37 protein-coding genes are annotated in these 43,702 nt (G+C 60.7%); 21 read left to right on the plus strand and 16 right to left on the minus strand.

Annotation, left to right across the window (positions count from 1 at the left end):
- A partial coding sequence (locus H567_RS0116375) for a DUF362 domain-containing protein (RefSeq protein WP_028322219.1) occupies window positions 1–321 on the plus strand: 321 nt, incomplete at its 5' end.
- 127 nt (window positions 322–448) lie between these two features.
- On the opposite strand, the gene fdhD is transcribed toward H567_RS0116375, so the two are convergent.
- Complete coding sequence (fdhD, locus tag H567_RS25485; RefSeq protein WP_051185042.1) at window positions 449–1,264, minus strand: formate dehydrogenase accessory sulfurtransferase FdhD; 816 nt, start codon at window positions 1,262–1,264, stop codon at window positions 449–451.
- A 327-nt stretch (window positions 1,265–1,591) separates the two neighbouring features.
- Here fdhD and H567_RS0116390 point away from each other — a divergent pair, with 327 nt between their 5' ends.
- The 4 genes from H567_RS0116390 to H567_RS25490 all read left to right on the plus strand — a co-directional run bounded on the left by H567_RS0116390 (window position 1,592) and on the right by H567_RS25490 (window position 6,349).
- Window positions 1,592–3,742: an AsmA family protein gene (locus tag H567_RS0116390; protein WP_161626640.1), complete on the plus strand. Its 2,151-nt coding sequence runs from the start codon at window positions 1,592–1,594 to the stop codon at window positions 3,740–3,742.
- A gap of 118 nt (window positions 3,743–3,860) precedes the next feature.
- Complete coding sequence (locus tag H567_RS0116395) at window positions 3,861–4,640, plus strand: LamB/YcsF family protein (RefSeq protein WP_035254839.1); 780 nt, start codon at window positions 3,861–3,863, stop codon at window positions 4,638–4,640.
- A 36-nt stretch (window positions 4,641–4,676) separates the two neighbouring features.
- Window positions 4,677–5,375: a 5-oxoprolinase subunit PxpB gene (gene pxpB / locus H567_RS0116400; protein ID WP_028322222.1), complete on the plus strand. Its 699-nt coding sequence runs from the start codon at window positions 4,677–4,679 to the stop codon at window positions 5,373–5,375.
- Window positions 5,372–6,349 carry a 5-oxoprolinase subunit C family protein gene (locus tag H567_RS25490; protein ID WP_051185044.1) on the plus strand — a complete coding sequence of 326 codons (978 nt, stop codon included), beginning with the start codon at window positions 5,372–5,374 and terminating at the stop codon, window positions 6,347–6,349. The genes pxpB and H567_RS25490 overlap by 4 nt, the downstream gene beginning before the upstream one ends.
- A gap of 172 nt (window positions 6,350–6,521) precedes the next feature.
- Here H567_RS25490 and H567_RS0116410 read toward each other — a convergent pair whose 3' ends face one another.
- From H567_RS0116410 to H567_RS0116425, 4 genes are read right to left on the minus strand one after another with little or no spacing between them, the layout of a single operon-like run.
- Window positions 6,522–7,070 carry a 2-oxoacid:acceptor oxidoreductase family protein gene (locus H567_RS0116410; RefSeq protein WP_028322223.1) on the minus strand — a complete coding sequence of 183 codons (549 nt, stop codon included), beginning with the start codon at window positions 7,068–7,070 and terminating at the stop codon, window positions 6,522–6,524.
- Window positions 7,070–7,879, minus strand: a complete 810-nt coding sequence (locus H567_RS0116415; RefSeq protein ID WP_028322224.1) for a 2-oxoacid:ferredoxin oxidoreductase subunit beta — start codon at window positions 7,877–7,879, stop codon at window positions 7,070–7,072. Before H567_RS0116415 ends, H567_RS0116410 begins: the two co-directional genes overlap by 1 nt.
- Window positions 7,880–7,882: 3 nt before the next feature.
- The gene (locus H567_RS0116420) at window positions 7,883–9,031 is read right to left on the minus strand and encodes a 2-oxoacid:acceptor oxidoreductase subunit alpha (protein WP_028322225.1); all 1,149 of its coding nucleotides are present in this window, start codon (window positions 9,029–9,031) and stop codon (window positions 7,883–7,885) included.
- Window positions 9,032–9,259, minus strand: a complete 228-nt coding sequence (locus tag H567_RS0116425; protein ID WP_028322226.1) for a 4Fe-4S dicluster domain-containing protein — start codon at window positions 9,257–9,259, stop codon at window positions 9,032–9,034.
- A gap of 684 nt (window positions 9,260–9,943) precedes the next feature.
- Between H567_RS0116425 and H567_RS0116430 the strand changes: the two genes are divergently transcribed.
- The 3 genes from H567_RS0116430 to H567_RS0116440 all read left to right on the plus strand — a co-directional run bounded on the left by H567_RS0116430 (window position 9,944) and on the right by H567_RS0116440 (window position 17,493).
- The gene (locus H567_RS0116430) at window positions 9,944–12,952 is read left to right on the plus strand and encodes a DUF7948 domain-containing protein (RefSeq protein ID WP_208598406.1); all 3,009 of its coding nucleotides are present in this window, start codon (window positions 9,944–9,946) and stop codon (window positions 12,950–12,952) included.
- Between the two features lie 117 nt (window positions 12,953–13,069).
- Window positions 13,070–13,903, plus strand: a complete 834-nt coding sequence (locus H567_RS29060; protein ID WP_028322228.1) for a cohesin domain-containing protein — start codon at window positions 13,070–13,072, stop codon at window positions 13,901–13,903.
- Between the two features lie 47 nt (window positions 13,904–13,950).
- On the plus strand, window positions 13,951–17,493 hold the full coding sequence (locus H567_RS0116440) for a two-partner secretion domain-containing protein (protein ID WP_315861791.1): 3,543 nt from the start codon (window positions 13,951–13,953) through the stop codon (window positions 17,491–17,493).
- Between the two features lie 33 nt (window positions 17,494–17,526).
- Here H567_RS0116440 and H567_RS0116445 read toward each other — a convergent pair whose 3' ends face one another.
- The 4 genes from H567_RS0116445 to H567_RS25500 form a co-directional block, all read right to left on the minus strand.
- The gene (locus H567_RS0116445) at window positions 17,527–18,774 is read right to left on the minus strand and encodes an acyl-CoA dehydrogenase family protein (RefSeq protein ID WP_028322230.1); all 1,248 of its coding nucleotides are present in this window, start codon (window positions 18,772–18,774) and stop codon (window positions 17,527–17,529) included.
- A 262-nt stretch (window positions 18,775–19,036) separates the two neighbouring features.
- Window positions 19,037–19,894 carry an aminotransferase class IV gene (locus tag H567_RS0116450; protein WP_028322231.1) on the minus strand — a complete coding sequence of 286 codons (858 nt, stop codon included), beginning with the start codon at window positions 19,892–19,894 and terminating at the stop codon, window positions 19,037–19,039.
- On the minus strand, window positions 19,891–21,306 hold the full coding sequence (locus tag H567_RS25495; RefSeq protein WP_051185045.1) for an anthranilate synthase component I family protein: 1,416 nt from the start codon (window positions 21,304–21,306) through the stop codon (window positions 19,891–19,893). Before H567_RS25495 ends, H567_RS0116450 begins: the two co-directional genes overlap by 4 nt.
- Entirely contained in the window at window positions 21,303–21,971 is a 669-nt protein-coding gene (locus H567_RS25500; protein ID WP_051185049.1) for an anthranilate synthase component II, read from the minus strand. Before H567_RS25500 ends, H567_RS25495 begins: the two co-directional genes overlap by 4 nt.
- 381 nt (window positions 21,972–22,352) lie before the next feature.
- On the opposite strand from H567_RS25500, the gene H567_RS25505 reads away from it, so the two are divergent.
- From H567_RS25505 to mutM, 3 genes are all read left to right on the plus strand, one after another.
- On the plus strand, window positions 22,353–23,579 hold the full coding sequence (locus H567_RS25505; RefSeq protein ID WP_208598407.1) for an MFS transporter: 1,227 nt from the start codon (window positions 22,353–22,355) through the stop codon (window positions 23,577–23,579).
- Window positions 23,580–23,860: 281 nt separating this feature from the next.
- Window positions 23,861–25,315 carry a M48 family metalloprotease gene (locus tag H567_RS0116470; protein ID WP_051185046.1) on the plus strand — a complete coding sequence of 485 codons (1,455 nt, stop codon included), beginning with the start codon at window positions 23,861–23,863 and terminating at the stop codon, window positions 25,313–25,315.
- 31 nt (window positions 25,316–25,346) lie between these two features.
- Entirely contained in the window at window positions 25,347–26,177 is an 831-nt protein-coding gene (gene mutM / locus H567_RS0116475) for a bifunctional DNA-formamidopyrimidine glycosylase/DNA-(apurinic or apyrimidinic site) lyase (RefSeq protein WP_028322233.1), read from the plus strand.
- Window positions 26,178–26,254: 77 nt separating this feature from the next.
- Here the strand turns inward: mutM and H567_RS0116480 are convergent, their stop codons facing one another.
- Window positions 26,255–26,701, minus strand: coding sequence for an acyl-CoA thioesterase (locus H567_RS0116480; RefSeq protein ID WP_028322234.1), 447 nt, complete (start codon window positions 26,699–26,701; stop codon window positions 26,255–26,257).
- 564 nt (window positions 26,702–27,265) lie between these two features.
- Here H567_RS0116480 and H567_RS0116485 point away from each other — a divergent pair.
- The 5 genes from H567_RS0116485 to H567_RS0116505 all read left to right on the plus strand — a co-directional run bounded on the left by H567_RS0116485 (window position 27,266) and on the right by H567_RS0116505 (window position 32,016).
- Window positions 27,266–28,390 (plus strand): 4Fe-4S dicluster domain-containing protein, encoded by a 1,125-nt coding sequence (locus H567_RS0116485; RefSeq protein WP_035254834.1) that lies wholly within the window; start codon window positions 27,266–27,268, stop codon window positions 28,388–28,390.
- Between the two features lie 238 nt (window positions 28,391–28,628).
- Entirely contained in the window at window positions 28,629–29,105 is a 477-nt protein-coding gene (locus H567_RS0116490) for a Crp/Fnr family transcriptional regulator (protein WP_028322236.1), read from the plus strand.
- A 16-nt stretch (window positions 29,106–29,121) separates the two neighbouring features.
- Window positions 29,122–29,961: an FAD/NAD(P)-binding protein gene (locus tag H567_RS0116495; protein WP_028322237.1), complete on the plus strand. Its 840-nt coding sequence runs from the start codon at window positions 29,122–29,124 to the stop codon at window positions 29,959–29,961.
- A gap of 2 nt (window positions 29,962–29,963) precedes the next feature.
- Window positions 29,964–30,746: an NADH-quinone oxidoreductase subunit B family protein gene (locus H567_RS0116500; protein WP_028322238.1), complete on the plus strand. Its 783-nt coding sequence runs from the start codon at window positions 29,964–29,966 to the stop codon at window positions 30,744–30,746.
- Window positions 30,736–32,016 carry a Ni/Fe hydrogenase subunit alpha gene (locus H567_RS0116505; RefSeq protein WP_028322239.1) on the plus strand — a complete coding sequence of 427 codons (1,281 nt, stop codon included), beginning with the start codon at window positions 30,736–30,738 and terminating at the stop codon, window positions 32,014–32,016. Before H567_RS0116500 ends, H567_RS0116505 begins: the two co-directional genes overlap by 11 nt.
- A gap of 94 nt (window positions 32,017–32,110) precedes the next feature.
- Here H567_RS0116505 and H567_RS27380 read toward each other — a convergent pair whose 3' ends face one another.
- The 6 genes from H567_RS27380 to H567_RS0116545 form a co-directional block, all read right to left on the minus strand.
- Complete coding sequence (locus H567_RS27380) at window positions 32,111–33,388, minus strand: DUF7305 domain-containing protein (protein WP_051185047.1); 1,278 nt, start codon at window positions 33,386–33,388, stop codon at window positions 32,111–32,113.
- The gene (locus tag H567_RS27385; RefSeq protein ID WP_153306225.1) at window positions 33,385–33,801 is read right to left on the minus strand and encodes a type IV pilus modification PilV family protein; all 417 of its coding nucleotides are present in this window, start codon (window positions 33,799–33,801) and stop codon (window positions 33,385–33,387) included. Before H567_RS27385 ends, H567_RS27380 begins: the two co-directional genes overlap by 4 nt.
- Window positions 33,788–34,561 (minus strand): prepilin-type N-terminal cleavage/methylation domain-containing protein, encoded by a 774-nt coding sequence (locus H567_RS0116520; RefSeq protein WP_028322241.1) that lies wholly within the window; start codon window positions 34,559–34,561, stop codon window positions 33,788–33,790. The genes H567_RS27385 and H567_RS0116520 overlap by 14 nt, the downstream gene beginning before the upstream one ends.
- Before the next feature lie 4 nt (window positions 34,562–34,565).
- On the minus strand, window positions 34,566–35,114 hold the full coding sequence (locus tag H567_RS0116525) for a pilus assembly FimT family protein (RefSeq protein ID WP_028322242.1): 549 nt from the start codon (window positions 35,112–35,114) through the stop codon (window positions 34,566–34,568).
- Between the two features lie 345 nt (window positions 35,115–35,459).
- Window positions 35,460–35,660, minus strand: coding sequence for a cold-shock protein (locus tag H567_RS0116535; RefSeq protein ID WP_028322244.1), 201 nt, complete (start codon window positions 35,658–35,660; stop codon window positions 35,460–35,462).
- A gap of 291 nt (window positions 35,661–35,951) precedes the next feature.
- Window positions 35,952–37,757 (minus strand): adenine deaminase C-terminal domain-containing protein, encoded by a 1,806-nt coding sequence (locus H567_RS0116545; RefSeq protein ID WP_028322245.1) that lies wholly within the window; start codon window positions 37,755–37,757, stop codon window positions 35,952–35,954.
- Window positions 37,758–38,139: 382 nt separating this feature from the next.
- Here H567_RS0116545 and H567_RS0116550 point away from each other — a divergent pair, with 382 nt between their 5' ends.
- The 5 genes from H567_RS0116550 to H567_RS0116570 form a co-directional block, all read left to right on the plus strand.
- Window positions 38,140–39,759: a PAS domain-containing protein gene (locus tag H567_RS0116550; RefSeq protein ID WP_028322246.1), complete on the plus strand. Its 1,620-nt coding sequence runs from the start codon at window positions 38,140–38,142 to the stop codon at window positions 39,757–39,759.
- The gene (locus H567_RS0116555) at window positions 39,756–41,162 is read left to right on the plus strand and encodes a sigma-54-dependent transcriptional regulator (protein ID WP_028322247.1); all 1,407 of its coding nucleotides are present in this window, start codon (window positions 39,756–39,758) and stop codon (window positions 41,160–41,162) included. The genes H567_RS0116550 and H567_RS0116555 overlap by 4 nt, the downstream gene beginning before the upstream one ends.
- A gap of 464 nt (window positions 41,163–41,626) precedes the next feature.
- The gene (locus tag H567_RS27390) at window positions 41,627–42,625 is read left to right on the plus strand and encodes an FAD binding domain-containing protein (RefSeq protein ID WP_161626642.1); all 999 of its coding nucleotides are present in this window, start codon (window positions 41,627–41,629) and stop codon (window positions 42,623–42,625) included.
- A 12-nt stretch (window positions 42,626–42,637) separates the two neighbouring features.
- On the plus strand, window positions 42,638–43,129 hold the full coding sequence (locus H567_RS0116565) for a (2Fe-2S)-binding protein (RefSeq protein ID WP_028322248.1): 492 nt from the start codon (window positions 42,638–42,640) through the stop codon (window positions 43,127–43,129).
- A gap of 22 nt (window positions 43,130–43,151) precedes the next feature.
- Window positions 43,152–43,702, plus strand: a 551-nt coding sequence (locus tag H567_RS0116570) for a xanthine dehydrogenase family protein molybdopterin-binding subunit (RefSeq protein ID WP_028322249.1), incomplete at its 3' end; no start/stop codon positions are given.

The following is a 43,702-nucleotide window of genomic DNA, read 5'->3' on the forward strand; positions in this document are numbered from 1 at the left end:
CTGACGAACAAGGCGGAGTACGAAGGGTTCTACACCCGGGAGGAGATCGAGGAGCTGTTCCGGGACGTGGCCTCCTACTACATCGACCCGGAGAAGTGCCAGGCGTGTATGACGTGCTTCAGGCGCTGCCCGGCCGAGGCGATCATCGGGGGGAAGAATCTGATCCATGTGATCGACCAGGACAAGTGCATCCGGTGCGGGACTTGCTTCGAGGTCTGCCCCCCGCGCTTCGGCGCGGTGCAGAAGCTCGTCGGCGAGCCGGTTCCGCCGCCGATCCCGGAAGAAAAGAGAAAAATCGTCAGAAAAGGCAAAGAGAAATAGAAACACGTACAAAAAAAGGGCGCCTTCGGGCGCTTTTTTTATGGCGCGCGAGGCATGGCGTGAATCTTGTGAAGTGAAGGCCTTCTGCGGGTTGTGTCCCTTCGGCTCCGACCAGGCCTGGAAGTGATCAGGGTGCGTCGCTTTGCAGTAAACGACCGGATCCGCAATAGATATAGATGCCGGATTCACGCGACGGCGAGGCCAGGGTCATGTTGAGGGACCGGGCCAGATCGACAGCCAGGGCCGTTGGCCTGGAGGCCGCCAGGATGAAAGGGATGCCGGCACGGGCCGCCTTCTGGACCAGTTCGTAGCTGATGCGGGAGGAGAGCACCAGAAGCTTGGCTCGATCGAGGGTCCCCTGCAGAAAAAGTTTTCCGACCGCCTTGTCCAGGGCGTTGTGGCGCCCGACATCCTCGGCCAGAGACAAGCGCTCGAAGGAGGCATCGTAGAGGGCGGCGGCATGGGCGGCGCGCGTCAGCCGGTAGAGGGTCTGATGGTCCTTCAGGGTGTCGAGGCAGCTGCGGGCCTTTTGGAGATCGAGCTTCGGTCCGTCCGGGAGGATGTGCAGCACCTGGGAGAGATCCTGGATCAGCTCTTTCCCGCAGATGCCGCAGCTCGACTGGCTGAGGAAGCCCCGGCGTTCGAGGATGGGCCTGATGACCCGCAGCCGTGAAGGGGTGACGGTCAGGGTCACCACGTTGGTCTGCTCCCCTTCACAGGAGGCGAGGGTCTCGATGTCAGCCGGCCGGTCCAGGATGCCCTCGGCGAGGCAAAAGCCGGCGGCGTGCTCTTGTTCGTCCCCCGGTGTCCGCATGACGACGGCGTAAGGCTGGCCCTGGACTCGGATGGACAGCGGCTCTTCCCGGATCATGTCCAACCGGGCTTCCCCGTTTTCCTTTCCTTCCCGCAGCTGAACCCGCAGCGGAATCGTGTGTGCAGTCAAGGCCCCTCCTTCACGTTGCAGGCGGCAAAGGCGTCAGGATTGCTCTTGGAATCGTTCCGGCCGGGCGGCCGCCGATCGGATCGTCAGCAGCCGGCATCCTGTAAGCCTGGCTGGACTTCAGATCCCTCGGGACCATCGAGGTCCAGGCGAATCCGTTGGTCCATCGATCCCTGCGACCGTTCGTTCAGCCACCCCATCCAAATCGCATCGAGTGTTTTCAAAACCATCCACAGGGTGTATAAAATTATCATGAACCAGATCTCCGCGCAAGCCCTGACCGGGAATCGGGAGGGTCTCCAGGGCGGAGCCGGAAAAGGGGGAGGTTTGATGCGTTGGAAATGGTTCCTCGGCATTTTCGCCGTTATAATCGTCCTGACGGTCATGGCGGTTTATATCTTTGCTGCGACATACGACTATGACCGGCTCAGGCCCAGGATCGTCCAGGCCATCAGGGATTCGACCGGCAGGGAGCTTCTGATCGAAAAGCCGCTGGCGGTCGAGATCGGTTTTTCACCCGTCATCGTCCTCGAGGAGGTGCGTTTCGGTGATTTTGGCGAAGATTCCGAAGCGGGCCTGCTGAGGGTCAAGCGCTGCGAGATCCAGATCGCCTTGCTGCCTCTGCTGAAGGATGTCCTGGAGGTCAAACGCCTCCAGTTGGTCGAGCCGCAGTTCCATGTCGATAGAAGCTCGCCCCCTGGGCCTCGAGCGCCAGGCGGCGCCGGACCCGGGACCGCCAGCGATTCAGGTCCTGTAAGTGCGACGGAGGAGGGGGCCGGTCAGCCGGCCCGGTCGGATGGCGCCGTCGAGCGGGGTGCTCAGCGGTTTCCGGCCTTTGGATTCAAGGATGTCGAAGTGGTTGACGGGGTTGTCGTTTACCGGAGCGGGCCCGAGGGCGCCGTGCACACCCTTCGGCTGGAGCGTTTCGAGGCGCGGAGCGGTGGCATGGACGCCGATATCGACCTGGAAGCGAGTGGAGACTATGAAGGCCATCGTTTCGAGCTCAAGGGCCGCACGGGGGGGCTGCCGGCCCTGACAGATCCGAAGAGGCCTTGGGATGTTCGTCTGGAGGGGCTTTTCGGCGGGGCCGCGATCTCGATCGAGGGGGAGATGGAGGATGTATTCCATATCCGCGGGGGGCGGTTCACGGTCTCCTTCCACGGTGAGGCCCTCGAGCCGCTGCCGTTTGTCGGGCCTCTGGGGATGACCGGCTTGCCGGAACCGTTCGAAGGGCGTTTCGAGATCGGTGATGTTGCGGCGGGCCGGTATCGAATCTCGGCCTTGCATATGAGGCTCGCGGAGAATACGCTCGAGGGCGAACTGGAGCTCGATACGAACGGGCCCATCCCGTCCATCGAAGGGGCGCTGTCGTCGGAGCGTTTGGATCTGAGGCCTTTTATCCCGAAAAGGGAGGCGGACGCCTCGAAGCCCGGGGCGGGGGCTTCCGGGAGCCGAGATGCAGCCGGCGGCGGGCGCGTCTTCTCCTCGGAGGCGATCCGGATCCCTTTCCCGGCCTGGCTGGTCCTGGATCTGAACTGCGCCTTCAAGAACGTGTTCATGCCCAAGTGGGCGTTTACAGATCTGGGTGCGCAGGTCCGGCTCTCGGACGGGCGTCTCCGGATCGAAGACCTGAAGGCGGATACGGAAGCGGGCTCGGTCACCGGCCGGTTCCATTTCAAGGCTGCGGAGCGCGGGATTGTGCTTGACGCGCTGTGCAAGGTCACGAAGCTCGATGTGTCGCGGATGCTCAAGAAGTTGGGGGAGAAGCCGTCACTGGAGGGCGAACTCGACGCGGACCTCGATCTGCAGGGCCAGGGCGCGTCGTTTGCCGAGATTATGGCGGGCCTCGACGGGAAGATCTCCCTGGTGATGGGCGCAGGGCGGATCGATTCGTCGGGCTTCGACTTCTGGGGGGCCGATGTCGTTCAGAGCCTCATGCAGGTGGTCGATCCGGCCCGAAGGCCCCGATCCACCACGGACTTCAACTGCCTGGTGGCAGGGTTTCTCGTGACGGGGGGGCTTGCGCGCAGCACTGCGCTGGTCCTGGATACCGATGTCACGAGCCTCGTAGGGGAGGGGCAGGTGAATCTGCGCCATGAAACCCTTGATCTCGAGTTCGCCCTCATACCGAAATCGGGCCTCTCGGTGCCCGGCCTCGGCAAAGTGGGGATCACCATCGGGCAACTGACCCGGCCGTTCAAGGTGGGCGGCACCCTGAAGAAGCCCGCCGTCCGTTTCGATGTTCATGAAACGGCCTGGGTGGTGGGAAAGGCCGTTGGCGGCTCGCTCCTTTTCGGGCCGGCCGGGATTGCCGCCGCTCTGGCCACCGGCGCCGCCGGCTCCGAAAACCCGTGTCTGGCGGCCGTGCGGGCGGCGGAAGCGGGGGTGCCGGTCAGGGAAGATGCCGGCACGCCGAAAGAACTCATCGACGGGATGGTCGATCAGGCAGGGAAACTGCTTGATCGCCTGTTGGGCAGATGAACGGGACCACGGGCGAAACAGGGGCGACGGGGGGTTACAGGCGCAGGGTGTGCGGTGTCCCCCGGGCCGGTTTCGCCGGGCCGACTGCAACCTTTTCCATCGAGCCGGCGGCATGGCGATGACCGACAAGATCGACATCAACTGTGATATGGGGGAAAGCTTCGGGGCCTACACCCTCGGGATGGACGCCGATGTCATGCGCTACATCACCTCCGCGAACATCGCCTGCGGTTTCCACGCGGGCGACCCCGGAGTCATGAACCGGACGATCCAGTTGGCCCGAAACCATCGCGTCGGCGTCGGCGCCCATCCGGGATTCCCGGATCTGCTCGGCTTCGGACGCCGGAACATGGATTGCACCTTGGATGAGATCAGGGACTACGTGGTCTATCAGGTCGGCGCCATGGAGGCCTTTTGCCGTCTGCACGGCGTGCGCCTTCAGCATGTGAAGCCCCACGGAGGGCTCTACAACATGGCGGCGGGAAACCTCGACATTCTGCGGGTCTTGACGGGGGCCGTCGCCGCCCTGGATGCGGAGATCCTGCTGGTGGCACCGGCCGGCGGACGGGCGCAGGCAATGGCGCGCATCGGGCGCGAGGAGGGGGTTCGGTTGGTTTTCGAGGCCTTTCCCGACCGGGCTTACACCCGGGAAGGTGCGCTGGTTTCGAGGCGGCTGCCGGAGGCGGTGATCCTCGACCCGCAGGAGGTTGTGGAACGGGCGCTCGCTCTGGTCGTGGAGGGAAGGATTTCGCTGCTCGAAGGGGGCAGCCTTGAGATGGAGGCCCAGACGCTTTGCGTGCATGGCGACAATCCAGGCGCTGTGGAGATGGCCGCGGCCATCCGAAGGGGCCTCGAGTCGGAGGGCATCGGGGTGGCCTCCATGGCGGAGTGGGTTTGAGGCGAGATCTTCCACAGGTCGAGGGTGATGGCGGGCGTGCTCTATGAGACGCCCCGGTTCAGGTTCAGCGGCGACCGGGGCCTTCTGATCGAATACGGGGAAGGGGTGGACCTTTCGGTGAACGAGAAGGTCCACCGGATGACCGCGTTGCTTCAAAGAGCTTTGCCAGATGGGGTCGAAGCCGTCATCCCCGGCTACTGTTCCATGTGCATCCTCTACGACCCCTGCAGGACCGGCCCGGCCGCCCTGGAACGACACGTCCTGGGTCTCGAAAATGCACAGGATCGCAGAGAGGCGGCGCCCGCCAGGACCGTGAGGATCCCGGTCTGCTACGGCGGTGAGTTCGGCCCGGACATCGGTTTCGTCGCCGCCGGTCACGGCCTCTCGGAGGAGGAGGTCATCCTCCTTCACACCGAACGGTCCTATCCCATCTATGCCATCGGGTTCGCGCCGGGGTTCTGCTACCTGGGGGGGCTGGACGAGCGGCTACACACCCCGCGGCTCGAGACCCCGCGCACACGGGTCCCCGCCGGATCGATCGGGATCGCCGATGACCAGACCGGCGCCTACGCGCTCGAGACCCCCGGCGGCTGGCGGATCATCGGTCGCACGCCTCTGCGTCTCTTCGTCCCGGAACGCCCGGACCCTTTTCTCTACCGTGCCGGCGATCGGATCCGGTTTTCCCCTATTTCCCAGGAGAAATTCGACGCGATCGCCGTGGGTGACCAGGCATGACAACCGTCTTCGCAGTCATCGCCCCCGGCCCCCTGACCACGGTCCAGGATGCCGGGCGGGGCCGGTTCCTGCACATGGGGGTCCCGCTCTCCGGCGCCCTCGACCCCTTCGCCTGTCGGGTCGCCAACCGGCTCGTGGGGAATTCGGACGAGGCCGCCGTCCTCGAAATGACCTTTGCGGGCCCGCACCTTCGGGTGCTCGATGAGGTGGATCTGGCGGTGACCGGCGCGGACATGGTGTGGTCCGTAAATGGGGTTTCCGCCCCATGCTGGCGCACCGTAAGGGTCGGCAGGGGGGATGTGGTGCGGGTCGGGCAGGCTCGGAGCGGTTGCCGCGGCTATCTGGCGGTGACCGGCGGGGTCGATGTCCCGGTGGTCCTGGGCAGCCGGTCCACCTGTTTGAGCGGCCGGCTGGGCGGCATCGAAGGCAGGCCCCTCCGAAAAGGGGATCGGATCGCGCGGGGCGCGGGAGAGCTGCTGAAGCGGGCGCGCAGGTTACCGGACCCGCCGGTCTACGGGCGTACGGTCAGGCTTCGGGCGGTGCCGGGGCCCCAAGACGAATGTTTCCAAGGGTCCCTGAATCTCTTTTTCGAGGCGGTTTTCCAGGTCACTCCCCGGAGCGACAGGATGGGATGCCGATTGAACGGCCCGGTAGTCCAGCGCGAAGAGGGGGCTCCGCAGGGCATCGTCTCGGAGCCGTCCCTGCCGGGCAACGTGCAGGTGCCGCCGGACGGCCGTCCCATCGTGCTGCTGGTGGAGCAGACGATGGGGGGTTACACGAAGATCGCCACGGTGATCTCGCCGGACCTTTCCCGGATTGCGCAGGCCCGGCCGGGGGACACCGTCCGGTTCGACCGGGTGACGATCGAAGAAGCCCACGCGGTCTGCAGGGAAGCAGCCCGCAGACTGGCCGGGATCGACGCCCTCCTGGCCCTCCCCGTCAGCTGCCTGGAACGCCTCGGACTTCCTTTTTGAGCCTTCTACGGAGAAGAGGGTCTTTTTGGCCCGGGAGGCCGTCAGGCTTCAAAGGCGGTCTTGTTCCATTCAACCGTTGGCCTTGTTCTCCAGCGGGTTTCATTCCTGCGCTTTGAATCGCCGTTCATTTTCCCTTCGCAGGGGCTGTCCGATCAGCAACTCCGGCAGATGCTCACCGAGCGGCGAACGGCGCCGCGATCCCGCAGCCGAGGGCGAAGGCCTCCAGGTTGATGTCGAGGACGCCCGGCGGGATCCTGTTCTGCAGCACCTTCTGGACCGATCCCGGCTGCACCACGCCGGTCAGCTCCACCACTGCGCCGAGCATACAGATATTGTAGACGATCGGCTTGCCGATCCGGTCCATGACCTCGCGGTACAGGGGCAGTTGGAAGAGCCGGGCGTCGACCCTGCCCTCCGGCTTCACGTAGCGCGGGTCCGTGAGCAGGATGCCCCCCGGGCGGATGATGCCGAAGAACTTGTTGTAGGCCTCCTGTGTCAGGCAAACCAGCACGTTCGGCTGGTTGGCCTTCGGAAACCGTATGGGCGAGTCCGAGATGATCACGTCCGAACGGGTGGCGCCGCCGCGGGCCTCGGGGCCGTAGGATTGGGACTGGGTGGCGACGAGGCCCTCGTGGAGCACCGCCGCCTCGGCGAGGATGATGGCCGCCGTGATGACCCCCTGGCCGCCGGACCCCGAAAAGACCAGCCTGCAACGTTCCATCAGGCACCCCCTTTCATCGCTTTTTGGATGACCCTGTCGTATTCGCGGCAGTACTCGGGTTTTTGCTCCTGAACGAAGATGCCCCGTTCGATAAGGGCCGGGTTCCGTTGCTTGGCCTCTGAGCCGGTGGGCGTCGTGTTGTCCTTGAACCACTCCATCATGTCGGCGGCGTCGCCCATCTGGTTCTTGCGCCCGAAATAGGTCGGGCACTGGCTCATGATCTCGACCACGGAGAATCCCGGATGGGTGAAGGCCTTTTTGAGGATGTCGACCATCTGCGTTATGTGGTAAGTGGTGGTGCGCGCAACGAAAGACGCCCCGGCCGCCTTCGAGAGGGTCACGACGTCGAAGTCGTGGTCGATGTTCCCGTAAGGCGCCGTGGTGGCCTTGCTGCCATACCCGGACAGGGGCGAGTATTGGCCGCCCGTCATGCCGTAGATCCGGTTGTTCATCACGATGGCGGTCATCTCGATGTTGCGCCGGGCGGCGTGGATGAAATGGTTGCCCCCGATGGCCAGGGCGTCCCCGTCCCCCATGGGGACGATGACGTTCAGCTCAGGTTTGGTGATCTTCACCCCTGTGGCGAAGGCGAGCGCCCGGCCGTGAAGGGTGTGCAGGGAGTGGAAATCGACGTAGCCGGAGATGCGGGAGGAGCAGCCGATTCCGGAGACCATGACGATGCTGTTCTTGTCCCAGCCGATCTCCATGACGGCGGTGATGAGCCCCCTCAGGACGATTCCGTGGCCGCAGCCGGGGCACCAGATGTGGGGGAAAAAACGTTCCCGGATGTAATCCTTGATATTCGGCATCGGTCAAACCCCCTTCCCCTGAATGACCCTGAGAATGTTGCGAATGTCGGTCGGGTTGATGAACTGCCCGTCGATGCGGTTGGCCAACACGACCCGTTGGGGGTTGGAAACGGCCCGTTTGACGGCCCGGACGATCTGGCCCATGTTCATCTCGACGACTACGATATGCTTGGCCGCCGCGCATTTTTCTTCCACCAGGCCGTAGGGGAAGGGCCACAGGGATTGCAGCTCGAGCAGGCCCAGCCGCTCGCCCCTGGCCCGCCGGTTCTCGACGACGTGCAGGGCGGAGCGGGCCGAGCATCCGTAGGAGATCAAGACCGTCTCGGCATCCTCCAACTGGTATTCCCGGTACCGCGTGATCGCCTCGACGTTGTGCACGATCTTGTCCTTGAGGTGGCGGAGCAGTCCGTGGACGACACCTGGGTTGTCCGAGGGAAAGCCCCACATGTCATGGAAGAGCCCGGTGACATTGTAGCGGTGCTCGCCGCCGAAATCGGACATCGGGATCCGTCCATCTTCCCTCGGCAGATAGGGGTGGAAATCCACACCGGCTTTGACCGAGGTCCTCAGCCGCTGCACCACCGGAATGGCGCTTTCTTCGGGGATGACGAGGCCCTCCCGGAGATGACCGATGACCTCGTCGAAGAGGAGGATCACCGGCGTCCGGTAGGTTTCGGCCATGTTGAAGGCGTGGACCGTCATCTCGAAAACGTCCTGATGGTTCGATGCCGTGAGCGCGATGATGGCATGATCCCCGTGGACCCCCCATCGCGCCTGGTAGACGTCCCCCTGGCTCGGCCCCGTCGGTAGCCCGGTCGACGGTCCTCCGCGCTGCACATCCACAATGACGCAGGGGATCTCCGTCATGATGGCGTAGCCGAGGCCCTCCTGCATGAGGGAAAACCCCGGGCCGCTCGTGGCGGTCATCACCTTGTGCCCTGTCAGCGAGGCCCCGATGATGGCGCAGATGGAGGCGATTTCGTCCTCCATTTGGATGAATTTGCCTCCAAGCTGCGGGAGGCGGTAGGACATGTGCTCGGCGATCTCCGTCGAAGGGGTGATCGGGTACCCGGCGAAGAATTCCACCCCTGCATAAAGCGCCGCCTCCACGCAGGCCTCGTTTCCCTGAACGAATCGAATCGACCCTTCCATTCAACTCCGCTCCTCTTCCGGCATGGTCTCGACCGTCAACGCCAGGTCCGGGCACCGCATCTCGCACATCCTGCAGCAGATGCAGTCCTCCGGCCGTACGGCGCAGGCTTTGTCCTGGTCGTCCAGCTCCAGGACGTGCTTCGGGCAGAAGTGCACGCAGATCCCGCAGCCCTTGCACCAGTCCCGGTTGATGACGTGCCCTTTCAGTTTCGGCTTCCCTTTCGGCATCGGATTGTCCTTTCACGGTCCACACGAGGACTCGGATCTCGTTTGTCTCTGTGCTCGACCTTTCCAGCCGGATGAAAAAAGATCCCGGCTCGATCCGAGGGTCGGATCCTGCCCCGACCATCCGAACTCCCTTTCTACCAGAAGGAGACGATCAATGGAACCGAAACATGTCCGGGGCAGGACTGGCGGCTCGGCGGACCAAGTTGAGACGTGTCCTTCTTTTTTTTTGTTCGAAAATAGTTCTGACCTTGTCGTTTTCTTACCGGCGGTGGCTGCGTGAATCCCCATTATTTTTAAAACGGATGCACAGCATTCAGAGCAATCCGCCCATTTCGTGATGGAGGAATCCTTTTTTCTGCAGGATACGGGATAGATCTGATCGGCAGACCTATGACTATGAAAGTATTCATTACTTTAAAATCAATAAGTTATACAGCTTTTTCATCTTCTTGGTATGGATATGTTTGCCTGGATACGTTCCTGCACTATTTGGCATCTTTTTTGCTAGATCAATCCATTCAGGTAAAACTCATCGGAACGGCGGGCTCGAACCTGGGGGTTGGAGCCCGCTTTTCGGTTCTCGAGAGGGAGGAGACCTTTACCAAGTTGGAGTGGATCCGAAAGCGGAGAGGCTGCACGCCCTTGGAAATCAGGCAAACGGGTTCCATTTCTTGTTGGAGCTGCATGATGCATTGGATCGTGCTCGTTTCCGGATTCATCACCCTGGTTTTGTCGCCTGTTTTTGCTTGCGCCGACGGTTTCAACGCTCCTGTTCCTCCGGCCAAAGACAACCCTCCTCGGGTGGCATTCCAGGGGATGCCCCTCCGCTTTGTTGCCAATGCAGGTCAAGTGGATCCACATGTCATGTTTTATGCCCGGGCGTCGGGTTACACCTTGTGGGTGACGGCCGAGGGTATGGTCTTCGACGTGGTGCGGGCCGAATCGAGCAAGACAGCGGTGGCCGGGGGTTCATCAACAGGGTTGGAAAAGGAAGCCATCAAGAGGGAGGTGACCAGACTCTCCTTTCCAGGCGCCGTGAAGATGCCCGAGTTGGAGGCCCTCGAGGAGGCGGAATGCCGCGTAAACGTCATCAGGGGGCCGGACTGCCAACACTGGAAGACCGGGATTCCCACTTTTCAATCCGTTATGTACCGGGGGATTTATGAAGGGATAGACCTCAAAGTCTACGGGATGGCGAGGCAGGTCGAGTATGACTGGATTGTGGGGCCAGGGGCGGATCCCGGGCGTATCTGTCTCAAATATGCCGGGGTACGGGGTAGCCGGATAGACGATAAGGGGGATCTGAGGATCGAAACGGTTCACGGCGAACTGATCCACCGGCGTCCGTTGAGTTATCAAGAATTCGAGGGCCGCCGTGTGGCGGTGGCATCGGGTTACCGGAAAACGGGGGAAGATACGTACGCTTTCGAGGTGGGCTCCTACGACCGCAGTCGACCGCTCGTTATCGACCCCGTTGTTGTGACGCAAGAAGCATTTCTTGGCGGCGCAGCGGACGATTTTTTGAACGGCGCCGCAGTGGACTGCGACGGACAGGCTTATCTTGCAGGCATTACGCTCAGCAGCGATTTCCCTCTGGAAAACTCCTGTCGGGTTGATCCCAACGATACCGACATCTTTCTTGTCCAAATCGACACCACCCGGCCGGCTGCTGAGAATCCAGTTTATGCAACCTATCTCGGCGGGAGCGGGCAGGAATTCGGCGGATGGATAGCGGCTGGCGACGACGGAAATGTCTATATTACAGGGTGGACGGACAGTCCGGATTTTCCGGTCTTAGCCGGGTGTCAGTTGAATCTTCGAGGGGATGCCGATGCCTTCCTGATTCGGATCGACACCACCCGGAAGGGTGTCGAAAGCCTCATCTATGCAACCTATTTCGGGGGAACCGGAGGCGATCTTGCTTATGCGGTAGCGGTAGACGGCCGGGAGAACGCGTATATCGCCGGTTCCACGGACAGTCTGGATCTGGCGGGTCTGCACGAGAAATTCCGCTCGGGATTCCAGCCGCAGCCGAAGGGCGGTCAGGATGCCTTTATGGTCCAATTGGATACGCGTCTTGAAGGCTCCGAAAGCTTGGTTTACGCCACGCATCTCGGTGGCAGCCAGCATGAGAGCGGGTTGGGCGTGGCGGTAAACAGCCGCGGCTTGACCTTCGTCACAGGCTCCACCTTCAGCTTCGATTTCCCCGTTCTCAATGGTTGTCAGCCCGAATTGTCAGGGCGTTGCGATGCCTTTCTGGCCTGTCTGGACACGGCCAAAGAGGGACATCAAGGCCTCGTCTATGCGACCTTTGTCGGTGGGGAAAAGACGGAAACAGGCTATGGCGTGGCCGTAGACGACAGGTACGGAGCCGTTCTGGTCGGAGACACGGAAAGCCGTGATTTCCCGGTCCTGAACGGCTGTCAAACGGCTTTGAGGGGGGGCGTGGACGTCTTTGCGGCCAAAATAGATACAACCCGCAGCGGTTCAGAAGGCCTTGTCTACTCGACTTACCTCGGGGGAAGCGGTATCGAAGCATGTTCGGCTGTTGCTCTGGATGTCGATGAACATATCTATGTGACCGGACAGACGGCCAGTTTGGATTTTCCTGTCCGTGACGGGTATCAAGGTGGACTGAAGGGTGAGAGCGACGTCTTCGTGGTCACCTTGGATACAGGGTTGAGCAGCGCGGCAAGCCTGGTTTTCTCGGCCTTTCTGGGTGGGGAAGGCCGGGAATACGGAAGCGCCGTCGCAGCGGGGTCCAACGGTACCGTCTATGTTGCCGGGGTAACGGATGGCCCGCGTCCCGATAACGGCGCGCTGGCCGCTGGACAACCTGCCGGCACGCGGCATGACCTTTTTCTGATCGTACTGGGTGAGAACGCGGCTTCTGGGGTGGATTTGAGCATAGGGAAAGACGTCAGCAACGCCAACCCCTCGAAGGGCGAGGAAATCGCTTTCACCCTCACGGCAATGAACCACAGCACGCAAAATGCCACGCAAGTCGCAGTGGAAGATCTTCTCCCTGCGGGGTTGGTATTTGTGTCCGCTTTTACGGCTGTCGGAGGCTATGACCCCCACAGGGGCCTCTGGCATATCGGCGACCTCGCCGCGGGCGGGAGTGTTTCATTGGATATCGTCGTCCAGGTGTCCGCCGGCGCGGCGGGTCGAATCGAAAATAGGGCCGAAATCCGGAGCGCTGAAAACGATGTGCATGGGTGGGACAACACCGCCGTCGCCACGGTATATATGGATCCCTTTCATATGATCAGAGCGACGGCCGGACCGAACGGCAGGATCCACCCGGCCGGCGAGATCTATGGAAACCAAGGCTCTGCCCAGACCTTCACCATCACACCGGACGCTGGATACGTTATCAAAAACGTTCTCGTAGACGGTGCATCCGTAGGGGCGGTGGCCCGCTACACGTTCCCTTCCATAGTGGTCAATCATACTATCCATGCGGTCTTCGCCGAAGAGGGCCTGGTCAACGGCGATTTGAATGAGGACGGCGAGATAACGGTCCAGGATGCAAAATGCGCCTTGGACGTTTCCCTGGGGATTTGCCCGACCGATTGCGGGGCGTGTGACGAACTGCCTTCCGCAGATGTCGACAGGGACGGGAGCGTGACTGCGGCCGATGCGCAATGCATTCTGGATAAAGCCATGGGGCGTCCGAGCTGCCTCGATTGACGTTCCTTCATTTCCTTTGTCGAGATTTGAAGGCGCCGCCGCTAAAGGGCAGGCGGCATGGTTTGGTTATAATTTCACAGTGCTGCAAATTCTTAGAACAAGGAAAGGGTGATCGTAGTGGACGGCAAAACAATCCGAGCATCCAGGGAGTGGTTAGCTCTTTTCCTTATCCTTCTGCTGACCGCTGCAACGGCGGTCGATGTCGGTGCAGGAACGATCGAAAGGGGGCTCTATTTGGCGGAAAATGCCTGTCCCTCACCGGGACAGTACGTTTTCGAAGTCCATGTGGTCGATGCCCCTAACGATTTGGGCGCTTTCATGTTCGAAGTCCGGTTCGACACGGCCGTTTTGTCATTTGATGGAGGAGAAAAAGGTCCGCTGATATCCGGATTCGTTTCGGATCATAACGAGATCGTTCCAGGTGTGATAAGGGTCGGGGGCTATTATCTTTCCAATAAACTGCCAAGCGGCTGTTCAGGGGTCTTGTATCGGCTGGTGTTTACCGCTGCTCAATGCATATGCAGCCGTTTGGAATTGATCAACTTGAAGGACAGTGTCGCGGGGTGGGATGTCCATGATGCCTTTCTGAAGGTTGACCCCGTTATCGGGCGTTTCACGGCGACACCGGAATGCATAAAGCCAGGGGGAAATTTGACCTTGTCCTGGGCGGTGGAGGGTGCGGAGAGCATGTCGATCACGCCCGATCCGGGATCTGTGGATCCATCAGGGGGGAGTCTCCAGGTCAGTCCTTCGCAGTCGACCACCTACATCCTGAGGGCCCTGAACGCCTGCGGCGAGACGACCGCCGCGGTCAAGGTGTCGGTGGAGCAGGATGCCTGCGCCGTTCCTGCCTTGAGCAAATGGGGCGCTATGATCATCGCAGTTCTCCTCGGAGGTGTCTGCGTTCGCTTTCTGAGGCGTCGAAAAACCGGGGAGAGGTTGAAATGGTGACGACGTTTGGAAGGGTCGCGAGAGAATGCAAGAGAGGTTTGAAGCACATGCTTCGGAGTCTGCGGGGCACACGCCATCGGTTTGCCTTTTGCATCGCCTTCACAGCTTTGTCGGCGCTGATTTCCAGCGGGGCGTCCGCGTTTCCCGAAGAGAAAACTGCGGCCCTCCCCGTCAATGGGCGGATCGTTTTCGGAGAAGGGCATATCCAGACGGTTGGACAGACTCTAACGATCAGCCAGACCTCCAGCCGGATGATCATCGAATGGGAGAGTTTCGATATCGGTGCGAGTGCTGCGGTTATCATCCGGCAAAGCGATGCCTGCTGTGCCGTCTTGATTCGAACCGGCAGATCCGGGCCGAGTGAGATTCACGGCCGGCTCAGCGCTGAAGGAGCCCTATTTCTGGTGAATCGTTCGGGCATTCTCTTCGGCCCGGCGGCTCAGGTGAAGGCGACAGAGTTCTTTGCTTCCAGTCAGTCTATAACGGGGGCAGCATTCTTGTCGGGGGAAACGGCCTTTGCATCATCATCCGGCCTTTCCGGGTTTCTCTGGAACGCGGGGAGGATCGAGGCCGCCGCAGGCGGCCGGGCGGTTCTCATTGCCCCGCGGATCGAAAACGAGGGGGTGATCGAGACCTCCTCCGGGCCGGTGCTTATGGTGGCGGGGGATTCGATGCGTCTGACCGGTGAAGGGAGAGACATCCTGGAATTCCATCCAGCACCAGGCAAGATGGATGTCTGGATCGAAAACCGGGGGGTCATCCGGGCGGATGGTGGTACGGTGGCGTTGAAAGCTGCAGCGGTAGAGGAGGGGAGGACGGCTACGGTAATCAATTCAGGGATTATTGAGGCGAAGGCCCTGTCAAATTGTGCCGGACGGATTCTGCTCTTGTCGGACCGCATGCGAGGGGAGGTCATCGTCGGAGGAACGCTCGACGCGTTGGACTCCGAGGGAACTGGGGGAGGGTTTATAGAGACGTCGGCGGGCAAGGTTTCAGTGAAAGACAATCTGCGTGTTGCGACGAGCGTGCACGGTCGAACCGGGGGGCTGTGGGTCATCGATCCTGAGGATTTCACTATCGCTTCCTCCGGGGGAGACATAACGGGTGAGGGACTTTCCAGAGCCTTGGCCCAAGGCAGCGTGAGGATTGAAACCTCTGCCAGCGGCAGGGGCGGTCAGGGCGACATTTTTGTCAATGACAAAATCACGTGGGGTCGGAACACCTTGACCCTTTCCGCTTTCCGCAACATCGAGATCAACAGCGACTTGTCCGGGTCCGAAGAGGCCATGCTGATCCTGGAATACGGCCAGGGATCTGGTGACGGGATAATCGAAGGGACCCAAGCTGAATATCTTATCAGGGCACCCATCAACCTGCCGGGGGGTGACACCTTTCAAACGCGCTGCGGGAGTGAACGCCCGGCGATGGATTTCAGGGTGGTTACCCATCTGGGAAATCCAGGCAGCCGAACGACAGAGGATCTCCAGGGGATGCTGGGGGATCTCAGTCGCCATTATGCTTTGGGGGCCGATATCGATGCCTCGGCCACACGGAACTGGCATGATGGTTCCGGGTTCGAACCTGTTGGCGGGAATGAAAGCGATTATCGTGTAAGAGATCGATTTGCAGGCCATTTCGATGGGCTTGGGCATACCATCAGCGGGCTTCACATCGGAAGGCAGGGCAGGAATTTTGTCGGCCTTTTCGGTGCCATCGAAGAAGGCTGTGTCGCCCATGTATGTCTGGAACATCCTTCTATAAGAGGGACTGTGGGAGTGGGAGCTCTGATTGGCAGAGCCGTGAAAGCACGGATCGAGAACGTATGGAGTAATGGCGATGTCATTGGAGAGCACAGTGTCGGCGGGGTGGTCGGTGTTTGCATCGGTTCCGATATGTATTCATGCACCAGCGGGGGTTCGGTGAGCGGAACGGTAGAAGCTGGCGGGCTTGCAGGTTCGGCATGGGAAGAGACACACATCGAGGATTGCAGCAGCAGGGGGACTGTGTCGGGTAACGGGATCGTCGGCGGGCTGGTGGGAAAGGCGAATGACAGGTCGGAGATTCATGGTTGCAGCAGTGTCGCAGATGTTTCACTGAACGGGCAGAGTGTGGAAAGGTGTGCAGGCGGTCTTGCAGGAGAGATTAACAGTGGCACGATTAGCGGCAGTCACAGCAAGGGGAATGTCACGCTTAGCGGTTTATGGGGTCATGGCGGAGGCCTGGTTGGCGCAGCCGTTGGTTCGACCATTTTCTCGAATTGGAGCACCTCCGCCGTGGTCCAGAATATCGATGAGAAAAATTCGGGTGCCCTCGGCGGTCTGGCGGGGGTTTCCGCGGACAGTTGCATCGAGAACTGCTGGAGCGTCGGCAATGTTCTTGGCAAGGGCTATGCGGGCGGATTGGTGGGTGAGCTGTTGTGTTCGGGTATTTCTTGGAGTTGGAGCAGCAGTGAAGTGAAAGGCGGGAACTGGACCGGTGGTCTTGTGGGGTATTCTGGGGATTCGACTATTGTATCCTGTTGGAGCAACGCTCACGTGGAGGGTGATGGAGGTCTGGGTGGTTTGGTCGGGTACTTCTGCAAGGAAAGCGGGAGTGAGGTTAGGATAGGGAACAGTTGGAGCAGTGGTTCCGTAAATGGAACGGCCGCAATTGGGGGGTTGGTCGGGATTCTTCAAGAATCTGGCGTGGAAAACAGCTGGAGCGACGCTTCTGCAGGGGGGAGTCTATTCGTCGGCGGTCTGGTGGGAATGATCAGTGACGGCCGCATCGAGAACAGTTGGTGTGTCGGTGAAGTCGTTGGGGAAGACCATTTTGGCGGATTGGTGGGGGGTAAGTATTGGGGATCTGGTTACGTCTCCAGGAGTTTTTGGGATAGGGAGACCTCGGGCCAGGCGACTTCGGCCCTTGGCACGGGCAAGACGACGGCCGAGATGAAAAAATTATCCACCTTTGTAAACGCGGGTTGGGACATCGACGACGCAGGGGGCACCGGAAAGGTATGGCGCATTTATGGGGGATACAGCTATCCACTCCTGCGCTGTTTTCTTCCCCCCATAACGGCTGCTTTCACATGTCAGCAAAAGGGCAGCGGATCGTACGCCAAAATATACGACGGAACAAAATGCCTGCCCGATGGTTGCGTGTGCAGCTTATCCTGGGCCGACAAGCCGGGGGGTTTCGATGAAGGAAAGATCCTCGGTGAACCTATTTTCATGACCGAAGGCAAGGATGTGGGATTGCGGTCCGTCGTCCTGGGCGGCCTTTACAGTGATCAGCAGGGATATGATATCAAGTTCCAAGGGAACCAGACGGTCGAGGTTCTTCCTCGGCCGATCACTGCGTCCTGTGCAGTCGAAGACAAGGTCTATGACGGCACGACTACGGCACGAGTGTCAGGCTTCCTGACAGGGGTCGTTGCCGGGGATGACGTAGGCTTTAAGTGCACCGCCGCCTATTTCGCTGACCGGAATATGGGCACCGGCAAGGCGGCCACGGTATGGGATCTTGGACTGGCGGGCCGGGACAGCGGCAACTATGTCTTGGAGGAGACCGATGTGACAGCTGTTGCCGACATCGTTCTCAAAAAATAAGCGGGGTTGCGTGACCCGCTGTCAAGCATCCTCTCAATAGATTTTTTCATCTTCTGCGAATGCCTCGGGTGCGTCGCTTTCATAGTCCCGCTCACGCCCGCCCTTTTTGCGCAGGGTGTACTCCCGGTACCACTCGTGGGCGGTGATCAGGGCCATCACCTCGTTCGATCCGGTCCAGATGGAGGCGAGCCCGAGGTCGCGCACGATCCGTTCGATGGGGAAGACATTGGTGTATCCGATGCCGCCCATGACCTGCATGGCCTTGCGCGCGGCTTCCTGGCACGATTCGGTGACGAACTTCTTGGTTTCGCTTACCAGCCGGCGGATGGTGTTGGGGTCTTGACCCGACTCGATGGCCCGGGCGGTGGTGTAGACGAGCGAGCGGCTGGCATCGAGAAGGGTCGCAGCCTCCGCGACCTGGAAGCTGACCCCCTGGAACTGGTTGATGGTCTGGCCGAAGGCCTTGCGCCGGGTGGTGTACCCCGTGGCGATATCCAGGGCGGGCCGGGCGGCGCCGATGGTCATGGCGGCGGTCCCGAGGCGCTCCGGGATCATCATCGTGTTGAAGACCTTGTAGGCCCCGTTCAGCCTCCCCACGATGTTTTCCCTGGGCACCACGGCATCCTTGAAGACCAGGCGGCCGGCGCCCCCGCCGCGGCACCCCATGAGGCCGTAAAGGTAGCTGACCTCTACACCCGGCCCCCGATCCACGACGAAGCAGGTCAGGGCCTTGTGGGGGTGGGTCTGGGGGTCGTGATCGGTGCGGGCGTAGACAAGGAAGTAGTCGGCGCCCTCCGCCCCCACAATAAAGCGCTTCTGTCCGGTGAGTAGAAAATGGTCGCCGCTCTCGATGGCAGAGGTGGAGGTGCCGAAAAAGTCGGAGCCTCCCCGGGGTTCGGTCAGGCACTCGGCGGCGAAGATCTTACCTGCCAGCAGCGGTTTGACATATTTCTTTTTGAGGTCGTCGCTCCCATGGAGCACAATGGCGTCGCAGACGAGTTCCGCCCCCACCCCGAAGGTGCAGGCGAAGATATAGCCGAGGGTCCCGATCTCTTCCATGACCGCGCAGGTGGCCACCCAGTCCATGCCCCGGCCGCCCCACTTCTTGGGGTAACGGCAGCCAAGGAGGTTGCGGCGTCCGGCCTCCTGCAGAAATTCCCGGGGGAAGACGATCCTTTCCCGGTCCATGTCCAGGATCATCTCCCGCGGCACCCATGCCACGAGGTCCCTGGCTTCCTCCACGATCTGTTTCTGGGCCTGGCTCAGCAGGAATTCATACATCTTGGATTTTCTCCTGTGACAGACGGATAGCTTTCAGACAAAGACCCTTCGGATTCACCCGCCTTCCGGAATGCATGGTTTGCTTCAACGGCCTTCAGGAGCGCTGCCTGGACAGCGGACTTCTACGCTATAGGCCCGGTCGGCTGAGCGCCTGGAGGCGAAAGCCGGATCCGGCAACCGCCCTGATCTTACATGCACCGTGTGGGAACTGCAAGCAGCGCCCGTGCAAATGACAGGACCGGAAGCCTCTGCTTCGAACGCGTCAATTCCCGGCCACCAGCAGCCCCCGGATCCGGTCTGCGGCGTCGTGCAGGGGATCAGGGATGATCCGCCCGTCGATCTGCACGGCCGGCATGACGCCGATGAGCGCGTTGAGCACCCAGACGGTGCCCACGTTCCGCAGGTCCGCCGGCCGGGCGGCCCGGGTATCCACGGGGGTTCCGCTTAGGCCGAGGAGGCGCCGGACCTGTTGAAGGGTGATGCCGGTGAGCTGGTGCGGGCTTTCAGGGGTCCACCAGGTCCCCCCACTCCGGCAAAGAAGCGAGCCCGCCGCGGTTTCGCAGACCCGGCCCTCGGGGTCCAAGACCACGGCCTCGTGGCATCCGGCATCCAGCGCGGCCTGACGTGCACAAAGATAGAACAGGTAATTCAGTGACTTGTATCGGGCCAGGGGCGGTGCGTAGCTGTTCAGGTGGCAGTGCAGGCGCCAACCCTCGAGGTAATCCCGGGCCGTGGGGGGGTGATACCGTTCGGCGCTCAGAATGATGGTCGGCCTGCACGCCGTGGGAAGACCCAATCGAGGTTCCTGCCCGCGTGTGACGATGATCTTCACCCGGGCCGCGCTTTTGCACAGGCCATTGACCTGGAGCAGGCGGGCGATGATCCCATCCCAGTGAAGGTCACCGGGTAGATTCAGGCGCAATTCTTCCGCTCCTTGTCTTAGGCGGTCGAGGTGTTGGGAGAGGTAGAGAGGCCGTCCATTTTGGGCCCGCAGGGTCTCGAAGAGCCCGTCGCCGTAAAGGAACCCGCGGTCCAGGGGATGGATCGCCGGCCGGTCTTCCGGCACGAAGCGACCGTTGAGCCAAATCCGCCTGCTGGATGGTGTGACCGATTCGCTCATGAGTGTCTCCGGCCGAGCTGCCGGTGCACCTCGAAAAGGGTTCCGGCCTTGTGGAGGGTTTCCAGAAACTCCATCTCCGGGTCCGAATCATACACGATACCGCCGCCTGCCGAAAAGCGGCATGTCCCTTGATGCACGATGGCCGTGCGGATGGCGATATTGAGGTCCAGGTTCCGGTGCAACCCGAGGTAGCCGATGCAGCCGGTGTAGACATGCCGGACGCACGGTTCGAGTTCGTCGATGATCTCCATGGCCCGTATCTTCGGACAGCCGGTGATGGAGCCGCCCGGGAAGGCGGCGCGCAGGAGACCGGCATGCGTGAGGTTAGTGATGGCTTCACCGGCCACCGTGGAGACCAGGTGGAAGACGTTCCGGTAGGCCTCCACCCGCTTGTGCGACACGACGCGGATGGTGCGCGGGCGGCAGACCCTGCCGAGGTCGTTTCGCAGGAGGTCCACAATCATGGAGAGTTCCGCATCGTCCTTGGTGCTTTGCTGGAGTTCCCTCCCGAGCCGGATGTCTTCGGCCGGGCTGCCGCCTCTGGGCCGGGTGCCTTTGATGGGCCGGGTCTCGATGGTGTCGCCCTCCCGGAAAAGAAATCGCTCCATCGAGGTGCAGAGCACCTGGTGGTCGCCGGTGTTCAGGTAGGCGTAGAATGGGGCTGGGTTCCGTGCGAACAGGCGCTCCCAAAGGGCGAACGGATCCCCTTGCAGCTGGAAGCTGAAGCGCTGAGACAAGTTGACCTGATAGACATCCCCTGCCGCGATATATTCCCGAACGGCGGAGACGGCTGCGCGGTACGCGTCAGGGGTGAAATTGCTCTCGGTCCGGCCTGCTCTGGGAGGGGGGCCCGGCCTCAGGATCCGACGGTGAAGAGGATTCACATCCAAATCTTGATGGTTTCCAGTGCCGAGGACAAGATATCGCAGGATTCCAAGCGAGCGGTCATGGGTCAGGACCCTGGATGGGAAGGTCAGATAGAGATCGGGCAGTCCCAGGTCGTCGCGGACGGTCTGGGGGAGGGTTTCGATCCGGTTCTTGAGTTCATAGGCCAGATAGCCGACGGCTCCGCCGCCAAATGGGGCGGCCGGCAGGTTGAAATCGGGCTGCAGCCTCCAAAACAAATGGTCCAGGCATTCCAGCGGGTCACCCTGCTTTTGTTGGGTTCCAAAGGGCGTCTCGAGGGTGATGGCTTCGCCTTTGGCTTTGAAGGTGAGAAAAGGGTCCCAGGCGATGAGCGAATAGCGGCTGCAGTCCAGATCTCCTCCGCTTAGAAGGACGCAGCAACCGGGCATCCCTGCAAGGCCTCTGGCTGTCTCCAGGAAAATAGCATCCGAGGCATATTCGCAGAGGATCTCGTTCTTGAGCAGCTTGAGAGGGGCCTGACAGGAGAGCGTTCGCGAAGGCTTCATGGCGCGATTTCTCCGGGGGGCGGTTGATGTTCAGCGCACGGTTGCTTCCAGCGGGGAAACCGCTCACTCACCGGCTGCGGTACGATCTGATGGGCGGGGAAGCCGGGGGCGAGCCTCAGAAAGTTTTCGGCCAGTTGCAGCCCGTACGCGCTGAAAAACGATTCCGGGTGGAACTGGACCCCCCAGATGGGCAGGTGGCGGTGCTGCAGCCCCATGATGACGCCGTCTTCGGCGTGCGCCAGGGGCTCCAGGTCGGAGCCCGGCACCACCTGAAGGGAGTGATAGCGTGCCGCCTGGAAGGGCGACGGCAGCCCTCGGAAGATGCCCCGCCCTGTGTGGTGGACCGGGGAGGCCTTGCCGTGGACCGGCAGCGGGCTTCGGACGGTCCGTCCGCCGTAGACCTCGTTGAGGATTTGCATGCCGAGGCAGACCCCCAGGAGCGGGACACGCCTGGCAAGGCGCTTGACCAGTTCTTTCGTCTCTGCAGCATCTCCGGGGGTGCCGGGCCCGGGTGAGAGACAGACCCAGTCAGGCCGAAGTCTGTCCAACTTCTGCTTGTCGATGGCGTCGTGGCGAAAGACCGGGATGTCGATGTCGAATTCCTGGAAGAGCTGCACCAGGTTGTACGTGAAAGAGTCGTAGTGGTCGATCATGACGAGCAGCATGCGCCTTGTCTCCCAAAAAACAAAAAAAGCCATCCAGACCGAGTCTGGATGGCTTGCGCCTGACATCACTCCTCTATACATTGCCTCAGATCGTTCCTGATGTCAAGGGATCCCATGCGCGCCCGCGGCAGGACCCTGGATCCGGCGGCTTTGGGCATCGAAAGCCGGAACGGGAGCCGGGCAAGATCAAGGGACGATCCCGGACCAGCCCGGGTATCGCGTCGGGACTGCCAGGTATGAAGTGCGTGGAGGCCCTGACTGAGCCTCCCACATAGTCGTTGACAAGGCGCCGGATTGCGGGCAGGCTGAAAAACGGCGACCAGGCGGACAGTTCTCCCCGAAATTTTTTGGCCATGGACCTGCATGGATCGATCATAGCGTATGAAACAGCCCAGCATGCAGCCCGAGGACAGGGGTTCTTCACTGAACCGCGAGGCCCTGCACAATCGCCTGTACACCCCTTCTTTCCTTATCATGGCGTTTGCCAGCTTCAGCATGGTCTCGAGTCTGGCTTCCTTCTTCCTGTTTCCTCTTTTTGTCACCGCGCGTGGCGGCTCGAAGATCGACATCGGCGTCATGATGGGTGTGATGGCCCTGGCTGCAGTGTTTTGCCGCCCCTGGGTCTCCCTGATGGTAGACCGCGCCGGCCGCAAGCGGAGCTACACCGCGGGGAGCTTCATCATGGGATCGGCCCCGCTCGCCTATCTCCTTCTGGATGGCCCTTTGACCGGCTTTTATTGGCCCCTCGTCGTGCTCAGACTGTTTCACGGCATCGGCGTGGCCCTCTGTTTCACGGCGTCCTTTACCTATATCGCCGATATCATTCCTCCCGGACGCCTCAACGAGGGGATCGGCATGTTTGGCACGTCCGGTCTGATGGGGATGGCGGTAGGCCCCCTGATCACCGAGCCGATCATCCATCGGTTTGGGTTCGATGTCTATTTTCTGGCCTGCGCAGGCATGGGGTTCCTGAGTTTTTTCCTTCATCTGCCGCTGCGGGAGACCTTTGTGTACCGTGCAGACGAGCGTCAGGCTGGTTTTTTCGAAGTGCTTCGGCGCAGAAAGATCCTCATGGTCACGATGCTGGCGTTCCTGTTCGGCATCGGGCTGGCGGGCTACGGAGGGTTCGTTGCGCCTTTCGCCCAGGCGCTGGGGATCGAGCACATCTCGGTCTATTTCGTGGCGTACACCTTTGCGGCGGTGGTTACCCGTTTTTTCGGGGGGCGGGCGGCAGACCGGGTGGGGGAGGAGCGGGTCGTTCCCTGCGCCCTTTTCATCACAGGGGGCGGACTCCTGCTGCTGACGCAGCTGGGAGGGCATGTGCTGCTCGCGATCGCAGGGCTGGTGAGCGGCTGCGGGCATGGGATCCTCTATCCGTCTTTGAACACCTTGGCCCTGCGCCGTGAACGATCCGAGGTCAGGGGCAAGATCAACGGCATCTACACGGGCGGGATCGATCTGGGGATCTTTCTGGGCTCCGTCCTGCTCGGGTGGATCGGGGAACATGCCGGCTACCGGGCCGTTTTTGCCGTCGCCGGCGGGTCGCTCATGCTGGGGCTGGCCGTCTTCCTGTCGAGGATGCGGGTTTGGCTGGACGAGCCGGATTGATCGAATCCGATGCCCGCGAATCCTCTTGATGGTCCTGATGCAGGGGCTCGGATCGCCCCGAGGATGAAAGATGGCAGGGGAAAAGGTAGAGGGAGTGATGGCGCGCAGATGACATGGTGGCATAGTTCCGGCAGCTGAGGAGGGGGTAGCTCGGGATTGACAGCAAAATGCCGACCGCTTAGTCTGAACGAACCGAGGTCATGGAGTGTCTTAGGTCGAGTCCGGTCGAACATGGGCGGGCTTGTTGCAGGAATGAATGAACGGGTTGAAGGGATCCTCTCATGAAGAAAATGGGATTCAGGAATCAATGGGTTTTCGTTTTGTTGGCCGTGTGTCTTCTCATCCTTCCGGCCTGTGCGATCGACCCGGTTACCGGGCGGACCCAGCTCATGCTGATGAGCGAAGAGCAGGAAATTCAGATGGGGAGGCAAAGCGACCAGGCGGTTTCCAAGGAATACGGCCTTTACGACAACACGCCCCTGACGGCTTATGTGGCGGGAATCGGTCAGCGGCTCGGGGGGCTTTCCCATAGGCCGCATCTGCCTTATCAGTTTGCGGTTCTGGATACGGCCGTGGTGAATGCCTTCGCCGCCCCCGGGGGCTATGTCTACATGACGCGGGGGATCCTGGGGTCCCTCAACAGCGAGGCGGAGCTGGCTGCCGTCCTGGGGCACGAACTAGGCCACATCACGGCCAGGCATTCGGCCGAGCAATACAGCCGCGCGCAGTTGGCTCAGATCGGCTTGGCCGCCGGCATGCTCTTTTCGCCGACGCTGCAACGCTTCGAGGATGCAGCTCAGACAGGGGTCCAGCTGCTTTTCCTGAGTTTCAGCCGCGAAAACGAGCGGGAGGCGGATGACCTTGGGGTGGAGTATGCCAGCAAGGCAGGGTACGACGCAAACCAGATGGCGGTTTTTTTCGAGACCCTGGAGCGGATGAATCCCTCCTCGGACCGCAGCGGTCTGCCGGAATGGTTTTCGACCCACCCGAATCCCGACGACCGGATGGGGGCGGTCAGACGCAAGACCGCTGAGTGGCAGGGTCGGCTGGGGGCCCGGCAATACCGTGTGGATCGTGAGCGTTACCTGATGCGCATTGACGGGCTCGTGTTCGGGGGCAATCCGCGCGAGGGATATACCACCGGCGGTGTTTTCTACCATCCCGATCTCCGGTTTCAGTTCCCCGTCCCGGGCGGATGGGCCCTACAGAATACCCGTCAGGTGGTCAGGGTGATGAGCCCAAGCAAGGACGCCGCCCTCACCCTTTCGATGGCTGCTGCCGGAACGCCTCGGGATGCGGCGGGGGCTTTCGTGAGCCAGTCGGGCGCCCAGGTGGTCGATTCGGGCGAGGAAACCGTCAACGGGCTACGGGCTGTCCGCCTCGTGAGCCAGGTGCGGACGAACCAGGGGGTGCTTGGGGTATTGTCCTACTTCATTCAGAAGGATGGCAAGATATTCGAGTTCCAGGGTTTTTGCGCCGCCGGCAGCTTCTCCTCCTACAGCCCGGTTTTTCGGCAGGCCGTGGGAGGATTCCAGGCCCTTCGAGATTCTGCCAGGATCGATGTCCGGCCGGACCGGATCCGCATCGTCAAGGCCCCTTCCTCGGGGATGCTGGGGCAGGTGCTGAGGGCCCTCGGGGCTCCGCAGGACAAGGTCGAGGAGTGGGCCCTATTGAACGGCGGATCGGTGAACACTCCGGTTGAGAAGGGTGCTCTGGTGAAGGTTATCCGCAAATAGGCCTTTTCAGAGGATGGAGGGATAGGGAGCCATGCCGGAGCTTCCCGAGGTGCAGACGATCGTAGACGACCTTCTGGAGGGGGGGCTCAGGGGCGCCGTCATCACGCGAGCGGAAGTCCTGTGGCCGCGGACTGTCAGCGGGCTCACGCCCGAACAGTTTTGCAGGGGGATCGCGGGGAAGGTCGCCGCAGCTGTTCGCCGGAGGGGGAAGTTTATCGTCTTCGATCTGGCGCCTCAGGGACACCTGCTGGTTCATTTGCGTATGTCCGGCCGGCTCATTGTCGCCTCCCCCCGAGAGGCACGCTCGCCTTACGACCGGCTCGTCCTGCGGTTCGGAGCGGATCGCGAGGTGCGGCTTCACGATACGCGGAAGTTTGGACGCTGCTATCTCGTCGAGGATACCAAGGGCATTCTTGACCGGTTGGGGCCGGAACCCCTCGATCCGGATTTCAGCGTGCCGCTCTTGGCCGAGAGGCTCCGTTCCCGCAGGCGGCGCTTGAAGCCCCTTCTGCTGGATCAATCCTTTCTGGCGGGGCTCGGGAATATCTACGTCGATGAGGCCTTGTGGGAGGCGAAGCTCCATCCCTGCAGGGTCTCTGCGACCCTCACGCGCAAAGAAATCCGGGCTCTTCACAGGGCGATCGTCAAGGTGCTCGAAAAAGGCATTCGAAACAGCGGGACATCCCTCGGGCGCGGTAAGGCCAATTTCAGGTCACTGGGGGAAAAAGCGGGCAAGAACCAGGCTCATCTGGAGGTTTTCCGCCGAACCAGCGAGCCGTGCCGGCGCTGCCGCTGTCCGATCGAACGGATCGTGGTGGGGCAGCGCGGCACCCACATCTGCCCGCAATGCCAGGCCTTGTAAGGGGCGCGTTGCGCGGCCCCGTCACCGGTGCCTTGGCCTGGCTGGAAACGTCGGATGATTGTGCCTTTTCGCTATCCCTATGGGATCGAGCACCTCTCGCGGATGGCCTGGTCGATCGCTGCAGGGATGCGCACCGGTTTCTGGTTTCCATCCAGGCAGGCATGGGTGGTGTGGCCGCTGACGAGCAGGCGCCCTTCTTCATCCAGGATCCGGTATTCGAAGCGCATACGCACCCTGCTCAGCTCCGCGACATTCGATCGGGCGCGGACGACCGCGTCATAACCCACGTTGCCATGGTACTTCGCCGCCGCCTCGATCACCACCAGACTGTAGCCGTCCGCTTCGAGGCGGGCATATGAAAACCCGAGATCCCGCATGAATTCCGCGCGGGCGATTTCGAAAAAGGTGAGGTAATTGCCGTAATAGACGACGCCCATCCGGTCGGTGTCCTTGTAACGGACGCGGATCCGGCATTCGTGCCAGCCGTTGGAGGGGACGTCGCTTCGATCCGTTATTGGTTCCATTCCAAATCCTTTCAGGCTGCCTGGGTGCGTGGTCCGATCGCTGCGGCGCCGCACCGGCCGTATCGTCGAAGGTGATCCGGCGAATCGGCTTTGCCTTGGTGAGCTTTTCCGGCAGACTGCAGGACGACTCTATGAGACGTCGAAATCATCCATTGCAGAACGCTCGGGGTAGGTTCGTATCCATTGTGAGATCGATGGATCGAGTGAGTTCCCCGGTATAAGACCGCTGAAAGTTCGAGAAGGGCGGCTGCATGGTTTTTCCTGTTCTCCCGGGTTGAACTTTCGAGCGTGGGAGAGGGTGTACGGTCTGTCGCCGGGTCGGCTGCCCGGGTGTCTATTGTAGGTTCAGCAGGGGATGTGTCAAGCCCTTAATCTGTCCGAGAAAGGCGTGACCAGGCAAATAGTTCAAAATCTAAATACCCTATAGCCTTCCCTTCGATGTCCCCCTGCGGGTGGAAGATTCATCCACTGCTTTTAGTGCTTGCCAGGTCCGCCTGAAATTTGAAAAATGTCACTTAGGCATATCCTGGGGTGCAACTGCAAGCTTCATGCGGGAGAATAGTCATGACGAGCCAACAGCGAACGACGCCGTCTGAGGAGATCCTGGACCTCGAAGGATTCGAACGGCTGATTGCGGCCCTCAAACAGGCAGGCTACACGACTATCGGGCCGCTGGAACGCAGCGGGGCTATCGTATTGGGGGAGATCGGATCGACCGCGGATATTCCTGCCGGGCGGGTCGATGAACAGGACGCCGGGCGCTATCGATTGATGGATGAACCTGCAGGAAGCCTTTTCGCCCACGTGGTGGGACCCCATTCCCTGAAGCATCATCTCTACCCGGCCGAGATTCGGCTCATCGGGGCGCATCTGACAGACAGCGGATTCAAACTGGAGGCGTTTAAGGAGGATCCTCCCCGCTATGCCTTTATCGGGGTAAGGGCCTGTGATACGGCGGCCGTTGCTGTCCTGGACGGGGTCTTGCTGGATGGTCCGTCGGCCGATCCGGTTTATGCGGCCAGGCGAAAAAAGATGTTCATTGTGGCGGTGGATTGTACCAGGCCGGGCGGAACCTGCTTCTGCGTCTCCATGAAAACAGGCCCGCGGGTGGTTTCCGGCTTCGACATCGCCATGACGGAATTGAATCTGGATGGCCGGCACTGCTTCGTGGCCCGTGCTGGAAGCCGAGAGGGCGAACAGATCCTGAAGTCTGCCGGCGCGAAGCTGGCACCCGAGGAGGATAAGCGCCTGGCGGCGGAGGTAATGGAGAAAGCGGCCCGTAAAATGGGGCGCCGCATGGATACGGAGACGTTGGATGCCTTGTTCTTCGAGCATTTCGAGCATCCGCACTGGGATGAGGTGGCCGCACGCTGCTTGACGTGCGGCAATTGTACCCTGGTCTGCCCGACCTGTTTCTGCCACGGGGTTTCGGAGGAAAACGCGGTCGACGGGCGGAGCGCGGGGCGCATCCGGATGTGGGATACCTGCTTCAGCCGAGACTTTTCTTACATCCACGGGGGAAGTGTCCGGGAGTCGGCAAGGTCGCGGTACCGCCAGTGGATGACGCACAAACTGGTGACGTGGGTGCCGCAATTCGGGGCACGCGGGTGTGTCGGGTGCGGACGCTGCATCACCTGGTGTCCGGTGGGGATCGACATCACGGCTGAGGTGAAGGCCCTTCAAGCATAAGGAAGCCGCCCGCTGGAATCGATGGCGCGGCGTCGGGCACCCGCCGGGGCGCCCTGAATCGGAAACGCGGTTGCACCCGGAAAATCATTACCGGATGGAAACGGTTTGGAAAGGAGGAAAGGTTCTGCAAACTTGAAGAACCTGTCCGCCGGGGGCCTCGTGAGGCCGCGGGGATGAGGAACGGAAGGAGATTCGTCCAGGGTCTATAGGGTGAGTTAGATAGGGGAGGGGAAGGAAGATGAAGGAGCACGCAGCTGAAGAGGCGGAAAAGATGCTGGCCGAGCATGTCTTCTTTCGTGATCTCGATCCAGCGATTATCAAGATGCTGTCTTCCAGCGCCCGGTCGGTGAGTTTCGATGCCGGAGAGCCCATTTACCGGGAGGGGAACGAAGCGGATCGGTTTTTCCTGATCGAAACGGGCCGGGTGGCGATCCAGGTGTTTGTTACCGGGCGCGGATCCGTGACCGTCTACACGGTGGGACCCGGGGACATCCTGGGCTGGTCCTGGTTTTATTCGCCTTACCGGAGGCGTTTCGATGCGACGGCGCTGGAAAAAACCCGGGCCGTGATGTTGGAAGGTGCGTTTCTAAGAGAGAGGGCCGAAGAGGATCCGCGCCTCGGTTATGAGCTGTTGAAGCGTTTTTCACTTGTTGCCGTCAATCGCCTCCAGGATATGACCCTGCAGCTCCTGGATTTGTACGGCAGGCATCTTTGAAAGGATAGGTTGCGGCATGCCGGAGCATTCGTACACGGTGATGGAACCGGTCCTTTACAGCATCGAGCGCCGAAAGAGGGAGACACGGGATACGTTCACCCTGGAACTCGTGCGGGAAGACGGTGGCGCTCCCATGCGTTTTTGGCCGGGGCAGTTCAACATGCTTTACATGTTCGGCGTGGGGGAAGTTCCGATCTCGATCAGCGGGGATCCGCTGGACGAAGCGAAGATCGTCCATACCATCCGCTCTTACGGCTCTGTAACCCACAAGATGGCCGAGCTGAGGCGGGGGGACGTGATCGGGGTCCGGGGGCCCTTCGGCCGGCCATGGCCGCTCGATGAATTGGAAGGGGGGGATGTCGTCCTGGCCGCCGGTGGCATCGGCCTCGCGCCCTTGCGGCCTGTCATCTATTCGATCCTGGGGCGCAGGCAGCGCTTCGGGGATATCGCCCTCATTTACGGGGAGCGGACTCCGTCCGATATCCTCTTCCGTACCCTCCTCGAACAATGGCGCGGTCGTTTCGACATGAAGATCGAGGTAACCGTCGACAGCGCCCGTGAGGGGTGGCGGGGCAGTGTCGGGGTGGTGACGACCCTCATCCCGGGCCTCCGTCTGGACGCCGAGCGCACCCGAGCCCTGATCTGTGGGCCTCAAATCATGATGACCCATACGATCCGGGCGCTCAAGGATAAAGGACTGACCGAAGAACGCATCCATGTGTCCACGGAGCGGAACATGAAATGCGGGGAGGGGATCTGCGGCCATTGCCAGCTCGGCACGGTCCTGGTCTGCCGGGACGGCCCGGTTTTCCGCCTGAGTGAGATCGGGACGCTGTTGGGGAAACGGGAGTTGTGAAGATGCCGAAAATGAGAAAACCGAAGCTCGCCGTTTGGAAATTCGCCTCCTGTGACGGGTGCCAGTTGACGCTTCTCGATTGCGAAAGGGATCTCCTGACCATCGCCGGTGAGATCCGGATCGCCTATTTCCCGGAGGCCTCCCGCACGTTCTTGCCGGGGCCCTACGATCTATCGCTTGTCGAGGGGTCTATCACGACCCCTCATGACGAGGAGCGGATCCACAAGGTGAGGCGCCGGTCGAAAATCGTTGTGACCATCGGGGCCTGCGCCACGTCGGGAGGGATTCAGGCCCTCAGAAATTTCGATGATGTGCGGCGCTTCACAAGAGCGGTGTATCCGAGACCCGAATGGATCCAGACGCTCAAAAAGTCGACGCCGGTTGCTGATCACATCCAGGTGGATTACGAGCTGAAAGGCTGCCCCATTCAAAAAACCCAGTTGCTCGAGGTGATTACCGCGCTCCTTGCGGGCCGTAAACCGTGCATCCCCACATACAGCGTCTGTGTGGAATGCAAACGCCGTGGGAATGTCTGCGTAACGGTGGCGCGGGGCGTCCCCTGCCTCGGGCCGGTGACACAGGCTGGTTGCGGCGCCATTTGCCCGAGCTATGATCGCGGCTGTTATGGGTGTTTCGGGCCGAAGGAGACCCCCAATACCGCCTCGTTGACGCACATGTGGCGTGCTGCACTCGGGGTCGAGAAGGTCGATATCCTCAGGGCCTTCCGCGGCTTCAATGCCAACGCGGATGCCTTCCGGAAAGAGAGTGAGACCCATGAAAGGTGACAAGACCATCAAGGTGGATGTTTTGGCGAGGGTGGAGGGCGAAGGGGGCCTCTTTGTGAAAATCAAAGGGGGGCAGGTCGAATCGGTCCAGTTCCGCATCTTCGAACCTCCCCGCTTCTTCGAAGCGCTCCTTTGCGGCCGCTGTCATGCTGAGGCGCCCGACATCACGGCCCGCATCTGCGGAATCTGCCCGATCGCTTACATGACCAGCTCCAGCCAGGCGATGGAGTCGGCTTTCGGCGCAAGGCTCACGGGGCCCTTGAGGGAGTTGCGGCGTCTCATTTACTGCGGGGAGTGGATCGAAAGCCACGGACTGCACATTTATATGCTCCACGCCCCGGATTTCCTCGGCTGCGCGGATGCCATCGAACTCGCGGGGATTCAGCCCGAGATGGTGAAGCGTGGACTCAGACTAAAGGCCGTTGGAAACCGCATCGTCACGCTCCTTGGAGGGCGCGAGATCCATCCCGTCAATTTCAAGGTCGGCGGCTTTTACCGGGTTCCGGGACGGCGGGAATTGCTGGCACTGACCGAAGACCTTGAATGGGCGCGGGATGCGGCCTATGACACGGTTCGGTGGGTGGCGGGTTTCGATTTTCCCGTATTTGAGCAGGACTATGAATTTGTCTCTATGCACCATCCGGATGAATACGCGGTGCTCGAGGGGCGTCTGGTATCCAGCGAAGGGCTCGACATCCCTCTGGAGGCCTTCGAGGCGCATTTCAGGGAAGAGCAAGCCGCCCATTCGACCGCTCTCCATGCGGCGGTAAAAGCACGTGGCCCCTACATGGTTGGCCCCATGGCGCGTTTCAACCTGAACTTCGACCAACTGCCACCGATGGCGCGGCGGGCGGCAGAGGAGGCCGGCTGCGTTCCGCCCTGCCGGAATCCGTTCAAGAGCATTGTCGTCAGGGCCATCGAAGTCCTTTGCGCCTGTGAAACGGCGCTCGATATCGTCGCCGGCTATGACCCCCCGCCAAGCCCTGCAATCGATTTCGAGCCCCATTCGGCTACCGCGTACGGTTGCTCGGAGGCTCCACGGGGGATCTGCTGGCACCGCTATGCATTGGATGAGGAAGGCGTGATCCGGTCCGTGCGGATTGTACCGCCGACCTCGCAGAATCAGGGCGTCGTCGAAAGGGATCTGCGCCGGCTGGTGGAGCGGTATGCGGATCTACCGGAGGACCGGCTCACCTGGCTGTGCGAACAGGCCATCAGGAACTACGATCCCTGTATTTCCTGTTCTTGCCACGTCGTGCAGACGAGTTGACAGCGCGACGCGGCGCTCCGGCCGACCCGCCATGGGAGTTCCGGAGACTGGATAGCCGGGTCGAGAGTCCGAACCAGGGAAGATGCGCGCCGCATCACGGGAAGCCGTTGTCCCAGCCGCAAAGGGTCAACGTGTTCTTATAAATCCGGTATCTTTTCGCCGCTTCTTCGTCATAGAAGACGGTCGCTGCGTTTTCGAGGACGGTCGACCTGCTCCGGATTGCGCCATAGAGGGCGGCTTCCACCCCGAGGGAGACGTCGGCGTAGGGGGCGTAAACGAGCCCCATAACAGTGCACCCCGACCCAATGGAAATGGTGTCAGGGGTGTTGCACAGGATGGTGAAGTCCGACGGGCTGCCCACCACCTCGATGACGGAGCCGGGCTCGCACAGCATCGGCCCGCTCAGGTACAAGGTCAACGGCCCGGACCGCACGTCGATGCTCAGAACCGCCCCGGCCTTCAGGGCGATGCGGTCCAAAAGATATTCCGTCCCTTCGCTTCCGCCGAGGAGTGTGAGGCTTTTGTCGATTTCGAGCGATGAATCGACGCCGTCCGCTTCGTTGTTGAAATCGGCCGGCGGTGCGTTGAATCGGGCGGCATAGGCGCCCGTTCGAAGCCCGAGAGGATCCGGCGCTATCCTGCCTGCCAGAATCCCCTTTTCTCCGGAAATGCCGCCGCCGGAAGGCTCGGCTGACCAAATACATGCCTGAACTCCCCCGGCGTCTTCGCCAAGGTAAACATCTCCATCGATGACGGTCTCCTCCGCGAGGCTGATCGAACGGTTCGAGGCAACCGAGCCTTTGTGGGTCAGCGCATCGTTGTCGTTCCGGGATGGTTTTCCGGAGCCTCTGGAATTGTAGCTGTAAGCCCCCGCGGCCGCGTGAAATTCCACCCCCTTGTCGCCGAAGACGGCGTAGCGGAGGGCGGATTCCCTGTCTCGCTTGAAGAGGGCCCTGATCCTGGTCTGGGCGCCTTGGGGGCCGAAGCCCCTGCTCGAAAATGCGTAGACATTTCGTTCCGTCTTGATGAGGCTCCCGGGCTCTATCTGGAACTCCAAACCTGCCGGGATTTCTCTGATCGGCGGCGACGTCGGGCTCCCTTCTATTTCAGGGAGGCTGAAGGATCCGTCCTCGAGCCCCTGCTCCATGACCTCGAGGGCGTGCTGGAGGCCGGCTTCGGCATGGTAGAAAGCGACGGCCTGATCTTTGAGACTGCCGGCCATCCGGATCTCGTTGGTGGAAGCCTTCAGCGCGGAGAGCCCGAGCAGGCTGAAAAGAGACAGAAAAACCAGTGCGAGCAGCAGAGCGGTCCCTTCCTGGCGGCGTCTGGGAGGGGGATGCAGGCTGCTTCGAAAGAGGTGTGAAGGGTTCATGACGGCTTCCTGAGGGATTGCAGTTTCATGGAGTGGGTCCGTTTTCCCTGCCGCCAGGTGACGTTGACGGTCAATAGCACCCCGGCTGTTTGCGGCACCAATGGCTCAGCGGCGGTTCTTGCGGAAAACCCCCGGATGTTCGCGTTGCGGGATTCGGTCATCTTTTGGAGGCTTGAATAGGGCGCTGCCAAAAGCTCCTCCATGCAGGTTTTGGCGATGGCCGTGGCTTGGGAGAGATCCCGCGCGTAGGCATTGGCGCGCATCGCCGTGATCTGCAGGGAAGCAAGAGCGAGCAGGCCCAGGGAAAGAACCAGCGTGGCGGACAGGACCTCGATCAGGGTCATCCCGCCGGAACCGCGCATCCTGGATAAAGTCAAGGCCGGGGCGACCATCGGATGCCTAGGACCGGGCATCGTCATCTTCCACCCGCAGGTTTCGGCAATACACCGCTTCGATCAGAGAGGCGCGGCGGTATGCATCCTGCGAGGCCGGCAGGATGCACCGGCCCTGCAGATTGAACAGGCCGGCGGTGTGCCGGACCTTTCGGTCCTCGAGCGGACTCCTCACGGCGAGGAGGATTTGGATACTGGAGATCCGGTCGACCCTCTCGGTGACGCTGCCCTGCCCGTCGTCATCGAGGACCTTCCCGTTCCGGTCGAGATAGACGAAATCGATCGCCTCGACATGGTTGATCACAGGCTGAAAAGATGCGCGGCCCCCGGAGGAGGATTTGCGATGCAATGCCGATCCACCGTCCGAATCCTTGACCCGATAGTCGACGTCCTCGTTCGGGTCGTCGGTGTCTCCATCTCCGTTGAGATCCATGGTTATGCGGATCCGGTCCCTGCCGGCGAGGAGGATCCCGGTTCCTACGGGGGGCCGCCCCGCCTGGCGGATCGGATCGTAGCCGGCCATACGCAGGTCGTCCGCGATGAGGGTCATCGTCGAACGTAGGTCTTCCTGCATCGCGAGGGTCTGTATTTGAAAGAGAGAGGCTTCGTGCTGGGACTGGTAGTTTACCCAGATCAGCGAAGAGAGAATGACCGTCACTGCCATGGCGATCATCATCTCGGGCAGACTGAAACCCTCGACATGGGGTGAGGCCTGTCTGCCGGAGCCGGCACGGCGGGAGAAGGCCCGGTGAAAAGAGGGTTTTGAACGGGAGAAACCCACTGGATCATTCCTCCGGCGTTTCGGCGATACGCAGCCGGCCGGCGCAGGAGAGGATGACTCCGAGGCTTCGGCCGCAGCGGTTTTCAAGGAAAACGGATCCCATGCCGAGTCCGCCGGTGCTCGAAACCGGGATCCCGTTCGGCCGGAATCCGACGGCAGGATGACTGCCAGCATTGCAGTCGAAGGAAATTCTTTCGACCCCGCCTTTTTCACGGGCCAACGAGATGCCCGGGTAGTCCCTCCAGCGGACCTGCTCGAGGATGGGTTCCCCCTCATCACGACTCAAATCGGCATCGAGATCGGAAAAGACGGTAAAGCCGCTGATAGAGCCTCCGCTGTCACGGTCGAAGACAAGGCCTGCAAGGGTGTTGCCCCGGGCCGCGGAGTTTTTTGCCATCTGGAAGCCCTGGTAAAGGTCTTGGACCGCGTTTCTCAGACGCCACTGGTGAACCGTTTGGGAAAGAACGGGGATCGCGGCTGCGGCGAATGTCCCCGCGATGAAGAGGACGGCCAGGAGTTCGACGAGCGTAAAACCTTTGCAGTGGATAAACATGAATCGACCTCACGGCGATTGAAAGGGGGCGGAGCAGGCCGTTCAAATGAAACCCATTTAAAAGGAGCGGAGCAGCAATAGATGTGCCAGGAGGCAGAGGACCTTTTTTGATGAATGATCTTGGGGGCTTAATGATTCAAGCGGATGGCCGTATCGAGGCGGTATGCACAGGCTGAAGGGCGTTTTTTTTACGCTCGGCTGCAATCTCGAGAGTTTTTTGGATGCAAGGGGCGTGTCCAGGGCGTTCCTGAGGATGAGGGGCGCTTCCTCGGCGATTTTCCAGGGCTACATAAAAAAAGGCAATCCGCACGGAGGGGCGGATTGCCTGGTCGAATCGCGGGGTGCTTAGATCTTTTCGACGTTTTTCGCAGCGGGGCCTTTGGTGCCCTGTTCCACATCGAAGCTCACGCGGTCGCCCTCGGCCAGCGATTTGAAGCCGGTGCCTTTGATCGCGGAGAAGTGAACAAAAACGTCTGAGCCCTCATCCTGTTGAATAAAACCGAATCCTTTTTGGTCGTTAAACCACTTGACGGTGCCTTTTGCCACAGTGCCCAACCTCCTTTCAACAAAAGTTCAACCTGTTCCCCATCCGAGGTCGTCACTCTGACAAATGGATCACTACCTGCGAATGAAGCCGGCCCGGATGCCCTACCGGGATAATTCAGGGAAATACTATAAATTATCCCGCAAAAAACGCAAGAGATATTTTCAAAATTTTAACGAGTGCACCGGCTTTTTTAAAACCGGCCTCGATGAATATGCTATCTTGGCCGGGGACCGCCGGCAAAGCATGCATCGCCCAGGCTTGCCGTTTCCCGCAGTGCACTTTCTGAATACTCAATGCTCCCCTTCGCCGGAGTCGTCCGGGAAGAGTCCGCCTGTCAGACCGTCTTTCAGGTTCACATAGCCTTCCTCGCAGATGCGCAGATAGGGGATGGCGGCGCCGGTCAGCGTGACGAACGAAAGCGCCGGGTCTGGAAAAGTTACGCCCATCTCCCGGATGACCCGGGCCATCCTGTTCAACTTCTCAGCTACGGTCTCGATCGGTTCGAGGGACATATATCCAAAGACCGGCAGGGAAATTTCTTCGACCACCCGGCCGCCGGCGCAGATGACGAAGCCGCCCTGCAGGTCGAGGATGCGGTTGACCGCCGTGGCCATGTCGTCCTCGTTTGCACCTGCGACAATGATGTCGGTGGAGTCCCATGCGGCGCTGATGGCTACAGCTCCGTGCGTCATGTGAAGGCCCTTGATGAAGCCCGTAAATGTCTTGCCCGGAGTGATCCGGCGGTCGATGGCGGCGATCTTGACAATGTCCTTTTGTGGATCGGCCGATATCCGCCCTTCGGCGACAGGCAGATCCAGGCGGCGCTCGGCGGTGACGAGATCCGTCACCATTTCCATGGCGCGCACTCGGACCCTCGGACCTTTGGCGGGGCTTGCCACATCGAAATCAGCGGCTTCCATCCGTCTCGGGAGATGAATGGTGCTGAGGCTCGCCTCGCAGAATGGATGACGGCGGGGCTGGATCAGGAGCCGCCCCTTTTCAGCGATGACCCGGCCGTTCGAGACGACCCATTCCGCCCGGATCGTGCGGATGTCGGGGATGACGACCAAATCGGCATATCGACCTGGTGCGATGCCTCCGATCAGGTGATCCAAATGAAAATGCTCGGCGACGTTCAGGGTCGCCATGCGGATGGCGTCCATCGGTGCGAAGCCGCAGTCGATGGCCTTCTGGACGACGCATTCCAGGTAGCCGTTCGATACCAGATCATCCGGCGCGACGCTGTCGGTGCAGACGCTCACACGCCGCAGGTCCACGCCGGTCTCCAATATGCCGGCCAGGACCTCCAGGTCTTTCCGGACGCCTCCTTCCCGGAGCATGACGTTGACTCCCAGGCGCAGGCGTTCGAGCACCTCCATCGGCTTGACCGGTTCGTGGCAAGAGGTGATGCCCATTGCGGTGTAAGCCTGGAGTTTGCGGGTGCTCGCTCCGGCCGTATGGCCCTCCAGCACCATTCCGCGCCTGCGCGTTTCGAGCAGGGCAGGGAGGTAGACCTCCGGCGACTGGATCACCGCCTGCCAGTAGGACTCGCCGATGCCCACCGTCTCGGGCCGATCAGCCAGTATCCTGAGATCGTCGAGCGCGATGCCTCGGCAGGCGTGGCTGATGGAGACCATGGCGGGCATCGTGGTGAAGATCTTGATCGGTTGATCGCCCAGGGCCTCGGCGAAATCGATGGCCCCGTCGATGCCTGCCACAGGGTAGGGCTCCATCATTTCCGCGATCAGGCTCGTTGTGCCGCCTTTCATAACATAGCGTAGGAATTCGCTCGGGAGGCACGGGTTCGAGATGTGGGTGTGACCGTCGATCAGCCCGGGGATGACGGTCTTGCCGGCGGCGTCGATGACGCGGGTTTCGCGCCCGATGGAGGTCCGGGGATCCTCCCCCGTGTAAGCGATCCAACGCCCGCTGACGCACACCCCCTGGTTCGGAAGGATTTCGCCGGTATAGACATTGACGAGATTCGCGTTTACGATGGCCAGATCGGCCGGCCTTCGCCCGAGGGCCGTGTCCATGAGCCATGTGGCCTCATCGAGGGTCATGGCAGTCATAATAGCGCTGTGGGTGTCGTTCATGCACCTGCTCCTTTGAAGATGGTCTCGCCCATGCCCGGCATGGGTATCACCGGGGTGAGTCGCGCCTTCCGCCGAAAACGATGGTGAAGGGGTTGGTGTCTCCTCCCTGGAATGAAAATAGGGGTCCCGGGCGCTTGCAGGCGGAAGGCGGTGTAAGGCATATATACAACTCTGCCTGAAGAAGGTCAAAGCCTGAGAGCGCGCAAGGACCCTGCGGATGAGCCGATGCGGGGAGCTTCTTTCTGGAGGTGTCCGGAATTTAACCTTTTTTAGGGATTGTCCGTTTGGAGGACTGTCCGCTGAAGGGATATGCTATGATGCTCTGGGACGGCAAGCGGCCGATTGAGGCGGAGCGGCGTGCGTCGAAGAGGGGAGGAATTCGATGACCGAGAAAACAGGAATCGACGGGCACCGTCGTTCAGAGGCGCGCCGCAAGATGAAATTCAGGGGGGCGCCGGATCCTCCCGTTCCCTCCGCCGGCCGGGAGCCGATCAACTGGGACCGGTTGATCCTGGGTATGAAGAAGACCACCAAGGAGTTCATCGAAAACGTCCTGGAAAACATCATCGAATCCATCGTGATAACCAATCTGGAAGGCTACCTGGTCTTTTTCAACAAGTATTCGGAGCAGATGTTCGGGTTCGAGGCCTCCGAGGTCCTGAACCGCCACATCGCCGTCCTGGGTGCCAGGGAGCCGGACGTCCTCGGCTGCATCCGAAGGAACGAAACATACAACGGCGAGATCATGTTCCGCACCAAAGGCGGCAGACGGTTCCCAGCCCATGTAAGGTGTGTGCCTCTGAGGGGCGAACAGGATGAGCCCATCGCCATGGTGGGTGTGGCCCGTGACCTCACGAAGGAGAAGGAGAAACAGAGAATAGACCAGGAGATGGTCCGCTTGAAGGCTTTCAACGAGAACCTGATAGCCTCCCTCAACGACGGGATACAGATCATCGACCTGTCAGGGAGAATCACTTTCGTGAACAAGCGTCTTGCCGACCTGCTCGAGTACGAGCCCGGGGATTTGCTGGGGCGGCACTATACCACGGTCGTCGATGCGGAGGATCATTCCCTGTTCGAGCACTTGACGGCTTCCCGGGGGGAAAAGGCCGGGCAGTCATCCTTCGAGACCAGCTTCATCACCAAGAGCGGGAAAAAGGTCCCTTTCTTTGTTTCCAGTTCGTACCTGCGTGAAGGAGGGGACATCGTTTCAGGCATCGTCAACGCGGTTACGGACATCTCAGAGATCCAGAGGCTCAAGGAGGAGCTTTTCCAGTCGGAAAAGATGTCTCTGATCGGCACGTTGGCGAGCGAGGTGGCACATGAGATCAACAACCCTCTGGGCGGGCTCATCATATCCGTTCAAATGCTGCTGGAGGATATCCGCGATGGAAGGCTCGACCTCGAGATGGCCCTCGAAGAGCTCGAGGAAATGGAAAACGATGCGCGCCGATGCAAGAAGATCACGCAGAAGCTTCTGGACTTCTCGCGCAGCATTCCCGAAGAGCGAAAACCCCTCAGTATCACGAGGGTGATCGACGACAGCCTGATGCTCGTTCAGCGTCAGGCGGAGATCGAGAACATCGAAATCGTCAAACAGTACCGGGAAAACCTCCCTTTTGTGAAGGGCAACTCCAACAGCCTTCAGCAGGTGGTCATGAACGTCGTCAAGAACGCACGGGACGCGCTGGTCCAAGGGGGCCGAATTACCATTTCAGCCGAGCCTCACCGGTTTCCCAAAGAGGCCAGGAACTGGATTCGTTTGTCCGTAGCCGACAACGGTCCGGGAATTCCTTCTGATCTGATGCATCGTGTCTTCAAGCCGTTTTTCACTACCAAGCAGGATGGTAAGGGAACCGGCCTGGGGCTTGCAGTCAGCAAAAGGATCGTCGAAGAGCACGGAGGGCGGATGATGGTGGAAAATGCACCAGGAGGCGAAGGCTCCGTGTTCCGCATTCTTTTGCCGGCCTTGGAGGCGGGCGGGGAAGGAGGCGTCCGTTGAGGGAGCATTTTCGAATACTGGTCGTGGACGACGAGGTTTCCATCCGCAAACGCTGCATCAGGCTGCTGTCGAGGCAGGGCTACCAGGTGATGGGGGCCTCGGACAGCACGGCCGCATTGGATTTGATCGAGAAAAAAGGGCATCTGTTCGACCTGCTGCTGGTGGATATACGGATGCCGGGGATGGATGGCATCACCTTGATGGGAAAGGTCAAGACGGTGAGTCCGGCACTCGAGATCATCATCATGACCGGGTATGCGACCGTGGAGACGGCCGTAAAAGCGATGAAATACGGCGCTTACGACTATCTTTCGAAGCCGTTCGATGCCGATGAACTGCTTCATGTGGTGGACAAGGTCCATGAAAAAAAGACACTGCAGGAGGAGATCGAGGACCTTCGCAATCAGTTGAAGGACAGCAGGGAGCGTTCTTTCGTGTTCGGCTCCTCCGCGGCCATGAACCGGGTCATGAATGCGATCGAAAAGATAGCGCCCATCGACTGCAACCTTCTGATCTACGGTGAAAGCGGGACGGGCAAGGAACTGGCTGCGAGGGCCATCCACGACCGGAGCGGCCGCAGGGCCAAGCCCTTTGTCGTGGCCGACTGCGCGGCCTTGTCCGCAGGCATCCTCGAGAGCGAACTCTTCGGACATGTCAAAGGGGCCTTTACCGGGGCTCACACCGACCGCAAGGGATTTTTCGAGAAGGCACACAAGGGAACGCTTTTTTTGGACGAGGTGAGCGAGATCCCCATGGACCTTCAGGGCAAGCTGCTGCGGGCCGTCCAGGAGCAGACCGTCGTGAGGCTCGGGTCCGTCGAACCGGTGAAGGTCGATGTCCGGATCATCGCCGCCACCAACCGGGATTTGGAAGAAAGGGTCAAAGAGAACGCCTTCAGACCCGATCTTTTTTTCCGTCTCAACGTCGTTGCGCTGACCATGCCCCCTCTGAGGGAGCGGTGCGAGGACATCCCCGTCCTCGCCGCTTATTTTTTAAAATATTACACGGCGCGGCTGAACCTCGACCAACGCCTCCGCATACCGGACGAGATCCTGAACATGATGTGTGCGTACGATTGGCCCGGCAACGTAAGGGAACTCGAAAACGCCGTTCAGCGGGCTGCCGTGCTGGCGGACAACGGCAACGTCCGCATCGAGCATATGCTGCCCTCCGGGCTGATGAAGACAGGCTTTCCGGACGTTCAAGCGGACCAAAACAGGACGTTTCAAGAAATGCGCCGAAAGATTGTGGACGATTTCACCCGCCAGTATCTTGCCCGGTGCCTTGTGCTCAACGATGGCAATATCACGAAAACCGCCCAGGCGATGAATATGCGCCGCACCTCTCTTCAGCGGCTCATGAAGCAATTTGGAATGTCCGGAAAGTCCTTCAAAAGTTTGTAAGCAGCCCGCAGAGACCGTCGAACGCCGTGTTCAAGGTTGCAGGGAAAGGAGTCCAGCGGATGAGCCGATCGATCATCGACCGCTTGGCCGCTGCCAGCGACAGAGTCTGTTTTACCGGAATAGCGTCAAGAGGTTCGTTTAGCGAGCTCGGTGCGCATCTGTTTCATTCAAGGAGACATTCCTGCCTCGTAACAGGAGGCATAAATTCGTTTTCTCCATGAGAAAACAATCCCGATTTCCATGTATTTTCAGCTCAATAAACCGCTGAAAAGTCTTTGGCATGCCTGTTGCTTAAGCTTATCTCAAACTTTACCGGCGAAAGATGCCCATGTGTGCATCCAACGCGGAACCCGCTTAAGAGAACCGATGAGGGGCCGCCGCCGACGTAGCTTCTTTTGGTGGCGTGAATGGCTCAAACGGTCCGTCTTCGAGCGGATAACCTTTTCATGGACGGAGGGATGGACATGTACCTTCCCAGATTTGCATTCGAGAAACCGACCAGCCTAAAGGAGGCCTCGAGCCTCTTGACGGAAAAGGCCGTCAAGAGCACCTTGCTGGCCGGAGGAACGGATCTGCTGCCTCGCATGAAATACGGGGTGGCCGATCCAGAGCGCCTGATCAGCCTGAAGGGCCTCGGGGTCTCCGCTCCGAAGGTCCTCCCGGAGGGCGACCTGATCCTGGACGGCGCTTCGACGCTGGCGTCCGTGGCGCTTTCGCCCGAGGTGGCGGAGAATGCGCCGCTTCTCGCTGCGGCCGCCGGCAGGGTGGCTACGCGGGAGATCAGGAATGTCGCTACGCTGGCGGGGAATCTCTGCCAGGACACGCGATGTCTGTATTTCAACCAGAGGCATACCTTCCAGTTCGTAGAGCCGTGCTTCAAACGGGGGGGAGATTTCTGCTATTTCATACCGAAGGGGAAAAAGTGCTGGGCCGTTTACATGTCGGATACGGCGCCCGCCCTCATTTGCCTGGGTGCGAAGATCCAGGTCGAAGGGGACGGGGCCGGCGCGCTGCTGGACCTCGAAGCCCTTTACAGCGGTGATTCCCTGCACCCTTTGACCATTGGGTCCGATACGATCATTTCCGGCATTCGGGTGCCTCCGACCGGAGGCACCCGGGGGTGGGCCTTCTCGAAACTGACCTTGAGGGAGGGGATGGAGTTCGGGGCCTTGAACATCGCGGTGCTCCTGGAAACCGGCAAGGACCCGGGAACCTGCACCCGGGCCCGGATCGCCGTTGGGGCGGTGTCTCCGGCTCCTGTGCGGGCGCTCAAAAGCGAGGGGTTGCTCGTGGGAGGGCCCTTTTCGCCGGCGCTGCTGGCCGAGGCGGCGCGCCAGGTGGCGGAGGAGGTGACGGTGATCCCTCATCACGGCTATTCCAAGTGGTATTTGACCAGGGCCCTCGAGGTCGAAGCCCTGAATGCCCTGACCCGCGCAGTGAATCAGCTTACCGGCGGCCGATAACAGGAGTGCCTTATGAGAACGAAGCCATCGAAACGTTTGTTGGAATTGACGATCAATGGAGAGACCTATGAGCTTGCCGTGGAGCCCCAAGAGACCCTGTCGGAAGTCCTGCGCAACCGGATCGGTTTGACGGGGGTCAAGGAAGGCTGCGGAACGGGCGAGTGCGGCTCCTGCACGGTGCTGGTGGAGGGGGAGCCGGTTCTGGGTTGCCTTCTGCTGGCCGTTGAATGCGAGAGGAAGCGGGTCGAAACGATAGAAGGGCAGGCAGAGGAAGGTGTTCTGACCCCTGTCCAGCAGGCCTTCCTCGAGAAAGGCGCCGTCCAGTGCGGGTTTTGCACCCCGGGCATGGTCCTGGCTTCGACGGCCTTGCTCAAACGAAGGCCCAACCCGAGCGAGGAAGAGATTCAGGAGGCGTTGGAAGGACACCTGTGCCGGTGCACGGGCTACAACAAGATCATGGAGGCCGTGCTGCACGCGGCTTCTTCGGCGGCCGACAAGCGCTGAGCCATCCCAAGGAGCATCAATCATGGGCGATCTGGAATATGTGGGAAAACGGATTCTAAGAAAGGACGGTCCTGAAAAAGTGACCGGGCAGGCCGTTTACACGGTGGATCTCCAGCTGAAAAACATGCTGGTGGGAAGGATATTGAGGAGTCCTCACGCCCACGCGCGCATCGTCCGTATCGATACGACGCGCGCACGGCAGGTCCCGGGGGTCAAGGCGGTCATCACCGGTAAAGACACCCTGGGCGTCAAGCATGGTTTTGTGGAGACCCCCAGGTATCCTGCGGATCAGTATCCTCTGGCCATGGACAAGGTGAGGTTCATCGGGGAGGAAGTAGCGGCGGTGGCTGCCACGGACGTCTATGCGGCGGACGAGGCCCTGCGGCTGATCGAGGTGGAATATGAGCCTCTTCCGGCTGTTTTTGACCCGGAGGAGGCGATGAAGCCGGATGCACCGGAGATCCACCCGACGCATCCGAAGGTCAAAGAGCCTGTGATGAACATCGGCGGAAAGACCACCTCGGAGTGGGGCGACATCGAAGCCGGTTTCAAGGAGGCGGATTATGTCAGGGA

This window comes from Desulfatiglans anilini DSM 4660 (assembly GCF_000422285.1).
In the GTDB taxonomy this organism is placed as follows: Bacteria; Desulfobacterota; DSM-4660; order Desulfatiglandales; family Desulfatiglandaceae; genus Desulfatiglans; species Desulfatiglans anilini.

Bases quoted from the DNA above. Each gene is read 5' to 3' on its own strand.
- H567_RS0116390 (WP_161626640.1), top strand. From the start codon at position 1,592: ATGCGTTGGAAATGGTTCCTCGGCATTTTCGCCGTTATAATCGTCCTG.
- H567_RS0116395 (WP_035254839.1), top strand. From the start codon at position 3,861: ATGACCGACAAGATCGACATCAACTGTGATATGGGGGAAAGCTTCGGG.
- H567_RS25490 (WP_051185044.1), top strand. From the start codon at position 5,372: ATGACAACCGTCTTCGCAGTCATCGCCCCCGGCCCCCTGACCACGGTC.
- H567_RS0116410 (WP_028322223.1), bottom strand. From the start codon at position 7,070: ATGGAACGTTGCAGGCTGGTCTTTTCGGGGTCCGGCGGCCAGGGGGTC.
- H567_RS0116415 (WP_028322224.1), bottom strand. From the start codon at position 7,879: ATGCCGAATATCAAGGATTACATCCGGGAACGTTTTTTCCCCCACATC.
- H567_RS0116420 (WP_028322225.1), bottom strand. From the start codon at position 9,031: ATGGAAGGGTCGATTCGATTCGTTCAGGGAAACGAGGCCTGCGTGGAG.
- H567_RS0116425 (WP_028322226.1), bottom strand. From the start codon at position 9,259: ATGCCGAAAGGGAAGCCGAAACTGAAAGGGCACGTCATCAACCGGGAC.
- H567_RS0116430 (WP_208598406.1), top strand. From the start codon at position 9,944: ATGATGCATTGGATCGTGCTCGTTTCCGGATTCATCACCCTGGTTTTG.
- H567_RS0116440 (WP_315861791.1), top strand. From the start codon at position 13,951: ATGCTTCGGAGTCTGCGGGGCACACGCCATCGGTTTGCCTTTTGCATC.
- H567_RS0116445 (WP_028322230.1), bottom strand. From the start codon at position 18,774: ATGTATGAATTCCTGCTGAGCCAGGCCCAGAAACAGATCGTGGAGGAA.
- H567_RS0116450 (WP_028322231.1), bottom strand. From the start codon at position 19,894: ATGAGCGAATCGGTCACACCATCCAGCAGGCGGATTTGGCTCAACGGT.
- H567_RS25495 (WP_051185045.1), bottom strand. From the start codon at position 21,306: ATGAAGCCTTCGCGAACGCTCTCCTGTCAGGCCCCTCTCAAGCTGCTC.
- H567_RS25500 (WP_051185049.1), bottom strand. From the start codon at position 21,971: ATGCTGCTCGTCATGATCGACCACTACGACTCTTTCACGTACAACCTG.
- H567_RS25505 (WP_208598407.1), top strand. From the start codon at position 22,353: ATGAAACAGCCCAGCATGCAGCCCGAGGACAGGGGTTCTTCACTGAAC.
- H567_RS0116470 (WP_051185046.1), top strand. From the start codon at position 23,861: ATGAAGAAAATGGGATTCAGGAATCAATGGGTTTTCGTTTTGTTGGCC.
- mutM (WP_028322233.1), top strand. From the start codon at position 25,347: ATGCCGGAGCTTCCCGAGGTGCAGACGATCGTAGACGACCTTCTGGAG.
- H567_RS0116480 (WP_028322234.1), bottom strand. From the start codon at position 26,701: ATGGAACCAATAACGGATCGAAGCGACGTCCCCTCCAACGGCTGGCAC.
- H567_RS0116485 (WP_035254834.1), top strand. From the start codon at position 27,266: ATGACGAGCCAACAGCGAACGACGCCGTCTGAGGAGATCCTGGACCTC.
- H567_RS0116490 (WP_028322236.1), top strand. From the start codon at position 28,629: ATGAAGGAGCACGCAGCTGAAGAGGCGGAAAAGATGCTGGCCGAGCAT.
- H567_RS0116495 (WP_028322237.1), top strand. From the start codon at position 29,122: ATGCCGGAGCATTCGTACACGGTGATGGAACCGGTCCTTTACAGCATC.
- H567_RS0116500 (WP_028322238.1), top strand. From the start codon at position 29,964: ATGCCGAAAATGAGAAAACCGAAGCTCGCCGTTTGGAAATTCGCCTCC.
- H567_RS0116505 (WP_028322239.1), top strand. From the start codon at position 30,736: ATGAAAGGTGACAAGACCATCAAGGTGGATGTTTTGGCGAGGGTGGAG.
- H567_RS27380 (WP_051185047.1), bottom strand. From the start codon at position 33,388: ATGAACCCTTCACACCTCTTTCGAAGCAGCCTGCATCCCCCTCCCAGA.
- H567_RS27385 (WP_153306225.1), bottom strand. From the start codon at position 33,801: ATGCCCGGTCCTAGGCATCCGATGGTCGCCCCGGCCTTGACTTTATCC.
- H567_RS0116525 (WP_028322242.1), bottom strand. From the start codon at position 35,114: ATGTTTATCCACTGCAAAGGTTTTACGCTCGTCGAACTCCTGGCCGTC.
- H567_RS0116545 (WP_028322245.1), bottom strand. From the start codon at position 37,757: ATGAACGACACCCACAGCGCTATTATGACTGCCATGACCCTCGATGAG.
- H567_RS0116550 (WP_028322246.1), top strand. From the start codon at position 38,140: ATGACCGAGAAAACAGGAATCGACGGGCACCGTCGTTCAGAGGCGCGC.
- H567_RS27390 (WP_161626642.1), top strand. From the start codon at position 41,627: ATGTACCTTCCCAGATTTGCATTCGAGAAACCGACCAGCCTAAAGGAG.
- H567_RS0116565 (WP_028322248.1), top strand. From the start codon at position 42,638: ATGAGAACGAAGCCATCGAAACGTTTGTTGGAATTGACGATCAATGGA.